We start from the raw sequence: 52,886 nt of genomic DNA, 5'->3' as shown, positions 1-52,886 counted from the left end.
CGCCGGCAGGCAGCGCGTCGCCGGCACCGCGCTCAGGTGCCGATGGCCGGCCGCGGTGAACGCGTCGCAGATCGTGCGGAACCACGCGCGGTCGACGACGGCCAGCACCCGGCGCCCGTCGGGCAGCGCCACCGGATCGAGCGCGATGTGGCAGCCGGCCGGATCCTGGATCAGCTGATCCTCGATGATGTTGGGCAACGCCTGGCGCAGCTTCGGCCCCTTGAGCGGCGGCACGGTCGCGGCCAGCAGCAACACGTCGCGCGCGGCGACGATCAGCACCGTCGCGTTCGCGCGCGGCAGCAGCGTGAGCGCGGCGCGGCCCGCGCGCTGCACGTGGCCGGCCTTGTCGACGAGCGTAAACGGCAGCTCGGGCCACTGCCATTCCTGCAACGGCACGGCCGGCTCGCGCGGCGGCAAAGAAACAATCAGCGTGCTCAAGAGCTCCTCTCCCGAATGGCGTCGTTATAGCTGGTCGCGGATGCGCACGACCCGCGTCGAGTGCGTGGTCGGATCACGATACACGAGCGAGGTGCGATCGACCTCCGCGCGATCGTGCTGGATCCGGCCATGCACGATGAAGTAACTCGAATTGACGTCGACGACGCTCGAGTCGAGCGTCACGTTCGGCGCGCCGGCACCGCGCAGCGCGAGCTGCACGTCGCCGACGTTGCGGAAAAACACGGTCTCGCGGCGCGCCACGAGCGCCTGCGCCGACGACACGCCCATCCCCGGCACGAGCGCGGCGATCACCTCGGCCGGCGCGGTATTCATGTTCACGGGCGTCGTGGTCGGCAGCACGGTGACGAACGGGCGCAGCCGCGCGACCATCTCGGGCGTCACGCCGCCGACGTCGAGCAGGCTGTCGACGCCCGTCATCACGAGCGGGGCAGGCCCGCGGTCGCCGCCGGACATGCCGGGATCGTCGGTGAAGTTGCCGGCCATGTCGCCGCCGGGCACCGGCGCGGTGGCGGCCGTGCCGGCGCCGGGCAGCGTCGGCGTCTGGAAACGCGTGGCCGAATGCATGAGGCCCGCGCGCATCTGCAGCGCGATCCGCTTCGCGAGCGCGCCGTCGTAGCCGAGCGTCGTCAGCAGCCGCTGGAGCGCCTGGAGCTGCATCGCGTTGAGTTGCAGCACGCCGGGCGCCGGCGACGACACGAGGTTGCGCAGGTTGAACTTCGCCTGCGCGTCCTCGATCGATCCGGAGATATAGGTGTCTTCGCCGCCGCCGTTGGGCGCGCCGATGCGGCCGAGGAAGTCCGACAGCTTGGTCTTCGCGATCGGCACGGCCCAGATGCCGCCGAGATAGGTGATGCCGGGCGCCGTGTCGCCTTCGGAGCGCAGGATCATCCGCGTCCAGTCGAGCGCGCCGCGCGCGACCCACTGCGCCTGCGCGAGCACGCGCTGGTTCTCGATGCGGCGGATCTGCACCTGCTGGCGCCACAGCATGCCGGACACGAGAATCGCCGACAGCGCGACGACCAGCAGCGCGGTGATGATCGCCGCGCCGCGTTCGCGGCGGCCGCGCGCCGGCACGCGCGTGGCGGCACGCGCGGCGCACCGGAGGCGGGGAGGGCGCGTGCGCATCGTCATTCCCCGACGAGGAAGATGCGCGTGACGGGCACGCGCAGCGACGTCGCGCCGATGCTGACCTGCAGCCCCGTCACCGCGCGCGCGGGCGGCGCGTTGCCGATCTGCGGCACCTTCAGCGCATCGTTGTTCTGCGCGAGCGCGTCGTTGGCCGTCTGCAGATTGGTGGTCCAGCCCACGCGCGGCACGTACAGCTTCGCGTCGATGGCCCCGACGCCGCCCATCAACGCGACCCAGGTCCAGCCGTCGACGCTGCTGTCCTTCAGCACCTCGTGCAGCCGGTTCGCATCGTCGATCGGCGGCGACGCATAACGCACGACGCGCCCGCCGGCGATCCGGTAACGGACCACCTGCAGCCGCTGCGCGGCGCCCGGCACGTCGAGCGCGCGCACGATCTGCAGCGTGTTGCCGGCGACGCCGATCGCCGGCTGGCCGGCCTCGTCGTCGGTCGCGGCGAGCCGCGCGTCGATGCGCATCTGGTCGAACATCTGCGCGAACACGCGCTCGTCTTCCATCGCGGACGCGACCTTGTCGCGACCGCGCATGATCTGGTCGAGCCCGCGCCACGCGAGAATCGCGACCACGGCGAGAATCGCGATCGCGATCATCAGTTCGATCAGCGTGAAGCCGCGCACGCGGCGCGAGCCGACGAAACGCGCGGGCCGCGGCGGCGGCGCGTCAGAGCGGACGGCTGGTTTCATTCGCGACCACCGTGACCATCTGCGCGAGGACGCCGGCGCGCCCCGGCATGCTCACCGACACCTGCACGCGCCGGAACACGGGGTTCGGCGTCGTGCTGACACGCTGCGTGCAGAGCAGCTGCACGTTGCCTTGCGAACAGTCGAAACTCTGCTCGCCGACCTCCGGCCACGCATGCGTGAGCCGCAACTGCGCGAGCGTATTGTCGGCGCTCCATCCGGCGAGCAGCCGGCGATGCAGATCGGACGCATTGGTCGCCATCGTGCCGACCGCGCGGATCGACGCGGCGAGCGCGACCGCGATGATCGTGAGCGCGACGAGCACCTCGATCATCGTGAAGCCGCGGGCGCGGCAGAGCGTGCCGTCGGCGCGCCCCGAGCGAAGCGCTTTCGACGCGCGGAACGAAGCAAGCGGGAAGGGCCTACGACGACGCATCGTCATTGCACCTCGTAGCGGCCGTTGCCGGTGCCGACGATCGTCGCGGTGCCGACGGCCGAATGCAGCGTCACGCGCACGGGCGTGTCGATGCTTTCGGTGCCGAACACGACGCGGCTCGCACGCGTGTTCGACCCCGGATAATCGATCTCGGCGCTCGTGACGCCGCCGTCCCAGTCGCGCGGGCGCAGCAGGTCGTCGCGCAGCGTGCGCCAGCCGTCGGGCGAGCTTACGTCGAAGCGGAAGCCGTGCGCGGTCGGCTGCCACGCGATCGGGTGGGCACGCACCTGCGCTTCGTCGCCGGCGCTTTCGAACAGCAGCGCTATGCGCTGCGCTTCCTCGCGCAGGTCGGTACGCGGATTGCGCGTGAGCGACAGCGACGCGAGCGACACCAGCAGCCCCGCGATCACCAGCACGACCAGCATCTCGAGCAGCGTGAAGCCGCGTGCGCGCGTCGGCGCAGCAGCGATGGCCGCACCGCGACGCACGGAGCTGTCGCGGCCGGCGCGACTGCCGCGTGCCGAGTGCAACGGCGTGCGAAGGGCGGGCATGAAATGAAGAACGGGAACGAACGTCGGGCCGGTCAGCGCACGCTTACTGCCACGAGCCGATGTCGGTGTCGTTGCCGTCGCCGCCTTCCTTGCCGTCGGCGCCGTAGCTGAACACGTCGATCTCGCCGTGCACGCCCGGGTTCAGGTACTTGTACCCGTTGCCCCACGGATCGTTCGGCAGGCGCTCGAGATAGCCGCCGTCCTTCCAGTTGTTCGGGATCGGATCGGTGGTCGGCTTCTGGACCAGCGCGTTCAGCCCCTGTTCCTGGGTCGGATAGCGGCCGTTGTCGAGACGGTACAGCTTGAGCGCCTGCATGATCGTGCCGATGTCCTGCTTCGCGGCGATGCGGCGCGCCTCGTCGGGGCGGCTCATGATCTTCGGCACGATCAGTGCCGCCAGGATCCCGAGGATCGCGACCACCACCATGATCTCGATCAGCGTGAAACCGCGCTGACGGCGCACGGCCGCATTACGGCGAGTGATCCACGTTTGCATACTGACTACCTCTTTCCAAAAATGTCGTCGATTGAGTGACACATCCGGCGTGCATCCCGGACGCCTGCCTGACGACAAGCTTCCGGCACCCCGGGCGCGGAGCACGCATTGTAAGGCGCGCATTGCCGAGGGCCTTCACCCAACGCAAATTTCATATACATCCGTACAATAGCGCGCATGAACGCGCTCTCGATCCGGATCCTATCCCTCGCCCTCTTCGCGGGTTTGTGCGCGACGGCCACCTACTGGGTCGTCACGCTGTCCGCCCGCGAAGCGCCGCTGCCCGCCGCCGCCGTGCGGATGCCGATCCGCACCGAGGACGCCGCCGCGCTCTTCGGCGGGCAACTCGACAAGAATCCCGTGCAGGACATCCATCTGTTCGGCATTCTCGCGCTCGCTCACGGCGCCGCCGCGATCATCGGGGTCAGCGGCGAACCGCCGCGCGCCGTGTCGCTCGGCGCGGATCTCACGCCCGGCGCGAAGCTCGCCGAAGTCCGCCCCCGCTCGATCATCATCGATCGCAACGGCGCGCACGCCGAAGTCCAGCTCCCCGCGAACACGCCGTCTCCCGCGATCTACATGCGCTGAACGGCGCCGGCCCGATCGTCCGTCAGGCCGTCACTGCACCATGTTGTTCAGCTCGATGATCGGCAGCATCACGGCCAGCACGATCACGAGCACGATGCCGCCCATCGCGAGGATCAGCAGCGGCTCGAGCAGGCTCGTCAGGAACATCGTGCGACGCTCGAGCTCGCGCGCCTCGCCTTCCGCCGCGCGGTCGAGCATCGTCGTCACGTCGCCCGTCGCCTCGCCGGAACGAATCAGGTGCACCAGCACCGGCGGAAACGTCTTCACGTTGTTCAGCGCGCGCGACAGCGCGGAGCCTTCGCGCACGCGCACGATCGCATCGTCGATGTTCGCGCGCATCGCGCGGTTCGACAGCGTCTCGCCGGCCGCCTGCAACGCGCGCAGGATCGGCACGCCGGCCGCGGTCAGAATGCCGAGCGTGCTCGCGAAGCGCACCGTGTTGTAGCCGCGCACGAGCTTGCCGGCGAGCGGCGCGGTCAGCACCCAGCGATCGAACGCGAGCCGGGGCCCCGCGCGCGACAGCGTCGCCTTCACGAACCACACGACCAGCGCGACGGCGATCAGGATCGCCCACCACCAGTGCCGCACGAACTCCGACAGCGCCATCATCACGACCGTCAGCAGCGGCAACTGCTGCTTCGTGCTCGCGAACACGTTGACGACCTGCGGCACGACGTAGCTCAGCAGGAACGTGACGATACCGAACGCGATCAGCGTGACGATGCCCGGATACGTGAACGCCAGCAGGATCTTCTGCTTGAGCGCATTGCTCTGCTCGATGTAGTCGGCCAGGCGCGACAGCACGATGCCGAGCTTGCCGGTGTGCTCGCCGGCCGCGACGAGCGCGCGATAGATTTCGGGGAAATCGCGCGGATGCTGGCCCAGCGCGTTCGCGAGCGAATGGCCGCCGAGCACCTCGGCACGGATCGCGGCCATCAGTTCGCGGATGTAGTCGCGCTCGGCCTGCTCGGTCAGCACGCCGAGCGCCTCGTCGAGCGGCAGCCCGGCGATCAGCAGGCTCGCGAGCTGGCGCGTGAGGACCGCCTGCTCGCGCTGCGACAGCTTGCGGCCGAACGCGAGCCGCTGCGAACGTGCGCCGCGGCTTGCGCTGGCGGCCGGTTCGACGACGAGCGGCGTGAGCCCCTGCGTGCGCAGCTGGCCGCGTGCGTTGCGCGCGCTGTCGGCCTCGATCACGCCTTTCTGCGCGCGCCCCGCCGAATCGATGGCTTCGAAACGGAATGCCGGCATCGCGCTATGCGCCTCCCGTCACGCGCAACACTTCCTCGAGCGACGTCGCGCCGGCCGCGAGCCAGCGCTCGGCGTCGTCGCGCAGCGTGCGCATGCCTTGCGCGCGGCCCGCGGCGAGAATCTCCGCGTCGGCCGCGTTGCGGTGGATCAGCGAGCGGATCGCGTCGTCCATCACCAGCAGTTCGTACACGCCGCGCCGGCCCGCATAACCCGAATGGCCGCACTTCGCGCAGCCGACCGGATGCCACACGGTGCGGCCGTCTTCCTGCCGCTCTTCCTTGCATACCGGGCAGAGCTGGCGCACCAGACGCTGCGCGAGCACGCCGAGCAGCGACGATGCGAGCAGGTACGGCTCGACGCCCATGTCGGTCAGACGCGTGACGGCGGACGCCGCATCGTTGGTGTGCAGCGTCGCGAGCACGAGGTGGCCCGTCAGCGATGCCTGCACCGCGATCTGCGCGGTTTCGAGGTCGCGGATTTCGCCGATCATGATCACGTCCGGATCCTGACGCAGGATCGAGCGCAGCGCGCGCGCGAAGGTCATTCCGATCCGCTCGTTCACCTGCGTCTGGCCGATGCCGGACAGGTCGTATTCGATCGGATCCTCGACCGTCATGATGTTGGTCGTCGCGGTTTCGAGCCGTGACATCGACGCGTACAGCGTCGTCGTCTTGCCCGAGCCGGTCGGGCCCGTGACGAGCACGATGCCGTGCGGGCGGGCGATCAGCTTGTCGAACTGGACGAGCGTGTCGCGGCCCATCCCGAGCGCTTCGAGGTTCAGCCGCTGCGCATCCTTTTCCAGCAGACGCAGCACCGCGCGCTCGCCATGCCCGGTCGGCAGCGTCGACACGCGCACGTCGACCGGCCGGCCGCCGACGCGCAGCGTGATGCGGCCGTCCTGCGGCAGGCGTTTCTCGGCGATGTCGAGCTGCGCCATGATCTTGATCCGCGAGATCAGCGCGCCGTGCAGCGCCTTCTTCGGGCGCACGACGTCGCGCAGCGTGCCGTCGACGCGAAAGCGCACGACCGACGCATTCTCGAACGGCTCGATGTGGATGTCCGACGCCTGTTCGCGCGCCGCTTGCGTGAGCAGCGCGTTGATCATCCGGATGATCGGCGCGTCGTCTTCCGATTCGAGCAGATCCTCGACTTCCGGGATGTCCTGCATCAGTCGCGACAGGTCGACTTCGCCTTCGACCTCGCCGACGATCTGCGCGGCGCTGCCGTCCTGGCGCGCGTAGGCCTGGTTGATCGCCTGCGCGAGCTCGTCGGCCGGCACGCGGTGCACCGAGATCGAGCCGAAGTTGCGGGCGATTTCCGCGAGCGCCGCGTCGCTCGTGCGTTCGCTGATCCACACCTCGAGCGTGTCGTCGAGCTGGTGCGCGATCAGCACCTGGCCGTTCTTCGCGAAGCCGTACGGCAACAGGCGCGCGGCGAGCGGCGACGGCGGCTGCCGTTCGCCCGGCGCGCCGTCGTGGGCGGAGGACGCGAGCACGTCGCTCACTGCGAGGCTCCGGGCGTGGCGGTCAGCGGCTGTTGCGGCACCGGCTGCTGCGGCACGCTCTGCGGCTGCGCGGGCGTCGCCTCCGGCAACGGCTGGGCCGGCACCGGCGCGACCTGACGCTGCAACTGCTGGCGACGCATCTTGTCGAGATCGAACAGGTTGCCGGCCGGCGTACCGCCCTGGCTCGGGCCGAGCGGCATCGGCGGGACGACCGGGTCGTCCTTGTCGCGGATCACGTTGTTGTCCGACTTGTATGCGCCCGTCACGCCCTGGATGTAGTCGTAGCGGTTGGCCGTGACTTCCTGCGCGGTGCTGCGATCGGAAATGATCACCGGGCGCAGGAACACCATCAGGTTGGTTTTCGCGCGCACCTTCGATTCCGAACGGAACAGCTGGCCGATCCACGGGATGTCGCCGAGCAGCGGCACCTTGCTGTTCGACACCTGGTAGTTGTCCTGCATCAAGCCGCCGAGCACGATGATCTCGCCGTTGTCGGCCAGGATCGTCGACTGGATCGAGCGTTTCGTGAAGGTCGGGCCGGTCTGCGCGTTCGTGGTACCGCTGACGACCGCCGAATCCTCGGTATAGAGCTGCAGCTTCAGGATCCCGCCGTCGGTGATCTGCGGCTTCACGTGCAGCGTCAGGCCGACGTCGCGGCGGTCGTAGGTATTGAATGCGTTGCTCGTCGTGCCGCTCGTCAGGTTCGAATACGAGCCGGTCGCGATCGGCACGTTCTGGCCGACGACGATCTTCGCTTCCTCGTTGTCGAGCGTGATCAGGTTCGGCGTCGACAGCACGTTGGCGTCGCTCACGCCCGCGAAGTATTGCAGCAGCGCGCCGAGCCCCTGCACGCCGAACATGTTGTGCAGCCAGCCGATGTTGAGGCCTGGGGTCAGCATAGCCAGGTTGGCCGCCAGGCCGGCCCCGGTGGTGCCCGGCGAGCCCGTCGTCAGATTGACGATGCTGTTGCCCATACCCAGTTGGGGGCTCAGGTTCGTGCCGCCGAGAAACTGGCCGCTCGCGACCTGCCACTGGATGCCGAGGTTGCCCTGCGTCGTCGAGTTCAGCTCGACGATCAGCGCTTCGATATAGACCTGCGCACGCCGTGCGTCGAGCTGGTCGATCACCGAGCGCAGGTTGCGGTAAACCGGATCGGGCGCGGTGATGATCAGCGAGTTGGTGGCCGAGTCGGCCTGGATCATCCCGCCCGGCTGGTTGTCGTCGCCGCTCTTGTCCTTGTCGCCGCCGAGCAGGCCGCCCGTACCGAGGCCGCCGCCGGACGAGCCGCCGCCATACGCGGACGAGGACGACGAACCGCCCAGGCCGCCCGACGGCAGCGGCGGGGTGCCCGACGTGCCGGTCGAGAAGTTGCCGCTCGACGACGAGCCGCCGCTCTGGTTGAAGCTGTTCGCATCGTTGGACGACGCCGACGCGCCGCTGTCGTTCCCGCCGCCCTTGCCGAGCATCCCGCGCAGCGTCTTCGCGAGCTTCACCGCATCGGCGTTGCGCAGCGGCACGACGTGCATGTTGCCGGGCACCGCGCTCGGCGCGTCGAGCTGCTGCGCGAGGCGTTTGGCCGCGGCCAGACGCGCGGCGCTCGATGCGCGCAGCATCAGCGAATTGGTGCGCGGATCGGCCGTGACCGACACCTTCAGCGTCGCGTCGCTGTTGCCGATCGAGCCCGGGTCGAGCATCTTCTGCATCTGCGCGGCGAGGTCGATCGCGTTCGCGTTGCGCAGCGGCACGACCTGCACCTGCGCGCCCGCGGCGTTGTCGATCCCCGCGATGATCCGCGCGACGCGGCGCACGTTGTCCGCGTAGTCGGTGACGACGATCGTGTTGTTCGCCGCATAGGCGGTGACCGTGTTGTTCGGCGAGATCAGCGGCCGCAGCACCGGCAGCAGGTTGTTCGCCGATTCGTTGCGCAGCTCGAACACCTGCGTGATGACCTGGTCGCCGTGCGCCTGCGGCGCGTTGCCGACGTAAGTCGGCACGCCCTGCAGCTTCGCGTCGGCCTCGGGCACGACCTTCAGCACGCCGTGATCCTGCACGAGCGCGAAGCCCTGCATGCGCAGCGCCGACTGCAGCGTCTTCAGCGCCTGGTCTTCCGGCACCGACCGTTCGGCCACGAGATTGAGCTGCCCCTTCACGCGCGGGTCGACGATGATGGTCTTGCCGGTTGCGGCGCCGATCGCCTTCGCGACCTGATCGATGTCCGCGTTCACGAAATTGAGCGTGACCTGAGCGTAGGCGGCCTGCGAGACGATGATGCCGGCGACCATCAGGGTCGTGGCAACGCGCCGCATAACGAAGCGATTTCTTGTCATGGATGAATGGGTCGATGCCGGCTCAGGCCACTTCCGGCGGTAGTGCTGAGATCCAAGTCCTAAAGGCGCGACATTAGCAGTTTTTCATGTCCGAAATATCACATTGACCCGAGGACTGTCTCACATACGACATGTATCTGGTGCAGTGTATGCAATATGTAAGATTCCGGCCCGGACCGGCCTTCCAGTCATCGCCGTCGATCTGCGATGAATCGACACGGACCTGCGCGATAACCGGCCTGCCGTCTGCCCGATGTCGCAACGTGAAGGACTGCCGGTTATGATACGGGCGGCACGTTTCTCGTCGCGCAATTAAAGAACACGGGTTTTCCCGACCCTCGCGCCATTTCCTTTTTCGTTTCCGCACCATGAACAGACGGTTCGCTTCGATCGCGCTGATCGCCGCCGGCATGTGGCTGGCCTGCGCAAACGCGCGCGCGGATTGTTTCGACGAGGCCGCCCGTTACCAGAAGGTCAATCCGCTGATCCTGCGTGCGATCGCGTGGCAGGAATCGCGCAACCGGCCCGATGCGCTGAACAAGAACAACAACGGCTCGGTCGACTACGGCCTGATGCAGATCAACTCGATCCACCTGCCGACGCTGTCGCGCTACGGGATCGGCCGCGACACGCTGATGGAGCCGTGCAAGAACGTCTACATCGCCGCGTGGCACCTGCGCCAGAAGATGAATCGCTACGGCAACACATGGCAGGCCGTCGGCGCCTATCATTCGGAAACGCCGTCGCTGCGCGACAAGTACGCGCGGCAGATCGCCGGGATCCTGACGCAGTGGAAGCTGCTGCCGCCCACGCCGTGACGCCGCGCCGCATCGCGCGCGCACGCCGTGCCGCTCGGCCGGCGCGCGTTTGATGCACAATGCGGGCTCACGCCGCAGTTTCGCCCGGCCCCTGGCCGATCGCGCCCCCTGAAAGGCGCCGCGGCCGCTTTTTCATTTTTTCCGTTGGTGCATATCGCTATGAATCCGGCAATGAACCAGCCGTTGCCCGTCACCGTGCTGTCCGGTTTTCTCGGCGCCGGCAAGACCACGCTGCTCAAACACATCCTCGCCAACCGTGCGGGCCTGAAGGTCGCGGTGATCGTCAACGATCTCGCGGCGGTCAACATCGACGCGTCGCTCGTGCGCGATGCGCAGGCGCTGTCGCAGGTGGAAGAGCGTCTCGTCGAAATGTCGAACGGCTGCATCTGCTGCACGCTGCGCGACGACCTGCTCGTCGAGATCCGCACTCTCGCGGCGGACGGCCGCTTCGATGCGATCGTGATCGAGTCGACCGGCATCGCCGAGCCGATGCCGATCGCCGAAACCTTCACGTTCGTCGACGACGACGGCACATCGCTCGCGAGCGTCGCGCGGCTCGACACGCTCGTCACCGTCGTCGATGCATTCAATTTTCTGCGCGACTACGGTTCGGACGATGCGCTCGCGACGCGCGGCATCGCCGCGTCGGACGAAGACGATCGCACGCTCGTCGAGCTGCTGATCGAGCAGATCGAATTCTGCGACGTGCTGGTGATCAACAAGGCCGATCTCGTCGGCGCGGACGAACTCGCGCGCCTGCAGCACATCCTCGCGCGGCTCAATCCGCGCGCACACCAGGTCGTTTCGTCGTTCGGCAACGTGCCGCTCGCCGACGTGCTGAACACCGGCCGCTTCGATTTCGACGAAGCCGCGAACGCGCCGGGCTGGCTCGCATCGCTCGATCACGATCACACCGATTGCGACGATCCCGAATGCCACGATGCGCATCATGCGCACGTGCACGGCGAAGCCGACGAATTCGGCATCGGTAATTTCGTCTATCGCGCGCGCCGGCCGTTTCATCCGGCGCGACTCTGGGCGCTCCTGCATCAGGAGTGGCCGGGCGTGCTGCGCAGCAAGGGATTCTTCTGGCTTGCCACGCGCAACGACATCGCGGGTTCGCTGTCGCAGGCGGGCGGCGTATGCCGGCACGGCCCCGCGGGCCTGTGGTGGGCCGCGCAGGATCGCGCGGAATGGCCGGACGATGACGACCTGCTCGGCGAAATTCGCGCGGAATGGCACGGGGACATCGACGACCGTTCGGTCGGCGATCGTCGTCAGGAACTCGTGCTGATCGGCATCGGTCTCGACGCCGACGCATGGCGCGCGAAGCTCGACGCGTGCCTGCTCACCGATGCGGAATTCACGCTCGGCGCCGAGCAATGGCGCGCATTCGACGATCCGTTTCCGGCGTGGGATGTCGACTCGCACGACGACGAGGATCCGGGTGACGCGCAGATCGTGCACGTGTAACGGCCGGTAAAAACGGCGCGCGAAATCAACCGTCAATTCTTGCAAGACGGGCGCGGACTGTGGCAAAAATGCCGCGCGCGCCCAACAAAAAACCCGCCGAATGGCGGGTTTTTCTTTTGAACAGGCGCTGGTTTAACGCTTGTTGACGGCGTCCTTGAACGCCTTGCCAGCCGTGAACTTGACCGTCTTGGCTGCCGGGATCTTGATGGTTTCGCCGGTCTTCGGGTTGCGGCCCGTACGTGCTGCGCGCTTGCCCGAACCGAAGCTGCCGAAGCCGATCAGCTGAACCGCATCACCCTTCGACACGGCCTTCTTGATGACTTCGAGCAGCGTGTCCAGCGTTTCGCCGGTTTGAGCCTTGCTTGCGCCCGTTTGGGCGGCGACGGCGTCGATCAGTTCCTGTTTGTTCATTAAGGTTCCTTTTTCAGGTTAGGTTGACACGAACAGCGCGAACGCGCCGATTATACGTGCGCGAACCGTGCCGTCGAGAGTCTGGCTCCGACGGCACAGCGCCGAATCCTGGCCCGCGCGACGCGCCCTCCGGCTTGCCGGAGGTCACCCCGCGGTACGGCGTTGCTATGATAGCGCAGCGCAAACCCAATAACGACAAGGGTTTCAAAGATTTTCATCGGTGTTTCGCCGAATGAATCGTCGATTGGCCGTTTTTTGACCTGCGCCAACCGGACAGGATACGCAGGCGGGTCCGCCCGCGCGCAACGCCGTTGGTTTTTGCCAACGGCGTCGCGGACGCCTCCGCGCAATCCCTTGCCAGGCTTGGCTGCCACGTTTTTTGTTTCGCATGCCCGACCGACTCGTTCCCGCCACGCTCGCCGTTCGCGACGACGGCACACTCGTCTCGCCGCAGTACGGCGACCTCCATCGCGACGCGTCGCGCGCGCTCGCGCACGCGCATCGCATGCTGGCCGGCAATGGGCTGCCGGCCCGCTGGCACGGCCGCCGCACGTTCACGATCGTCGAGACCGGATTCGGCGCGGGCGGCCACTTCCTCGCGACCTGGGCCGCATGGCGCGACGATCCGCGGCGCTGCGAGCGGCTGCATTTCGTCGCGGTCGAGCCGCATCCGTTCTCGCGCGACGACCTGCGTCGTGCCGTTTCAAACCTCGCAACGCACACAAGCATTTCGGAGAACGTAGCGACGCACGCCGCGGCACTCGTCGACGCATGGCCGATGCTCGTGCCCGGCCTGCACCGGCTCGAATTCGACGCCGGGCGCGTGGTGCTCACGCTCGCATTCGGCAATGCGCAGGACCTGCTGCAACGGCTCGTCGCACGCGCCGATGCGTTCTATCTCGGTCAGCGCGCATCGGTCGGGCCCGACGATCCGGTGTCGGCCGACGTGGTTCGCGCGCTTGCGCGCATCGCCGCGGAAGGCGCGACCTACGCAACGCATTCGCACGACGACACCGTGAAACATGCGCTCGATGCAACGGGTTTCACGCATCGCGACGTCGACGATTGCGCAGGCGAGCCGGCGCTGCGCATCGGCGAATATGCGCCGCGCTGGCGCATGCGCCGGCACGAACCGCCGCGCGCGCTGCCGGTTGCGGTGCGCCGCGCGATCGTGATCGGCGCGGGCCTCGCGGGTTGCGCGGTGGTCGAACGGCTCGCCGCGCGCGGCTGGGACGTCACGCTGATCGAGCGGCACGAGCGGATTGCAAGCGACGCGTCGGGCAATCCGGCCGGCGTATTCCATCCGTTGATGACGCGCGACGACAACATCGCGAGCCGGCTCACGCGCACCGGTTTTCTGCATGCGCTCGCACGCTGGCGCGCGCTCGAAGCGGCCGGTCATGCGTTCGCGCGCAGCACGCACGGCATGATCCATCTCGCGGAATCGGCCGACGATTTCACGCGGATGCGCGACGCACTCGATGCGCTCGGCACGCCATCCGACTACGCGTCGCTGCTCGACACCGACGCCGCGCGCGCGCATCTGAACCTGCCGGTCGCGCACGGCGGCCTGCTGTTTCCGCACGGCGGCGCCGTATGGCCGGCCGGCGTGTGCGCCGCGCAGGTCGCGGCCGCCGGGGAGCGCGTGACGCTCGTCGCCGGCACCGAAGTCGCGCGGCTCGAACGGCACGGCGATGCGTGGCGCGCACTCGATGCGGCGGGCGGCACGCTGGCCGAAGCGCCGGTCGTCGTGCTTGCGAACGCGGGCGACGCCGTGCGGCTCGCGGGCCTGCGGCATGTCGCGGTGCAACCGGTACGCGGCCAGCTCACGCTGCTGCCGCCCGGCAGCACCGCGCCGCTGCCATGCCCGACGATCGGCGACGGTTACGCGGTGCCGCTCGACGACGGCACGCTGCTGATCGGCGCGACTTTCGAGCCCGACGACGTCGATCCGTCGATGCGCACCGCCGGACATATCGAAAACGTCGAGCGCGTCCGGCATCTGCTGCCTGGCCTGATCGGCGATCTGCCGGACCCGGATGCGCTGCGCGGCCGCGTCGCGTTCCGCTGGGTCGTTGCCGACCGGGTGCCGCTGATCGGTCCGCTCGCCGACGAAGCACAGGCCGTCGCGAACGCACGCGCGCTGAGCGGTGCGAAGGCGCGCGACCTGCCACGCACCGCCGGTCTGTACGGCGCATTCGGCTATGGCTCGCGCGGCCTCGTATGGGCCGCGCTCGGCGCCGAGCTGATCGCATCCCAACTCGAGGGCGAACCGCTGCCGCTCGAGCGCGAACTCGCCGATGCCGTGGACCCGGCGCGGTTTCTGATCCGCGCGTTGCGCGGTCGGCACATCGGCTGACATCGACCGGCCGATGGGTCGGTCGACCCTCACAGTTTTCCGATTTTCTCGCGCAGGGTTATCCACGCAATGCTGTGGATAACCGAGCGGGATCCGCACGTACTTCGTGTGTAATCACAGTGGACGTAAACTGGGCAAGTCTGCACAGCTGTGGGGCGGCCCGAAAGTTGCTCAACTCAAACCTCTGTGAGCAAACAGCCTGTGCAACCGGTTATCGCAGCGCCAACACCTTGATCTTGCTACGTAAACCAAGGTTATCCACAGAACTGTGCGAGCCTTGTTAACTCCTACTACGTATATATACGAGTAAACCGTTGAAACTAAAGACATGTGGTGCGTCACAGCACTGCGAGTCGATTCATTCGGTTCCGGAGTGAAAAAGCTGTGGCACAATCGGTTTCCTTCGCGTTCGTTCGGCCAAGCGCCGGACATGCTTCAATGGAACGGTCGGCTCGGTTTCGAATCTGAATCTCCGGGGCTGCGCAGTCCGTTCACACATCAGGCCGACAATCCAGATCGGCAACCTGAACGACATTTCCGCCGGATGGCGGAATAGGCGGACCCCATGTCTCGCCGTCGTCGACCACAACAATCACATTCGGGGCGATACCCAGCCGGCGCGCATCTCATTTCTGACGCTTGACCCCGCGTCGCTGGCGGTTGCTTCCAAAGGAGAAGTCACCACGATGAAGTCGGCGTTCTCATTCCTGCCCAACTGGCCGCTCGCGCCGGATGCCGTGTTCTGGGCCGGGCTCGCGTTGTTTGCGGCGGGTCTCTGTGGCGAGCTGTGCTATCGCGCATGGCGGTTGCCGCGCATCACCGGTTATGCGGTGATCGGCCTCATCGCCGGGTCGTTCGGATTCGGCGTGATCGATGCAAGCACCGACGAAACGTCGCGGCTGCTGATGAATGTCGCGCTCGGCCTGCTGCTGTTCGAGCTCGGCAGCCGTCTCGACCTGAAATGGATTCGTCGCAACCCGTGGCTCATCGCATCGAGCCTCGCGGAGGCGACGCTCACCTTCGTGGTCGTGCTGTTCGTGATGCTCGCGCTCGGCGTATCGGGCATGGTCGCGATCGTGCTGTCGGCGATCGCGATCGCGACGTCGCCATCGATGGTGATCCAGCTGAAGACCGAGCTGCGCGCGGAAGGGCAGGTGTCGCAGCGTCTCATCACGCTGACCGCGCTCAACAGCGTGTACGCGATCGTGCTCACCAAGCTCGTGACGAGCTGGCTCCACCAGGAAGCGTACGGGAACGTTTTCGCGACGATCCTGCAGCCGCTCTACCTGATCGTCGGTTCGTTCATCGTCGCGTATCTGGTCGCGCGCGCGTGCAACTACCTGTTCCGCCACATGACCTCGACGATGCGCGACGAGCATTCGTTCGTCGCGCTGTTCGGCCTGGTGATGCTTGCGATCGCGGTCGCCCAGGCGCTAAAGCTGTCGACGCTGCTCACGCTGCTGCTCGCCGGCATCATCGTGAAGAACCTGGAAGCGCGTCCGCAGCTGTGGCCCGAGCATTTCGGCACCGCCGGCTGGCTGCTGACGGTGGTGCTGTTCGTGCTGACGCTCACGTCGTTCACGTGGGGCGACATCGCGCTCGGCGGCCTGTACGCGATCGCGCTGATCATCACGCGGCTCGCCGCGAAGCTGGCCGGCGTCGTCGTGTTCGCCAAGCCGAGCGGGCTCGGGATGAAGCAGGGCGTCGCGCTCGGCATCGCGCTCACGCCGATGTCCGCGCTGGCGTACCTGCTCGCCGACGACACCTACCAGCTCTATCCGAATTTCGATCCACACCTGCGCGCGATCGTGATGTGCGCGATCGTGATCCTGCAGCTCGTCAGCCCGTTCGTCGTCTACCGCTGCCTGTCGGCGGTCAGCGAACGTAGCGACAGAAACTGATTCCGGAACCTGCCATGGCACTCGAAACCTTCGTCAATTCCGAACCGTTCACGTTCGGCGTCGAACTGGAGATCCAGGTCGTCAACACGCACAACTACGATCTGACCAAGGCCGCATCCGACCTGATGCGCCTGATCCAGGGCGAAACCTTCCCCGGCAACATCACGCCGGAAATCACCGAAAGCATGATCGAGCTGTCGACCGGCATCTGCCATTCGCACGAGCAGGCCGTCAGCGAGCTGCATGCGATCCGCGACGTGCTCGTGAAGGCGGCCGACCAGCTCAACGTCGGGCTCTGCGGCGGCGGCACGCACGCGTTCCAGCAATGGAGCGACCGGCAGATCTACGACGCGCCGCGCTTCCAGTACATCTCCGAGCTGTACGGCTATCTCGCGAAGCAGTTCACGGTGTTCGGCCAGCACGTGCATATCGGCTGCCCCGATCCCGACAGCGCGCTGTTCCTGCTGCACTCGATGTCGCGCTTCATTCCGCACTTCATTGCGCTGTCCGCGTCGTCGCCGTTCGTGCAGAACGTCGACACCGGCTTCCATTCGGCGCGCCTGAACTCGGTGTTCGCGTTCCCGCTGTCGGGCCGTGCGCCGTTCGTGCTGACCTGGGACAGCTTCGAGGAATACTTCACGAAGATGGTCAACACGGGCGTCGTCAACTCGATGAAGGACTTTTACTGGGACATCCGCCCGAAGCCCGGCTACGGGACGATCGAGGTGCGCGTGATGGACACGCCGCTGTCGGTCGACCGCGCGGCGGCGATCGCCTGCTACATCCAGACGCTCGCACGCTACCTGCTGACCGACCGGCCGCTGAAGCTGTCGGAGGACGACTACCTCGTCTACACGTTCAACCGGTTCGAAGCGTGCCGCTTCGGGCTCGAGGGCACCTGCGTGAATCCTCAGACGGGTGAGCGCCGCACGATCGCCGAGGACATCCTCGACACGCTCGACCGGATCGCGCCGCATGCGGCCGCGCTCGGCTCGCGCGCGGCGCTCGACGAGATCGGCGCGCTCGCGAAGGCGCGCGTGAACGACGCGTCGTGGTTGAGAACCGTTTTCAAACAGGAAAAATCGCTGAACGAGACGGTTCGCCAGCAGTGCCTGCGCTGGCGCGAATGAAAATATGTTTTGCAGATTCCAGGCTCGACCGCACGGCGATTCGCTGAACGGCGGTCGACGCCGATTCGGCCGCGCCGGGTCGCCAGTGATCCTGAAAATCTGTGGATAACCCGAGATTCCGCTTCAAAGTCAACGCTCTGCGAGCCGGATAACCCGGTGGACACGGGCTGCCGGCACGGTGGCCGATCCGAACAGGAAAATGTTTTCGTGTGCCGCCGCGCGGCCCGCGGACATAGCAGGCACAACGAAAAAAAGGGGTTATCCAGCGATTTTCCACAGAATGAAGGGGATAACTTAGCTGTGCGATTTTCCGCTCTCGCTTAGAATGTCGGCTTTGCGGACACCGGAACGACGTGTGTCTCACCGGTCGCCGCGAACGCGACCGCCGCGTGTGCCTCGCGACGGCCGTGTCGACGCTCTTCAACGAGCGTCTGTTTTGAGATGACATTCGATCTCCACACTACGGCTGCTCGGCAATCCGGGCGGCGGCAAAGCGAAAAGACTATGAGCGAAGGCGTTTACGGGAATCAGGCTTCGGGACGTGTGACCCACAGCCTGCTGCGGTTGAGTACAGCCATGCGAAGCCAGGCATGGGATTGGGCGGAAGGCGCAGGCCTCACGCCGACGCAGGGCGAGATCCTCGTGCTGCTGCTGCAACGCAAGGGCCCGATGCGGCTCGGCGAGATCGCGCGCGAGACGCAGCTCACCGCTGCGACCACCAGCGACGCCGTCAGCACGCTCGAGACCAAGGGTCTCGTCGAGAAGCGTCGTGCGCTTGACGACGGCCGCGCACTCGCGGTGCGCCTGTCGGCCCGCGGCCGCACGGCGGCCAAGAAGGCGCTGCAATGGCCGGAATTCCTGTCGAAGGCGGTCGGCAAGCTGGGCGCGGACGAGCAGGGCACGCTGTATCGCGCGCTGCTGAAGACGCTGCGCGAGCTGCAGGTGGCCGGCGTGACGCCGCCGCAGCGCATGTGTCTGACGTGCACGTACTTCGAGCCGGGCAAGCCGTCGAAGAAGACGCTGCACCACTGCGCGACGCTCGACATCACGATGGCCGACAGCGATTTGCGTCTCGACTGCTCGGTGCAGGAAGAAGCCGACGCGGCGACGCAAAAGAAGACCTGGAAGATTTTCGCCGGCTGACGTCCGTCGATCGACCGGGAGGCCGAGGATGAACGCTGAAGTCGTGGCGATCCGCCATGTGCATTTCGAGGACCTCGGCAGCTTCGAGCAGGTGCTCGGGGAGCGTGGCCGGCGCGTACGTTACGTCGACGTCGGCTCGTCGCGCTTCGAAGTGCTCGACGCGCTCCAGCCGTCGCTGCTCGTCGTGCTCGGCGGGCCGCTCAGCGTGTACGACGACGCGCAGTACCCGTCGATCGCGCCGCTTGCGGCGCTCGTGCGTCAGCGCATCAACGCGGGGCTGCCGATCCTCGGCATCTGTCTGGGCGCGCAGTTCATCGCCCGCGCGCTCGGTGCGCGCGTCTATCCGGCTGCGCAGGCCGAACTCGGCTGGGCGCCGCTGACGCTCACCGACGCCGGTCGCGCGTCGCCGCTGCGCCATCTCGATGGCGCGGCGACGTCGATGCTGCACTGGCACGGCGACACGTTCGACCTGCCGGGTGGCGCGATCCATCTCGCGTCGACGCCCGCGTGTCGCCACCAGGCGTTCGCGTGGGGGCAGCATGTGCTGGCGCTGCAATGCCATCCCGAGATTCGCGCCGACCGCTTCGAGCCGTGGTTGATCGGGAATGCGGGCGAAATCGCATCGACGCCCGGCATCGACGCGCGCCAGTTGCGCGCCGATACCGCTCAGCATGGCCCCGTGCTCGAGACGGCCGCCCGGCGCATGTTCGCGGAATGGCTCGACAGCGTCGGGCTTTGATTGCGCGCATTGCCCGCTGAGTGGCCGGCTCGCAGTCGAGCCGGTTTCACCCCGCATTGTGTCTCGCCGTCGGCGGCGCCGACCTGACCATCCGCTTACTGCCGACCCGGCCGCCAGCACGCTCGCGGGCTGCATGCTACGCTCGTGCGCTCTTTCCCTTTCCTGGCGAGCGGCATCCATGACTGCGCTATTTTCCCCGTTCACGCTGCGCGGCGTGACCCTTCCGAACCGGATCGTGATCTCCCCGATGTGCCAGTACTCCGCGGAGCGCGGCGAGGCGACCGACTGGCACATGATTCACCTCGGCCATCTCGCGCTGTCGGGCGCGGGGCTGCTCTGCATCGAAGCGACCGCTGTCGAACCCGACGGACGCATCACGGCCGGCGACCTCGGCTTGTGGGACGACGTGACCGAAGCGGCACTCGAGCCGGTGCTGGCGTCGATCCGCAAGTACTCGCCGGTCCGTATCGCGATGCAGTTGTCGCATGCCGGGCGCAAGGCGTCGAGCGAGGTGCCGTGGAAGGGCGGTCAGCTCGTATCGGTCGCCGATGGCGGCTGGCTGCCGCACGCGCCGTCGGCCGTCCCGCACAAGGATGGCGAGACGCCGCCGCTCGCGCTCGATGCGGCCGGCCTGAACCGGATCCGCGAAGCGTTCGCGGCGGCCGCGAAACGCGCGGCGCGCCTCGGCATCGACGCGATCGAAGTGCACGCGGCGCACGGCTATCTGCTGCATCAGTTCCTGTCGCCGATCTCGAACCAGCGTACCGACGAATACGGCGGCTCGCGCGAGAACCGCATGCGCTTCCCGCTCGAGATCTTCGACATCGTGCGCGCGGCGTTTCCCGACGACCGGCCGGTTGGCGTGCGCGTGTCGGCGACCGACTGGGTCGAGGGCGGCTGGGAGCTCGACGACACGATCGCGTTCGCGCACGAACTGAAGCAGCACGGCTGCGACTGGATCGACGTGTCGTCCGGCGGCGTGTCGCCGCTGCAGAAGATTCCGCTGTCGCCGGGTTACCAGGTGCCGTTCGCGCAGGCGGTGAAGCGTGCGGTCGGGATGCCGACGATCGCGGTCGGCCTCATCAACGACCCCGCGCATGCGAACCGCCTGATCGAGGCCGGCGACGCCGACTTCGTCGCGATGGCGCGCGCGATGCTGTACGACCCGCGCTGGCCGTGGCACGCGGCCGCCGAGCTCGGCGCGCAGGTGTCGGCGCCGCCGCAATATTGGCGCTCGCAGCCGCGCGAGCACAAGACGTTGTTCGGCGACATCGAATTCGGTCAACGCTGAGCGTCATGCGCGCGGCATTGCGCGCGATGTTGAATGAAGCAATCTTGAACGTGTAGGATGCGGGTGATTCGCCGCATGTCCCGACGCGGCACCGAGCGGTGCCGCGTTTTCGTTTGCGCGGCGCAGGGCCGCGATCGCGGCCGTCTTCCATTCAAGTCGTCTTCACAAGGATTCGTTCGATGAGTTCACGCAGGATCGCGGTGCGCCGCTCGGGAATACACGGCAAGGGCGTGTTCGCGGTGGAACCGATCAAGGCCGGCGAGCGCGTAGTGGAATACAAGGGCGAGCGGATTTCGTGGAAGGAAGCGCTGCGCCGCCATCCGCACGATCCGAACGAGCCGAACCATACGTTCTACTTCGCACTGGAAGAGGGCGGCGTGATCGACGGCAAGGTCGACGGCAACAGCGCGCGCTGGATCAACCATTCGTGCGCGCCGAACTGCGAGGCCGAGGAAATCGAGGGCCGCGTGTTCATCCACGCGCTGCGCGACATTGGCCCGGAAGAAGAGCTGTTCTACGACTACGGCCTCGTGATCGACGAGAAGCTCACGAAAAAGCTCAAGCGCGAATACGCGTGCCATTGCGGCGCGGCGACGTGTCGCGGCACGCTGCTCGCGACGTCGGATGACGACGGGAAGAAGAAAAGGAAGAAGGACAAGAAGGACGGCAAGTCCGAGTCCGCCGCAAAGGACAAGAAAAAGAAGAAGTGAACCGTGCAGCCGCGCAGCGCGCGGCTGCTTTGCCGGATCGGCGCCGCGCGCGACGCCGCGCCGCGCGGCACGGCTGTGCATCCCGATGCGAGCCTGCCGTGCCCGCCGTTTCCCGCTCAGTGCGTCGGTGTGGCGGCCGGCGTTTCGCCGGTCGGCTTCCGCGCCCGCTCGGCGAGCGGCACACGCACCACGAAACGCGAACCGCCTTCCGGCGCATCTTCATACGACACCGTGCCGCCGTGCATCGCGATGATGTCGTGCACGATCGCGAGGCCGAGGCCGGCGCCCGTCTCGACGCCATTGCCGCTTTGCGCATCGCCGCGGAAGAACCGCTTGAACAGGTCGGCCTGCTGGTTCGCGGGCACGCCCGGGCCGTTGTCCTCGACGACGATCTCGGCGGCCGGCTGGCCGCCGTCGAGCGCGCCGCGCGCGACGTTGACCGTGATCCGCGCACCGTTCGGCCGCGCGAGCGGCACGTACTTCAGCGCATTGTCGAGCAGGTTCGCGATCACCTCGCGCAGCAGCACCGGGTTGCCGCGCACGTTCAGCTTTTCATCGTCGCCGGGGTCGTCGCTGCGCTGGAAACCGAGGTCGACATGCGACGCGAGCGCGCGCGGCACCCATTCGGCGCCCGTCTCGAACGCCATCGCGGCAAGGTCGACGTCGACGAAACGCGCGGCCTGTTCGCCCGGCTCCGCGCGCGCGAGCGACAGCAACTGGTTCGACAGCCGCACCGCGCGATCGGCGGCGGCGCGCAGCTCGCGCACCGCGGCATAGGTTTGCTGCGGGTCGCGTGCGACGGCCGCCTGCTCGGCATGCAGCTTCACGGCCGTGAGCGGCGTGCGCAGCTGGTGCGCGGCATCGGCGATGAACTTGCGCTGCGCGTCGAGCGCCGTCTTCAGGCGGCCGAGCAGCGCGTTCATCGCGCTCGTCAGCGGCCGGATCTCGAGCGGCACGTCGGTTTCGTCGACCGGCTCCAGCGACGTGTGGGTTTGCCGGTTCAGCGAGTCGGCCAGATGCGTGAGCGGCCCGAGCTGCTGGTTCACGACGCGCCACACGATGCCCCAGCCCGCGAGCAGCAGCAACAGCAGCGGCATCATGATCGCGACGAGGAACTCGGCCGCGATCCGGTAGCGGTGCCGCACCGGCTGCGCGACTTCGACGACCATCGGCTTGCCGCCCTCGACGTCGTCGACGCGCACCTGCGCGACCCGCACCGCGCGGTTGTCGTACTCGGCCTCGAACACGTACGCGTGATGCATGCGGCGCACGTTGATGCCCTGCAGCGGCAGCTTCGGATCGCCCGCGAGTTCCTGCTCGCCGTCGCTGATCCGGTAGATCAGCGCTTCGGCGGGATCGGAGAACATCGCCTGCGCGAGCGGCGGCACCGTGAACGGCGCGTCGGGGCCGGCGATCTGGATCTGTTTGGAGATGGCGGTGGCGAGATCGGCGAGCGAGCGGTCGATCACGTGCTGCGTGTATTGCCACGCGAGCCAGTAGGCGATCAGGCCGCTCATCAGCGCGAGCATCGACAGCGGTGCGGCGAGGCGCCGGAGCAGCGAGCGGCGCAGGCTGGTGGTCACAGCCGGATCAGAAGACATTTCGACGGGCAAATGGATAAGCGCCGCTCACGGGGAGCGGCGCGGTCGTGCGTCGGACGGCGACGCGGGCAGGGCGCGCGCCGGCGGCACGCGCACCGGCCGGCGTGCGGCGCCGCTCAGACGCTCGCCGTCTGGCGGATTTCCTGCAGCAGGTAGCCGAAGCCGCGCACCGTGACGATTTCGACACGGCACTGCTCGAGTTTCTTGCGCACCCGGTGCACGTAGACTTCGATCGCGGTGTCGCCGAGATCGCCGCCGAAGTGCGTGAGGTGATCCTGCAACTGGGCCTTGCTGACCACGCGGCCGTGACGCAGCAGCAGCATCTCGAGCACCGCGAATTCGCGCGGCGACAGTTCGAGCGGCTTGTCGTCGTTGAAGATGCGGCGATCGACGCCCGACAGGCGGACGCCGCCGAGCGACACTTCCGGACGCGGCATGTCGCTGTGCGGGCCGCTGCGGCGCATCACCGCGCGGATGCGCGCTTCGAGCTCGGCCGGCTCGAACGGCTTGAGCATGTAGTCGTCGGCGCCGGAGTTCAGGCCCTGGATGCGATCGTTCAGTTCGTCGCGTGCGGTCAGCACGATGACGGGCGTGTGGCGGTTCGTCTGGCGGAAACGCGTGAGCAGCGTCATCCCGTCGATGCCCGGCAGGCCGAGGTCGAGGATCACGAGTTCGTGGCGGTTCTGTGCCAGCGCCTGTTCGGCAAAAATGCCGTCATGCACCATGTCGACGGTGAAGCCAGCCTGTTCGAGGCTGCTTTGGATACCGCGTGCGATGGGGCGGTCGTCTTCGATCAGAAGGAGTCGCATGAAGTTCGCTCAAGTACAATGGGTTGGCGGTTCAGGCACGCGGACAGCACGACGCCGTTTCCACAGGGGCGCCGCATCGCCTGACATCAAGCATGGCGGCCAGCGAACGATTAAATCCAATCATGTCCGATATTTCGATCCACGACCTCGAAGCCGCGATCAATTTCTGGCGCGCCCGCTCGCCATCGAGCGGCGACGAACTCAAACTCTGCGAAGAGGCCAGCGCGCTCTCCAAGCCGTATGCGCTGCTGATTGTACAGCGCGGAAGCGCGCTGCAACTGGAAGGTTTGGACCCCAAGGCACGGAAAGCGTACGAGACTTACGCGCGCCTTAAGGATGGCTTGGAAAGCTGAAGGCTTCCGCTGAATACATCGTAGAAAACGTTCAGCGAAATGAAAAGTTGACGCGCCGCGCGTCGAACGGCGCGCGGCGCTAGACGAACGCTCAGGCGGCGGGCTGGATGCGCGCGCAGAGCTGATCGATGAATTGTGCGAGCTGGATATCGCGTTCGGTCAGGCCGTCCGCGTCGTGGGTCGACAGCGTCACGTCGACGCGGTTGTACACGTTGAACCATTCCGGATGGTGATTCATTTCCTGCGCCTTGATCGCGACGCGCGTCATGAAGCCGAAGGCCTCGTTGAAATCGGCGAAGCGCAGGCTGCGCTGGATCGCGTCGCGGCCCGGCACGGCCGTCCAGTGCGGCAGGCCTTCGAGCCGGGTCTTGCGTTCTTCGGATGTGAGCTTGTGGATCATGTTGCACCTCGTTCGGTAACGGTGCCCGCCCGCGGCCACAGGCCGCACGGCAAGCCGGTACCGGTCATTGTTTCATAGTTGGCGAACGGGCATCCGGAGCCGGGCGCCCGTGATTGGATCACGCGTCCCCGTCGTCCGGCCAGCCTTCGCGCGTGCCGCGATGCAGCACGCGATCGCCGTCGAGCACCGCGCCGGCCGGGAATTCCGGCAACCGGGCGAGCCGCTCGGCCAGCGCGCGGCCGTCGACGTCGGCGAGCGCGAACAGCTGCGCGAAATCGTCGATTACGAAGTAAGTCTTCTGGAACGTGTCGATCCGGTACTTCGTGCGCATCACGCGCTCCAGCTCGAAGCCGAGCCGGTTCGGCGCAGCGCTTTCGAGGCTGTACAGGCTCTCGCCCTTGCTCGACACGATCCCCGCGCCGTAGATCGACAGCCCGTTCGTACCGTTCGGGTCGCGGATCAGGCCGAACTCCACCGTATACCAGTACAGCCGCGCCAGCCGCGCGAGCGCCGCCTCGTCGTCCGCGACCGCGAGCGCCGTGCGGCCGTATGCCTGCATGTAGTCCGCGAATACCGGGTCGATCAGCAGCGGCACGTGGCCGAACAGGTCGTGGAAACAGTCGGGTTCCTGCAGGTAGTCGAGCTGGTCCGGGCGGCGCATCCACCAGGTGACCGGAAAACGCCGGTTCGCGAGGTGTTCGAAGAACACGCGATCGGGCACGAGGCCCGGCACCGCGACGATCTCCCAGCCCGTCGCCGGCTTCAACTGGCGGTTCACGTCGGCGAACGACGGCACGCGGTCGGCCGGCAGGTCGATCTTCTCGAGTCCGGCGACGAACGCGTCGCACGCGCGTGCGCGCAGCAGCGCCGACTGGCGCGCATAGAGCTGCTGCCACACCGCGTGGTCGACCTGGCCGTAGCGTTCGAGCGGCTGGTCGATGGTGAAATCGGCGCGGGTTTCGAGGCCCGCGTCGAACTGCTCCTGCAGTTTCGCGGTGACGACGGTGGACATGATCAGGCTCTGCACGCTGTGGTTGGGAACCATGCAAGTGTAGAGCGGGGTGCGCGCGGATTGGGCGCATAGTTGGCATTGATTGGCCTGCTGATGCGATAATCACGCATCAAATCACGAATCAATGCGGAGAATATTCATGCTCGAACTCGATCACTTCGATCTCGCGCTTCTGGACGTGCTGCAGCGCTTCGGCCGCGCGACGCACCAGCAGCTCGGCGAGGAGGTGCCGCTGTCGCCGTCGCAGATCGGCCGGCGGCTGCAGCGGCTCGAAGCGGCCGGCGTGATCGAAGGCTATCGCGTGATGCTGCGTCCCGAAAAACTCGGGCTCGGCGTGACGGCGTTCACGAGCCTGAAGCTCAAGCATCACGGCGATTCGATCATCGAGCAGTTCCAGCAGCAGATCGACGTGCTGCCCGAAGTGCTCGAATGCCATGCGGTGGTCGGCGATGCCGACTATCTGCTGCGGATCGTCGCGCCGGACCTCAACGCGCTGTCGCAGTTCGTGATGAAGAAGCTGATGCGCGTGCCGGGTGTCGACAGCGTGCGCTCGAACATCGTGCTGACGACCTTCAAGCGCAACGGCGCGCTGCCGCTCGCGCATCTGGCGCCCGGCGCGGCGTGATGCGGCGGCCGGGCCGGCGGCGGGGCGCGATGCGTCGCCGCGGGTAGGGCCGGATCAGGCCGCTTCGGACTGCGCGTCGGCGTTCAGCAGGTCGACGTACGCGACCGCGACGAGATCGTCCGGCGGCACGCCGAGCTTCGCGAACACGTCGTGCGCTTCGGCTTCGCCGCCGGCTTCGTCGTCGTCCGGGCCGAGCACGACTTCCAGTTCGATGAAGTCGCCGAGGCCGTCGACGCGGTCGAGGTGGATGCGCGTGCGGCCGGCCAGGTACACATGGCGTTCCTTCGTCACGATCCCGCGCGTGGTCAGCGCGGTCGCGAGCAGCGCATGCATCGCGTCCGGGTTCGTGACCGGGCTGCGCGTGTAGTAGGACGCCTTCGGGCCGTCGCGGTCGTCGCGCTGGTAGAAGATCAGCTCGGCCGGCGTGCCATCCTCGAAGCGGCGCAGCTTCAGCCGGCCGCGCGGCACGTCGTAGAAGAAATCCTGCTGGCGGTAGAACAACGGCGCTTCGGTGGCGAGCGCCGCCGCGCGTTCGCGCAGCTGGTCGAATTCGCGGGCGCGGGCTTTGATCTCGATGTTGCGGGCCATGCGGGTCTCCTTCAATCAGGGGTCTCGCGGTGTGCGAACGCTCAATCTAGCAAAAAGCTTGCGATGGTGGCGTGACGACAGGGTTCGGTGCGGTGGCGCGGGCGGTCGGGCTCCCCGCGATGGCGCCGGTGACGTCGATGACGTCGATTTCGGTCGACCGGTTGCCAACACGTCATGCGTTGCGGCTCATCGAACGGCCACCCGCGGCGCCATCAGCCGCACTCATATCGCCCACTGGGCCTCGATCAGCCGCAGCGCGGCCGTGATCGCAGGCTCGTCGCGCCGCTCGGCGAGCGTCACGAACGTCAGCTGGGTCGGCACCGTCACGGGTTCGACGATCGTCAGCGCATGCGCGTGCGCTTCGGCCAGCGCGGTCGAGTCGCGCGCGAGCGTCAGCCCGATGCCCGATTTGACGAGATCGAGCATCGATTGCTCCTGGTCGACCTCGGCAACCTTGACCGGCTGCGCGCCGGCCGCCGCGAACACGCGCGACAGCAGCCGGTGATGGGCGGACGCAGGCGGCGTCCAGATCCACGGCAGCGCGGCGAGCGCGCGCCAGTCGTGCGCGCGCTGCACGCGCTCGCGCCAGCCGGCCGGCGCGAGCACGCGGTACTGGAAATGCGTGAGCGTGATGGTGTGGAACAGGGTGTCGTCGCGCGGATCGTCGTCGCCGGGCCGGCCGATGTAGTAGCCGACGTCGAGTGCCCGCGTGCGCACCTGTTCGAGCACCCATCCCGACATCCCGTGCCGCAGCGCGGTTTCGACCTGCGGGTGGGTTTCGACCAGCGCGCGCAGGAAGCCGCCGAGCCGCAGGAAACCGGGATCCAGGATCGTGCCGATCCGCAGCCGGCCGCGCACTTCGTGCCGCAGCGCAGCGGCGGCGCGTGCGACGTCGGCGGCCGCAGCCAGCGCGCGCTCCGCGTGCGGCAGCAGCGTCTGGCCGTCGCGCGTGAGCGCGAGCCCGCGCGACGTGCGCGTGAACAGCACGACGCCGAGCGCTTCCTGCAGATGCTTGATCTGCAGGCTCACGGCAGGCTGCGTCACGTGCAGCTGGGCGGCGGCGCGCGTCAGGTTGCCTTCGCGGGCGACCGTCGCGAACGCGCGGAGCAGAGTGAGGTCCATTGTCGTGATATGAGCGCAGCTTATAACGCAGTTCAGCATAACTCATTGGATCGGCGGGCGGCGGCGGGAGTACGCTTCATCGGTCGCGTCGCCGGCGACGCACTATGCTGGGAATGAGCGCGGCATCGCGCCGCGCGGTGGACAACGAGAAGATTTGGGTGGGATACGAGTAGGGGTTGAGGCGCTGACTTCGTTCAGTTGCGGCGGGGGATTCGAGCAGGTGTTGAAAGGCGCTAAAGCGCTAACCCGGCTCGACCGCCGTGGGGATGGAGTAAGCGCTGAAGCGCTAACTCCGGTCGACAGGAGACACACAGTGACGACTCAACGCACGCTCGAGGGCGAATTCGATTACGTGATCGTCGGCGCAGGCACCGCAGGCTGCGTGCTCGCGAACCGCCTGACCGAGGATCCGGACATCCACGTGCTGCTGCTCGAGGCGGGCGGCAAGGACGGCTACCACTGGATCCACATCCCGGTCGGCTATCTGTACTGCATCGGCAACCCGCGCACCGACTGGCTGTACAAGACGCAGCCCGAAGCGGCGCTGAACGGCCGCGCGCTGTCGTATCCGCGCGGTCGCGTGCTCGGCGGCTGCTCGTCGATCAACGGGATGATCTACATGCGCGGCCAGCGCGAGGATTACGACAGCTGGGCGCAGGAAACCGGCGACGCCGGCTGGTCGTGGGACAGCGTGCTGCCGGTCTTCAAGCGCAGCGAGGACCACCATGCGGGCGCAAGCGACGCACACGGCGCGGGCGGCTACTGGCGCGTCGAGAAGCAGCGGCTGCGCTGGGAGATCCTCGAATCGTTCGCGCAAGCCGCGCAGCAGACGGGCATCCCGGCAACCGACGATTTCAACCGCGGCGACAATTCCGGCGTCGGCTATTTCGAGGTGAACCAGAAACGCGGCGTGCGCTGGAACACGTCGAAGGCGTTCCTGCGGCCCGCGATGACGCGCCCGAACCTGACCGTGATCACCGGCGCGCACGCGCAGCGAGTGGTCTTCGACGGGCGGCGCGCGGTGGGTGTCGAATATCGCGGCGGCGGCACCGATTACGTCGCCCGGGCCCGCGCCGAAGTGGTGCTGACTTCCGGCGCGGTGAATTCGCCGCAACTGCTCGAACTGTCGGGCATCGGCGCCGGGCACCGGCTGCAGGCGCTCGGCATCGACGTGGTGCAGGACCTCCCGGGCGTCGGCGAAAACCTGCAGGATCACCTGCAGCTGCGAATGGCGTATCGCGTCGAAGGCGTGCGCACGCTCAACACGCTGTCCGCGCGCTGGTGGGGCAAGCTGATGATCGGCGCCGAATATGCGCTGCTGCAACGCGGGCCGATGTCGATGGCGCCGTCGCAGCTCGGCGCATTCGCAAAATCCGATCCCGACGATCCCGCGCTCACGCGCCCCGATCTCGAATACCACGTGCAGCCGCTGTCGCTCGAGCGCTTCGGCGAGCCGCTGCACCGTTTCAACGCGTTTACCGCATCCGTGTGTCATCTGCGGCCGAGTTCGCGCGGCAGCGTGCATATCGCAAGCCCCGATTCGGGTGTCGCGCCCACCATCGCGCCGAACTATCTGTCGACCGATCACGATCGCCATGTCGCCACGAACGCGCTGCGCCTCACGCGCAGGATCGCCGCCGCGCCGGCGCTCGCGCGCTACCGTCCGCAGGAGATCCTGCCGGGCACGCAGTATCAGACCGAAGCGGAACTGATCGAAGCAGCGGGCGCCATCGGCACCACGATCTTCCATCCGGTCGGCACCTGCCGGATGGGCCGTGCGGACGACGAGCGCGCGGTCGTCGACAGCCGGCTGCGCGTGCGCGGTGTCGCCGGGCTGCGGGTGGTCGACGCGTCGGTGATGCCGTTCATTACGTCGGGCAACACGAATTCGCCGACGCTGATGATCGCGGAGCGCGCGAGCGACATGATCCGCGCCGATCGTCGTGCAGCGCGCGACGAAGCGACACAGGTGCGAACGGAAGCGGCGGTGCCGGCGGGATGACACCGCGCTGACACACGCGCGACACACACTGACATGCCCGCCAGCGGGCAGCCATCCCGGCGTCAGCTGATTCGCTATGCGAAGCAATTTGCGCGCCGCGCACCGTTGTCGTGCGCGAATGGAACGAATGGTGCAAGCCGCGCGTCGAGCGCAGCTTGCATCATGTTCGTGCGGACGAACGGGCGCAACGTGACGCACGCAATCGTCGATGATGCGCGCGCCAAAAAAACGCGTCGAAAAACCCTGCACAGCAGCGCCGCGTATGGCGGCCAGCCCTATAAGTGCAAATCCCGATGATTGCACTGCACCAACGGGGCGACAATGTTGCGCAGCATGCATACGCATCGGCGCGGGAGACCACCCTCGACGCGTAGCACGGCGCCCGGGGGCAGTCCGCTCATCCGCTGACCCGTTCGCGGTCGCTTGCGCGAATCTTCCCCGGTGCTTCGCCCGACTTCGTACGGAAGGGAACATGATTCTCGGCGACACGATTCTGGAAACACGCGGACTGACGAAGGAATTCAGGGGCTTCACTGCCGTGAATGGCGTCAACCTGCGTGTGCGACGCGGTGCGATCCATGCGCTGATCGGACCGAACGGCGCAGGCAAGACCACCTGCTTCAACCTCTTGACCAAGTTCCTCACGCCGACGGCCGGTCAGATCGTCTTCAACGGGATGGACATCACCGACGAGCGGCCCGCGCAGGTCGCACGTCGCGGCATCATTCGTTCATTCCAGATCTCGGCGGTATTCCCGCACCTGACCGCGTTGCAGAACGTGCGCCTCGGCCTGCAGCGCTCGCTCGGCACCGAATTCCATTTCTGGCGCAGCGAACGCACGCTGCGGCGGCTCGACGATCGCGCGATGGATCTGCTCACGCAGGTCGGCCTCACCGATTTCGCGCACGTGCCGACCGTCGAACTCGCGTACGGCCGCAAGCGCGCGCTCGAAATCGCGACCACGCTCGCGATGGAGCCCGAGCTGATGCTGCTCGACGAACCCACGCAAGGGATGGGCCACGAGGACGTCGACCGCGTGACCGCACTGATCAAGAAGGTCGCGAGCGGACGCACCATCCTGATGGTCGAGCACAACATGAACGTGATCGCGGGCATCTCCGACACGATCACCGTCCTGCAGCGCGGCGAAGTGCTGGCCGAAGGCTCGTATGCGGAAGTATCGAAGAATCCGCTCGTGATCGAGGCATACATGGGCAGCGCCGACGCGGCGCTCACGGGGGCGCACGCATGAAGCGCAGCGAACGGGAGGAACGCGAATTGAGCGGCGTCGAAAGCGGCACGCCCGCGCTGGAGATCACGGGCCTCGAAGCCTGGTACGGGGAATCCCACATATTGCACGGCGTCGACCTGAGCGTTCATCGCGGCGAGGTCGTCACGCTGCTTGGCCGCAACGGCGCGGGGCGCACGACGACGCTGCGCGCGATCATGGGGCTCACGGGCCGCCGCAGCGGCTCGATCAAGGTCGCGGGCAACGAGACGATCGGCCTCGCGACGCACCGCATCGCGCATTTCGGCGTCGGCTACTGCCCGGAGGAGCGCGGGATCTTCTCGAGCCTGTCGTGCGAGGAGAACCTGATGCTGCCGCCGCCGATCGGGCCGAGCGAGCACGCGATGTCGCTCGACGAGATCTACGCGATGTTCCCGAATCTCGCGTCGCGCCGGCAGAGCCAGGGCACGCGGCTCTCGGGCGGCGAACAGCAGATGCTGGCGGTCGCGCGGATCCTGCGCACCGGCGCGAACCTGCTGCTGCTCGACGAGATCTCCGAAGGCCTGGCACCGGTGATCGTGCAGGCGCTCGCGCGAATGATCGTCGCGCTGAAGGCGCGCGGCTACACGGTGGTGATGGTCGAACAGAATTTCCGCTTCGCCGCGCCGCTCGCCGATCGCTTCTACGTGATGGAGCACGGCCGTATCGTCGAACATTTCCGTGCATCCGAACTGGAAGGCAAGATGCCGATCCTTCACGACCTGCTCGGGGTGTGACGCCGCCCCGTTTCCCTTGCCGCTAGCCGTGGCGGCTCTCGAATAACCACAACGCATCAGAACAACAGGAGACGTCAATGAAAATGAAGACCCTCGCACAGGCCTGTCTCGCGCTCGCGACCGCCGCGTTCACCGCCGGCGCCGCTCACGCGGCGGATACCGTGAAGATCGGCTTCATCACCGACATGTCGGGGTTGTACGCGGACATCGACGGGCAGGGCGGCCTCGAGGCGATCCGGATGGCGGTCGCCGACTTCGGCGGCAAGGTGCTCGGCAAGCCGATCGAGGTCGTCTATGCCGACCACCAGAACAAGGCCGACATCGCCGCGTCGAAGGCGCGCGAATGGATGGACCGCGGCGGCCTCGACCTGCTCGTCGGCGGCACGAACTCCGCGACCGCGCTGTCGATGAACCAGGTCGCGGCCGAGAAGAAGAAGGTCTACATCAACATCGGCGCGGGCGCCGACACGCTGACCAACGAGCAGTGCACGCCGTACACGGTCCACTACGCATACGACACGATGGCGCTCGCGAAGGGCACGGGGTCGGCGGTGGTGAAGCAGGGCGGCAAGAGCTGGTTCTTCCTGACGGCCGACTACGCGTTCGGCAAGGCGCTCGAGAAGAACACGTCCGACGTCGTGAAGGCGAACGGCGGCCAGGTGCTCGGCGCGGTGCGCCACCCGCTGTCCGCGTCGGACTTCTCGTCGTTCCTGCTGCAGGCGCAGTCGTCGAAGGCGCAGATCCTCGGCCTCGCGAACGCGGGCGGCGACACGATCAACTCGATCAAGGCCGCGAAGGAATTCGGCATCACGAAGACGATGAAGATCGCCGCGCTGCTGATGTTCATCGACGACGTGCACAGCCTCGGCCTCGAGACGACGCAGGGCCTCGTGCTGACCGACAGCTGGTACTGGAACCGCGATGCGGCCTCGCGCCAGTGGGCGCAGCGCTACTTCGGCAAGATGAAGAAGATGCCGTCGAGCCTGCAGGCGGCGGACTACTCGTCGGTGACGACCTACCTGAAGGCCGTGCAGGCGGCCGGGACGACCGACTCCGACAAGGTGATGGCCGAGCTGAAGAAGATCAAGATCAGCGACTTCTACGCGAAGGGCTACATCCGCCAGGACGGCAGCATGATCCACGACATGTACCTGATGGAAGTGAAGAAGCCGTCGGAATCGAAGGAGCCGTGGGACTACTACAAGGTGCTCGCGACGATTCCGGGCGATCAGGCGTTCGGTACCAAGCAGGAGACGCGCTGCGCGCTGTGGAAGTAAGCGCGGCATAGCGGCGCGCGGCGGCGGCTGCAGCCGCCGCCGCAGCGATGTGCCCGCTGCGCCGCCCGCGTGCGCGACCGCGAGACGGTTGCGCACGCAACGACACTCATTCTGACGGCTAAGTCGATGGAAATCTTTGGCATTCCGTTGCCGGCGATGCTCAGCCAGTTGCTGCTGGGGCTCGTCAACGGCTCGTTCTACGCGATCCTGAGTCTCGGGCTCGCGGTGATCTTCGGGCTGCTCAACGTGATCAACTTCGCGCACGGCGCGCTGTTCATGCTGGGCGCGATGCTCGCGTGGATGGGCCTGTCGTACTTCGCGTTGCCGTACTGGGCGATGCTCGTGCTCGCGCCGCTGATCGTCGGCGCGTTCGGGATCGCGATCGAGCGGACGATGCTGCGCTGGCTGTACAAGCTCGATCACCTGTACGGGCTGTTGCTCACGTTCGGCCTCACGCTCGTCGTCGAAGGCGTGTTCCGGTCGATCTACGGCTCGTCCGGCCAGCCGTACGACGTGCCGTCGCAGTTGTCCGGCGCGACCAACCTGGGCTTCATGTTCCTGCCGAACTACCGCGCGTGGGTGGTCGTCGCATCGCTCGCGGTGTGTCTCGCCACGTGGTTCGTGATCGAGAAGACGCGGCTGGGCGCCTATCTGCGCGCGGGCACCGAGAATCCGAAGCTCGTCGAGGCGTTCGGCGTGAACGTGCCGATGATGATCACGCTCACCTACGGGTTCGGCGTCGCACTCGCGGCGTTCGCGGGCGTGCTGGCCGCGCCGGTGATCCAGGTGTCGCCGCTGATGGGGCAGCCGATGATCATCACCGTGTTCGCGGTGGTCGTGATCGGCGGGATGGGCTCGATTCTCGGCTCGATCGTCACCGGCCTGCTGCTCGGCGTGATCGAGGGCTTCACGCGGGTGTTCTATCCGGAAGCGTCGGCCACCGTCGTGTTCGTGATCATGGCGATCGTGCTGCTGATCCGTCCGGCAGGCCTGTTCGGCAAGGAAAAATGATGCAGAGAAAAGTGCTCTACGGCGTGCTGCTCGCCGCGCTGCTCGCCGCGCCGTTCATCGGCGTGTATCCGGTGTTCGTGATGAAGGTGCTCGCCTTCGCGCTGTTCGCGGCCGCGTTCAACCTGCTGATCGGCTATACGGGGCTGCTGTCGTTCGGCCATGCGATGTTCCTGGCGACCGCCGGCTATGCGACCGGCTATACGATCCAGACGCTCGGCTTCACGCCGGAGCTCGGTGTCCTGGTCGGCACGGCCGCGGCGACGGTGCTCGGGCTCGTCGTCGGGCTGTTCGCGATCCGCAGGCAGGGCATCTATTTCGCGATGATCACGCTCGCGTTCGCGCAGATGGTCTACTTCATCTATCTGCAGGCGCCGTTCACGCACGGCGAGGACGGCCTGCAGGGCGTGCCGCGCGGGCGCCTGTTCGGCGTGCTCGACCTGTCGAACGACGTCGCGCTGTACTACGTCGTGCTCGCGGTGATCGTCGCCGCGTGCGCGTTCATCGTGCGGATCGTGCACTCGCCGTTCGGCCAGGTGCTCGTCGCGATCAAGGAGAACGAGGCGCGCGCGATCTCGCTCGGCTACGACACCGACCGCTTCAAGCTGCTCGCGTTCATCCTGTCGGCCGGGCTCGCGGGGCTCGCCGGGTCGCTGAAGGTGCTGGTGCTCGGCTTCGAGACGCTGTCGGACGCGTACTGGACGATGTCGGGCCTCGTCGTGCTGATGACGCTCGTCGGTGGGATGGGCACGCTGTTCGGGCCGCTGCTGGGTGCGGCGCTGATCGTCGCGCTGGAGGATCGCCTCGGCGACATCGGCGAATGGCTCGCGTCGACCACCGGCATCGGCTGGTTCCACTCGCTCGGCGAGTCGGCGACGATCGTCACGGGGCTGATTTTCATCGCATGCGTGCTGGCGTTCCGGCGCGGGATCGTCGGCGAGATGGTCGCGCGGATCAAGCCGCTCAGGCCGTCCTGAAAGCGGGGGGCACGCGTTGCTGCGGGTTGATGCGAAGCACCATCGGGCGCGGCCGGGAAGGGCGTCGCGGCCGGCTCCGGCCGGCACCGCATGGCAGGGCTGGTGCCCCAATTTCGTGCGGCGATGCACCATAGGGGTAAATGCTAAGTTGTCGCACCGTGAAAGCTCCTTTAATCTTCGTCTCAGTTCTGATGCACCGCGATACGAATTTGCAGGTGGAGAACGAGGAGACAATCGAGGCACAAAGTGCCCGGCCCCAAAGCGCTGTTGGACGGAATCCAACAGCGCTTTTTCATTTGCGTGCGCGAATTGCCTTCGTTCGTGCCGCGGCCGGCGTCGCAGGTTCGCCACCGCGTCGGTATCCCGCATCTCCCGCGTTTCACGTCCGTCCCCCCGTTCTTCCCTTTTCCCGCAAGCACGTCGCACACGTCGCACATGGCGCGTGGCGACGCACATGCCGTTCGGGCTTACCCGGTTGGCGTGCACTAAATGCGTCCGTTACACTCAGCTTTCGCCGACCGCGCGGTCGGGAAAATCGGTCGGCAGTTCTCCTACAAGCACAATGCAGAAGAGGGAGTACGGTTGGATGAGAAGCGCAGGACGACGGGGCAGGGCAGCAGAAGCGGCAGGAGCCGCTCGTTCGTGTTCGGGGGTGCGTGGGGATCTCCCGGCTATCGCGAACCGTTCTGCGGCGGGCATGGGCGCTCCGGCGCGCGTTGCTCGCACGGCCGCCGCGCCGGTCGTTGTGTCCGCAACCGAATCTTCGATCGCGTGCGCATGAGCGGCCGCTTTTCCTGTCTTGTGCGGTGGACGAGCGCAGTCGAGCCGCGCCTGGTGTGCGCATCTTCTCCTGATCGTTGCGCCCGCAACGTTACCTATTCCGGCTTGCTTCATCCTGGCGACATTGCCGCCGCGCATCGTGGCGGGCCTGCATCCGCGAAGCGGCGCGTGCGTGTGCGTGTGCAGCGCCGATGCCGGCAGGGGTTCGTCGCAGCCGTGTCTCGGGGGAAAACGAGCGTAGGCGGTGGCGCAGCGTGATACTTAAAATATTAACTTGTTTGATGACCGGGGCGCCGCCCGAGCGCCCCGCGGATTTTTCGAGCAGCGTCTGGAGACAACCTAAATGAAGATGAATCGATGGATGGAAGCCGTGCTTGCCGTGGGCCTCGTGTGTGCGTCGGCAACGGCGTCGGCACAGGTGAAGATCGGCGTGACGCTGTCGGCCACCGGGCCGGCCGCGTCGCTCGGGATTCCGGAAAAGAACACGATCGCGCTGCTGCCGAAGGAAATTGCCGGCAAGAGCGTGCAGTACATCGTGCTCGACGATGCGTCCGACACGAGCCGCGCGGTGCAGAACGTACGCAAGCTGATCGACGAGGATCACGTCGACGCGATCATCGGTTCGTCCGTCACGCCGAACTCGCTCGCGATGCTCGACCCGGTGTCGCAGGGCAAGACGCCGACGATCTCGCTCGCGGCGAGCGCGCAGATCATCGCGCCGATGGACGCGAAGCGCGCGTGGATGTTCAAGGTGCCGCAGAACGATCAGCTGATGGCCGACGCGATCGCCGGCTACATGGCGAAGCACGGCGTGAAAACGGTCGGCTTCATCGGCTTCGCCGACGCGTATGGCGACAGCTGGTACAAGACGTTCGATGCGGCTGCCGCGAAGAACGGGCTGAAGCTGGTGTCGAACGAGCGCTACAACCGCACCGACGCATCGGTGATGGGGCAGGTGCTGAAGCTGATGGGCTCGAACCCGGATGCGGTGCTGATCGCCGGTTCGGGCACGCCGGCCGCGCTGCCGGCCAAGACGCTGAAGGAGCGCGGCTACAAGGGCAAGGTGTACCAGACGCACGGCGTCGCGAACAACGACTTCCTGCGCGTGTGCGGCAAGGATTGCGAAGGCGAGATCCTGCCGGCCGGCCCAGTGCTCGTGACCGACCAGCTGCCCGATTCGAACCCGGTGAAGAAGCCGGCGCTCGGCTACAAGGCCGCGTACGAGAAGGCGTACGGCGCGGGCTCGCTGTCGACCTTCGGCGGGCATGCGTGGGATGCGGGGCTGCTGCTGCAGCGCGCGATTCCGGACGCGCTGAAGAAGGGCCAGCCGGGCACCGAGGCGTTCCGCGACGCGCTGCGTGCGTCGCTCGAGAGCGTGAAGGATCTGCCCGTGTCGCACGGCGTGATCAACATGACGCCGACCGATCACAACGGCTTCGACACGCGTGCGCGCGTGATGGTGCAGATCGTCGACGGCAAGTGGAAGCTGCAGGCCGAGTAAGCATCACGTGAAACCGGCGTGCACGGCGCGAACGGCGCCGCGCATGCCGTCGGCGGCGCAGCGGGCCTCGCGGCCCGCATTCGCGCCGCATGGAACTTCCGGGAAGCCCCCGCGCGGCGCCTGACACTCCGGTCCTGTCGTCCCGCGCCCGGGCCGCTCCCATCGCCGTTTCTCCGCAGCATTCTCGATACACGAAACGTATGGATCTCTCGATTGCGGCGATCCTCGCGCAAGACGGCATCACGACCGGCGCCATTTATGCATTGCTGTCGCTGGCGCTCGTGCTGGTGTTTTCCGTCACGCGGGTGATCTTCATTCCCCAGGGCGAATTCGTCGCCTACGGTGCGCTGACGCTCGCTGCGTTGCAGGCGCAAAAATTCCCCGCCACCTGCTGGCTGCTGTTCGTGATGGGCATCGCGTGCTTCCTGCTGGAAGTCGGCGGGCTGATCCGCCATCGCGAGCGCCGCCATCAGCTCGGCCGCACGCTCGCGACGCTCGCCAGCCGCTACGTGTTGCTGCCGCTGGCGGTGTTCGCGATCACGCGCAGCGTCGCCGCGCAGCCGTTGCCGATGCTCGCGCAGATCGCGCTCACGCTCGCGATCGTCGTGCCGATGGGCCCGTTCGTCTATCGGCTCGTCTATCAGCCGATCGCGGAAGGCACGACGTTGCTGCTGCTGATCGTATCGGTCGCGGTGCATTTCGCGATGGTCGGCCTCGGGCTCGTGATGTTCGGCGCCGAAGGGTCGCGCACCAACGGATTCACCGATGCGTCGCTGGCGATCGGCAGCATGACGGTGTCGGTGCAGAGCATTCTCGTGGTCGCGACGGCGCTGGTGCTGATCGGTGCGCTCTACGTGTACTTCGGCCGCACGATCGCCGGCAAGGCGCTGCGTGCGACCTCGGTGAACCGGCTCGGCGCGCAACTGGTCGGCATCGGCACGACGGCGGCAGGGCGGCTCGCGTTCACGCTGGCGGCGGGGCTCGGCGTGCTGTCCGGCATCCTCGTCGGCCCGCTGACGACGATCTACTACGACTCCGGTTTCCTGATCGGCCTGAAGGGCTTCGTCGGCGCGATCATCGGCGGGCTCGTCAGCTATCCGCTCGCGGCGGCCGGCTCGCTGCTCGTCGGCGTGCTCGAATCGTATTCGTCGTTCTGGGCGAGTTCGTACAAGGAAGTGATCGTGTTCACGCTGATCATCCCGGTGCTCCTGTGGCGCAGCTTCGCGACGCCGCATGCGGAAGAGGAAGAGGAGTGACGCGATGAAGACGATCGTACGCAACAAGACCTTCTGGCTGTTTCTCGTGGTGCTGTTCGCGCTGCCGATGCTGCCCGGCGCGCTGCAGGTGCCCGAATACTGGATCACGCTGCTGAATTACATCGGCCTGTACGCGATCGTCGCGATCGGGCTCGTGCTGCTGACGGGCGTCGGCGGGATGACGAGCTTCGGGCAGGCCGCGTTCGTCGGCATCGGCGCGTATGCGACCGCGTTCCTGACGACGCGCTACGGCGTGTCGCCGTGGCTCGCGCTGATCGTCGGCGTCGTGCTGACGGCGCTCGTCGCGCTCGTGCTCGGCGCGGTCACGATGCGGCTGTCCGGGCACTTCCTGCCGCTCGGCACGATCGCATGGGGCCTCGCGCTGTTCTACCTGTTCGGCAACCTCGAGCTGCTCGGCAAGTACGACGGGATCAACGGGATTCCGGCGCTGAACCTGTTCGGCATCGCGCTCGACAGCGGCCGCAGCCTGTACTTCCTGATCTGGGCCGTCGTGCTGGCCGCGATCGTGTCGGTGCAGAACCTGCTCAACAGCCGGCCCGGCCGCGCAATCCGCGCGCTGCGCGGCGGCGGCGTGATGGCCGAGGCGATGGGCGTGAACACCGCGTGGATGCGCGTCGTGATCTTCGTCTACGCAGCCGTGCTCGCGGCGGTGTCGGGCTTCCTGTACGCGCACCTGCAGCGCGCGGTGAACCCGACGCCGTTCGGCCTGAACCACGGGATCGAATTCCTGTTCATGGCTGTGGTCGGCGGCGTGTCGCACGTGTGGGGCGCGGTGCTCGGCGCGGCGATCCTCACCGTGCTGCAGGACTACCTGCAGACGCTGCTGCCGAAGCTGCTCGGCTCGGAAGGCAACTTCGAGATCATCGTGTTCGGCGTGCTGATGGTGTTGCTGCTCCAGTACGCGCGGCAGGGCGTATGGCCGTTCGTCGCGAGGCTGTTTCCGCGCGGGCCGCGTGCGCACGTGCCCGAACATGCCGATCCGTTGCCGCAGCGCGGCAAGCCTGTGGCGGGCGAGTCGCTGCTCGTGGTCGACAACGCGCGCAAGCAGTTCGGCGGGCTGGTGGCGGTCAACGACGTCAGCTTCGACGTGAAAGCGGGGCAGATCATCGGGCTGATCGGGCCGAACGGCGCGGGCAAGTCGACCACGTTCAACCTCGTGACCGGCGTGCTGCAGCCGACGGGCGGCACGATCACGTTCCGCGGTGAACGGATCGACGGGCTCACGTCCCGCCAGATCGTGCGGCGCGGCATCGGCCGGACGTTCCAGCACGTGAAGCTGCTGCCGACGATGACGGTGCTCGAGAACGTCGCGATCGGCGCGCATCTGCGCGGCCGGACCGGCGTGTGGCGCAGCATCGCGCGGCTCAATGCGCATGAGGAGGCGCAGCTGCTCGCCGAAGCCGCGCGGCAGATCCGCCGGGTCGGCCTGGAAAAGCACATGTACGACGAGGCAGGCAGCCTCGCGCTCGGCCAGCAGCGCATCCTCGAAATCGCCCGCGCGCTGTGCTGCGACCCGACGTTGCTGCTGCTCGACGAGCCGGCGGCCGGGCTGCGCTACCAGGAGAAGCAGCAGCTCGCCGACCTGCTGCGGCGCCTGAAGGCCGAAGGGATGAGCGTGTTGCTCGTGGAACATGACATGGATTTCGTGATGAATCTCACCGATCGGCTGGTGGTGATGGAATTCGGCACGCGCATCGCGGAAGGGCTGCCGCACGACGTGCAGCAGGATCCGGCGGTGCTCGAAGCGTATCTGGGCGGGGTGGAGTGATGACGGACACGACGATGCCGATTCTCGAAGTAAGCGGGCTGGCGGTCCGGTATGGCAAGGTCGAGGCGCTGCACGGCGCCGCGATCAAGGTCGAAGCGGGGCAAATCGTCAGCGTGATCGGCCCGAACGGCGCCGGCAAGTCGACGCTGCTGAACGCGATCATGGGTGCGCTGCCGGTGACCGGCCACGCGTCGGGTGAGATCGTGTACCGCGGCAACGACGTCGGTGCGCTGCCCGTCGAGCAGCGCGTCGCGCGCGGGATGTGCCTCGTGCCGGAGAAGCGCGAGCTGTTCAGCACGATGACGGTCGAGGACAACCTCGTGCTGGGCGCATACCGTCGCAAGCTGGCGGGCGAGGCCAATTTTCTGGATCAGCTCGACCATGTGTTTGCGTTGTTTCCGCGGCTCAAGGAAAGGCGCAAGCAGGCGGCCGGCACCTTATCGGGCGGCGAACGGCAGATGCTTGCGGTGGGGCGTGCGCTGATGGGCAAGCCGGATCTGCTGATGCTCGACGAGCCGAGCCTCGGATTGGCGCCGCTGATCGTGAAGGAGATCTTTCATATCATCAGCGCGTTGCGCGGCACGGGCGTCGCGACGCTGCTGATCGAACAGAATGCACGGGCCGCGCTGCAGATCTCCGACTACGGCTATGTGCTGGAGACGGGCGAGTTTGCGCTCGAAGGACCGGCGGCCGAGTTGGCGCAGAATCCGCGTGTGATCGAGACGTACCTCGGGTTGGCGAAGAAAATGGCTTGATGATCGGTGCGGTTGGCGGGAAACGGTCGGCGTGTTTCACGTGAAACACGCCGCTTTTGTTTTGAGGCACCGGGTGATGGGTTGCTCCGGCGGTCGCTTGGGGCAGGGGATAAGTACCAAAGGAATAGTCGGAAGTTCTGTGATGAGCGGGAAAGAGTTCGATCGTGGACAGATGCCCGGACCACAGAGTCACGTGAGTTGCGTGACCGACAGAACTCCGCCGCTGCATGTTGGGCGGCACAGTGGATAAGTATCGGGCCATCCATTGGAAACACTGTGATGGAAGGGCCCAGGAGGAGCGCCCTCGACTGCAGCCGCGCGCCGGTAGCCGATTTTGCACAGCGTGGCGATGTGCCGCGAGAGGGCGGACCGGCTGTGCGAAAGCAGGACCGAGTCCACAGTCCCGCCGCTCCGCAGCAAAAAAGACGAAAAAACAGCGAAACGAACCGACCCTACCATTCGGACGGGCTTCGGGTGAAAAGCGAACCCGCTATAATTCGGCCCATACATTTCTCAGATAGGTTCGTGCGCTGCTCTGCGTACGGAATCCACCATGCTTTTTCCCACAGAATTTGACGTCATCGTCGTCGGCGGCGGTCACGCCGGCACGGAGGCTGCGTTGGCATCCGCGCGTATGGGCGCGAAGACGCTGCTGCTGACCCATAACATCGAAACGCTCGGGCAGATGAGCTGCAATCCGTCGATCGGCGGCATTGGCAAGGGCCATCTGGTCAAGGAAGTCGACGCGCTCGGCGGCGCGATGGCGGCCGCGACGGACGAGAGCGGTATTCAGTTTCGGATCCTGAATTCGTCGAAGGGGCCGGCTGTGCGTGCGACGCGCGCGCAGGCTGACCGTATCCTGTACAAGGCCGCGATCCGCCATCGGCTCGAGAACCAGCCGAACCTGTGGCTGTTCCAGCAGGCCGTCGACGACCTGATGGTCGAAGGCGACCGCGTGGTCGGCGCCGTGACGCAGATCGGCATCCGCTTCCGCGCGCGCGCGGTGGTACTGACGGCCGGCACGTTCCTCGACGGCAAGATCCACGTTGGCCTGAACAACTACACGGGCGGTCGCGCGGGTGATCCGGCGGCCGTGTCGCTGTCGGCGCGCCTGAAGGAGCTGAAGCTCCCGCAGGGCCGCCTGAAGACCGGTACGCCGCCGCGTATCGATGGCCGCTCGATCGACTTTTCTAAGCTCGACGAGCAGCCGGGCGACCTCGATCCGATCCCCGTATTCTCGTTCCTTGGCCGGGCAGAGCAGCATCCGCAGCAGCTGCCGTGCTGGGTCACGCACACGAACGAGCGCACGCACGACATCATTCGCGGTGGCCTCGACCGTTCGCCTATGTACACCGGCGTGATCGAAGGCGTCGGCCCGCGTTATTGCCCGTCGATCGAGGACAAGATCCACCGGTTCGCGTCGAAGGAATCGCACCAGATCTTCCTGGAGCCGGAAGGGCTGACCACCAACGAGTTCTACCCGAACGGGATCTCGACGAGCCTGCCGTTCGACGTGCAGCTCGAACTCGTGCACTCGATGCGCGGCCTCGAGAACGCGCACATCCTGCGCCCTGGCTATGCGATCGAGTACGACTACTTCGATCCGCGCGCACTGAAGGCGTCGCTCGAGACGAAGGCGATCAACGGGCTGTTCTTTGCAGGCCAGATCAACGGCACGACCGGCTATGAAGAGGCTGCCGCGCAAGGCCTGCTGGCCGGCCTGAACGCCGGTCGTTACGTGCAGGAGAAGGACGCATGGTGCCCGCGCCGCGACCAGGCTTACCTGGGCGTGCTGGTCGACGACCTCGTCACGCGCGGCGTGGCAGAGCCGTACCGGATGTTCACGAGCCGTGCCGAATACCGGCTGAGCCTGCGTGAAGACAACGCAGACATGCGCCTGACCGAGCTTGGCCGCGAGCTGGGGCTCGTCGACGACGCGCGTTGGGATGCGTTCAGCCGGAAGCGTGACGCTGTTTCACGTGAAACCGAACGCCTGAAGTCGACGTGGGTCACGCCGAAGACGCTGCCGCCGGAAGAGGCGACCGCGTTGCTCGGCAAGGCGATCGACCACGAGTACAGCCTTGCCGAACTGCTGCGCCGCCCGGGCATCAGCTACGACGGCGTGTGCGGGCTGAAGGGCGGCGAGTGCGGCCCTGCCGAGCCCCTTGCGGACGATCCGGTGCTGCTCGAGCAGATCAAGGAGCAGGTCGAGATCGGCATCAAGTACCAAGGCTATATCGAGCGTCAGGCGAGCGAGATCGAGCGCAACGATGCGAACGAGAACACGCGCCTGCCGGACGGAATCGACTACCGCGAGGTGCGCGGCCTGTCGTTCGAAGTGAGCCAGAAGCTCAACGAGTTCCGGCCGGAAACGATCGGCCAGGCATCGCGTATCTCGGGCGTCACGCCGGCGGCGATCTCGCTGCTGATGGTGCACCTGAAGCGCCGTGGTCTCGGCCGCCGTAACGGCACCGCCGCAGAGGCGACCGAGCAGGGGGACGGCACCGTCCCGACGCAACAATGACGGCGCGTCGCGCGCCGGCGGTTAATCGGGATGTACTTGAACGGATGCTCGTCGACGGCACGGCCGCGCTCGACATCGCATTGACGGATGCGCAGCGCAACCAGCTGCTCGACTACGTCGCGCTGCTCGGCAAGTGGAACGCGGTCTACAACCTGACGGCGATCCGCGACCCGAAGCAGATGCTGATCCAGCACATTCTGGATTCGCTCTCCATCGTTCCGCATCTGCGTGGCCGCACGTCGGCGCGCGTGCTCGACGTCGGTTCGGGCGGCGGATTGCCGGGGATCGTGCTCGCGATCGTGCAGCCGGAATGGCACGTGACGCTGAACGATATCGTGCAGAAGAAGTCCGCATTCCAGACCCAGATGCGTGCGGAGCTGAAGCTCTCGAACCTGTCGGTCGTCACCGGCCGGGTCGAATCGCTGCAGCCGGGCGTCGAAGTGCCGGAAAAATTCGACATGATCGTATCCCGCGCCTTCGCGGATCTATCTGACTTCGTTAAACTTGCTCGACATCTCGTCGCGCCCGGCGGATCGATCTGGGCAATGAAGGGCGTGCACCCGGACGATGAGATCGCCCGGCTGCCGGAAGGGAGTCGCGTGAAGCAGACGATGCGGCTGGCGGTGCCGATGCTCGATGCCGAACGGCATCTGATTGAAGTCGCGGTCGCCGAAGCGAATTGAAGGCGCGCGGTAGCGCGCCATTTGTTTGAAGTAAGAGGAACACACCAACGATGGCAAAGATCTTCTGCGTTGCGAACCAGAAGGGGGGCGTCGGCAAGACGACGACATCGGTCAATCTCGCCGCAAGCCTTGCAGCGCAGGAGCAACGAGTCCTGCTGATCGATCTCGACCCGCAGGGTAACGCGACGATGGGCAGCGGGATCGACAAGGCCTCCTGCGAGTCGACCGTGTACGAAGTGCTCGTCGACGGCGTCGCGGTGACCGACGCGCGCGTGCGTCCGGAAGGCGTCACGTACGACGTGCTGCCCGCGAACCGCGAGCTGTCCGGTGCGGAGATCGAACTGATCAACATCGACAACCGCGAGCGCCGGCTGAAGGCCGCGCTCGAGCACGTGGCCGACGATTACGACTTCGTGCTGATCGATTGCCCGCCGACGCTGTCGTTGCTGACGCTGAACGGGCTGTGCGCCGCGCATGGCGTCGTGATCCCGATGCAGTGCGAGTACTTCGCACTGGAAGGTCTGTCGGACCTCGTCAACACGATCAAGCAGGTTCACGCGAACATGAACCGCGACCTGAAGATCATCGGCTTGCTGCGCGTGATGTTCGATCCGCGCATCACGTTGCAGCAGCAGGTCTCCGATCAACTGAAAGCGCACTTCGGCGACAAGGTGTTCGACGCGGTGATTCCGCGTAACGTGCGCCTGGCGGAAGCGCCGAGTTACGGGTTGCCGGGCGTTGTGTTCGACCGCAACTCGCGCGGTGCGCAGGCGTATCTCCAGTTCGGTGCCGAGATGATCGATCGCGTGCGCGCGTTCGAGGTGTCGTGAGCCGGACATGAGCGAAGCGAGGAAGAAAGACATGAACGCGGTACCAAAGAAGAAGGGCTTGGGACGTGGCCTCGAAGCGCTGCTGGGCGGCAGTGCGGACATCACCGAAGCGGTGAAGATCGAAGGGGCGCCGAACACGCTCGCGCTCGGCAAGCTGCAGGCCGGCAAGTACCAGCCGCGCACGCGGATGGACGAGGGCAGCCTGCAGGAGCTGGCGGCCAGCATTCGCGCGCAAGGCGTGATGCAGCCGATCCTGGTACGGCCGATTTCGTCCGATAGGTACGAGATCATCGCGGGCGAGCGGCGTTTCCGCGCGGCACGCCTCGCCGGTCTCGATGAAGTGCCGGTGCTCGTGAAGGACGTATCCGATCAGGCGGCCGCCGCGATGGCGCTGATCGAGAACATCCAGCGCGAGGATCTGAACCCGCTGGAAGAGGCGCACGGCATTCAGCGCCTGCTCGACGAGTTCGGTTTCACGCACGAACAGGCGGCCGAATCGGTCGGCCGTTCGCGCAGCGCGGTGTCGAACCTGCTGCGTCTGCTGAACCTCGCGTCGCCGGTGCAGACGATGCTGCTGGCCGGCGATCTCGACATGGGGCATGCGCGCGCGCTGCTCGCGGTCGACGCGGCGACGCAGATCACGCTTGCGCACCAGGTCGTCAACAAGCGCATGTCGGTGCGCGAGACCGAGAAGCTCGTCGCGCATACGACGAAGGAAGTGCCGGCGGTGAAGGCGCGTGCGAAGGACGACGGCGGCCGCGACACGCGCCGTCTCGAGGAGGAGCTGTCCGATCTGCTCGCATCGACGGTGAAGATCAAGCTCGGCCGGCGCGGGCGAGGGCAGGTGCTGATCGATTTCGGCAACCTCGATGCGCTCGAGGGCATTCTCGCGCGCCTGCGCGGCAACGTCGCAACCGAAGAGTAACGAGGTTCGATCGATGGAAAACACGGGCGCGGCCGCGCCGCGCCGGTGGCTCGGATGGCTGTTGCAGGAGCCGGTACTGACGGTGCTGGCGTTTGCGCTGATTATTCTTCAATGGTTGCGTCCGCAACCAGTTGCCGCACTGGCCGGCCTCGTCGACTGGCAAACCGTACTGACGCTGGCGGGCCTGCTGATGCTGACCAAGGCGCTCGAGCTGTCCGGGTGCCTGATGTGGCTTGCGCATCGCATCGTGCATCACGTGCACTCCGAGCGCGGGCTTGCGATGTTGCTCGTCATATTCGCGGCTGCGCTCGCGATGTGGCTCACCAACGACGTCGCGCTGTTCGTCGTCGTCCCGCTGATGGTGTCGCTGCGCGCGCTGACGCCGCTGCCGTTCCGGCGGCTCGTGATCGCGGTCGCGCTGGCCGTCAATGCGGGGTCCGTCGCGACGCCGCTCGGCAATCCCCAGAACCTGTTCCTGTGGCAGTTGAGCGGCGTGTCGTTCGGCCGTTTCGTCGTCACGCTCGGTCCGCTCGCGCTGGCATTGATGGGGCTGCTGCTCGTGCTGACGGCGTGCGCGTTTCGCGCGAAGCCGCTCGACCTGTCCGGAGACGTCGATACGGTTCCGGTGCAGCGCATGCATGCGTTGCTCGCGGTGGTGCTGTTCGGTGCCTTCGTGTTGCTCGCCGATGCGCATCATCCGGTGCCGGGCCTCGTCGCCGTCGTGATCGCGCTGCTCGTCGCGAAACGTGATGCAGTCCTGAAGATCGACTGGCTGCTGCTGCTGATTTTCGTGCTGATGTTCGTCGTGCTGCGCAGCGCAGCGGCGCTCCCCGTCGTGCACGATGCGATCGCGCACGCACAGCTCGATTCGCCGTTGCGCGTGTTCGCCGCGGGCGCGGTGCTGTCACAGGGCATCAGCAACGTGCCGGCCGCGATCCTGCTGTCGGAATTCACGCACGACTGGCGTGCGCTCGCGTTCGGCGTATCGGTCGGCGGCTTCGGCTTCGCGATCGGCTCGCTCGCGAACCTGATCGCCGTGCGTCTCGCGAAGGAGCCGCGCATGTGGCTGCCGTTTCACCTGGTGTCGATTCCGTTTGCGCTGGCGAGCGCCGCGCTCGGTGCATGGCTGCTCGTGCACGGCTGAACCTGCGTTCGCGCGTGGCACAGGCATTGGATTCGCTGCGCGGGGCGGGCGCACAGCGTTGCGTGTGGTCGCCGCGTTGTGGATAAGTCCGGCGATCCACAGTCGATCGCCTGTGGTGATGCTGCAACTGATTGCATGAATGAGCGGGTTCGCGATTCGCTCGTCTCGTGCGATGAGTGAGTCTGTCGTCACAGCGTTCGGCCTGTTCCTCGTCCCCGTGCCGCAGTGTTTCCTGCGGTCACCTCACAGTGAATTTTTTGCCCGTGCTGCCGCGAAGCGGCCAGGGCGCGCGTCACACATCGGCTCTGCGACATTCGTTGCGGCCGCACTTTTCCAGCAAGAAGTACCGACGCAAAAATCCCACCTTACAACTGTCATCGTACGTCGCCGCTTCGCGCGTTTTTCACATCATGAGCGCGCGTTTTACGCAGATTTTTGTCGCGTCTAAAGCCTTGAATCACCTGCAACTATCGCTTACAATCGCCCGGATTTGTTAGTTAGGCACCCCCGAAAGCTATCGGAAAGTTTGGGGCGGATCAGGAATTTGCGGAAGGTAGCGATGGCGAGTCAGGAGCAGCCGCCCAATGGGCACGACGAGCACAGCGCACGCCGCAACACCGAACCGGCTGTCGCGCAGCGGAATGCAGCCGCCGACGACTGGGATGCCGAGCAGCAAGACGACACAACAATCGTTCCGCTTACGCGGGCCGAAGCGGAAACGCTGTTCGGGCCGGACGTAAGCCGACCCTCGCGTGTCACGCCCTACCGGGTAGTGATTGCGCAAGTGGTCCTGTCCTTGGTTGCAACGCTGGCGTGGTGGCTGTTTTCTTCGAAGCCGCCGGGCGCCGCTGCGCAATCCGCATTTTTGGGCGGAGCGATTGGCTGGGCGCCAAGCGCATTGTTCGCGGCGCGTTTGAGGCGAGGCGGTGCCGACACCGTGATGGGTTGGGTGATCGGCGAAGTACTCAAGATGGCAGCGACGATCGCGTTGTTCGTAGCGATTGCCGTGTGGTACCCCGGCGTGCATTGGGTGCCCCTGCTCATTACGTACCTGCTCGTGCTGAAAACGTACTGGATTGCGTTGGCCTGGCGATAGGCTGTGAGACCTTGCGCGGTTCGACCGGAACATGCGCAGGCGCGTTCCCGCAATAGAGTGTTGCGGTGAAGCGGAAGACCGATTTTCGACAATTTGGGTGGCACTAACGATATGGCAACCAGCGAAGGCTCGCGTGCTCTGGATCCGTCCGAGTACATTGCGCACCACTTGCAGAACCTCTCCACCGCGCATCAGACGTCGATCTTCGATATCCACGTCTGGAATCTCGACACGCTGTTCTGGTCGATCGTCTGCGGCGTCGTCACGATCCTGATCCTGTACCTCGCTGCCCGCAAGGCGACGCCGGGCGTGCCGGGTCGTTTCCAGTGCATGATCGAAATGATCGTCGAGATGGTGGAAGACCAGTCGAAGGCGGTCGTGCACGGCAATCGTACCTTCATTGCTCCGCTCGCGCTGACCGTGTTCGTCTGGGTCGCGCTGATGAACTCCCTCGACTTCCTCCCCGTCGACCTGCCGGGCCGCGTGATCGGCTGGCTGGGCCTGTCGGAAGTCATCCCGCATCACCGCATCGTCCCGACGGCCGACCTGAACGGCACGATCGGCATCGCACTCGGCGTGTTCGTGCTGATGATCTACTACAGCATCAAGATCAAGGGTGCGGGCGGCTTCGTGCATGAACTCGTGTCGGCTCCGTTCGGTGCGCATCCGCTGCTGTGGATCCCGAACCTCGGCCTGAACATCGTTGAATACGTCGCCAAGACCGTTTCGCTCGGCATGCGACTGTTCGGCAACATGTATGCAGGCGAACTGCTGTTCCTGCTGATCGCGTTGCTGGGCAGCATGTGGGGCTTCGGTGCGGATGCGTCGGTGCTCGGCTTCATCGGCCACATCCTCGCGGGTAGCGTCTGGGCGATCTTCCACATCCTGATTGTTTTGCTGCAAGCGTTCATTTTCATGATGCTCACGCTGGTGTACCTCGGGCAGGCTCACGAATCGCACTAAGCACGCGTCACGCAGCCGGACAATCAAGCAGGTTTGTTTTTTGGTTTTCTTTTAATTCCAGTTCCAAGTCTTTTCACAAAGGAGTGATCATGCAAGCTTTCATCGCCAACATCCAAGGTCTGACCGCTATCGGTATCGGTATCATCATCGGCCTGGGTGCGATCGGCGCCTGTATCGGTATCGGTCTGATGGGTGGCAAGTACATCGAAGCATGCGCACGTCAGCCTGAGCTGATCAACCCGCTGCAAACGAAGATGTTCCTGCTGGCTGGTCTGATCGACGCGGCATTCCTGATCGGCGTTGGTGTGGCAATGCTGTTTGCATTCGCGAACCCGCTCCTGTCGAAGCTCGCAGGCTAAGGTTTCTCGGAAGATTTGCGTCAGCGACAAGCCGGCGCAGGGTGGAACGGATGACGAGCGCCAATCGAATTCATTTTCGACGCGCTCCTCCTCGTTTCAATTTCCGGAATAGCAGATAAGGAAACACCGTGAATCTCAACGCAACCCTGTTTGCGCAAATGGTCGTGTTCCTGATCCTCGCGTGGTTCACGATGAAATTCGTGTGGCCGCCGTTGGTCAACGCCCTCGACGAGCGCTCGAAGAAAATTGCCGACGGCCTGTCCGCCGCGGAAAAGGGTCAGGCGGAACTCGCAGCGGCGCACAAGCGCGTCGATCAGGAGCTCGCGCAAGCCCGTAACGACGGTCAACAACGCATTGCCGACGCTGAAAAGCGCGCGCAGGCCGTGGCCGAAGAAATCAAGGCTCAAGCCCATGCCGAAGCCGCCCGCATCATCGCTCAGGCGAAGGCGGACGCGGATCAGCAAATCGTGAAGGCCCGTGAAGCGCTGCGCGGCGAAGTCGCCACGCTGGCGGTCAAGGGCGCCGAGCAGATCCTGAAGCGCGAAGTCGATCAAACGGCCCACGCCGAACTGCTGAATCAACTGAAAGCCGAGCTCTGATCATGGCCGAACTTGCAACCATCGCCCGCCCTTACGCAGAAGCGCTGTTCCGCGTGGCCGAGGGTGGTGATATCGCCGCCTGGTCCACGCTCGTGCAAGAGCTGGCTCAGGTTGCGCAACTGCCCGAAGTGCTGTCCGTCGCGTCGAGCCCGAAAGTGGGTCGCGCGCAGGTCAACGAGCTGTTGCTCGCCGCGGTGAAGTCGCCGCTCGCGACCAGCGCGGAAGCGAAGAACTTCGTGCAGATGCTGGTCGAAAATCACCGTATCGCGCTGCTGCCGGAAATCTCCGTACAGTTCGATGAACTGAAGAATGCGCGCGAAGGCGCGGCCGACGTGCAGATCGTCAGCGCGTTTCCGCTCGAAGGCGCACAGCTCACCGAACTCCTCGCCAGCCTCGAACGCAAGTTCAAGCGCAAGCTGAAGCCGACGGTCCAGACCGATGCGTCGCTGATCGGCGGCGTGCGCGTGACGGTCGGCGACGAAGTGCTCGATACCTCGGTCCGCGCGCGGCTCGCCAGCATGCAGACAGCCTTGTGCGCTTGAGCGCCCAGGCAGCCGGCACGCAACAGAATTGACTATCAGGAGCGAATAATGCAACTCAATCCCTCTGAGATCAGCGAGCTGATCAAGAGCCGGATCCAGGGCCTTGAAGCGAGCGCAGACGTTCGCAACCAGGGCACCGTGATCTCCGTGACCGACGGTATCGTGCGTATCCACGGCCTGTCGGACGTGATGCAGGGCGAAATGCTCGAGTTTCCGGGCAACACGTTCGGTCTCGCGCTGAACCTCGAGCGCGACTCGGTCGGCGCGGTGATTCTCGGCGAATACGAACACATCTCGGAAGGCGACATCGTCAAGACGACGGGCCGCATTCTCGAAGTCCCGGTCGGCCCGGAACTCGTCGGCCGCGTGGTCGACGCGCTCGGCAACCCGATCGACGGCAAGGGCCCGGTCAACGCGAAGCTGACCGACGCGATCGAAAAGATCGCCCCGGGCGTGATCTGGCGTAAGTCGGTGTCGCAGCCGGTGCAGACGGGCATCAAGTCGATCGACGCGATGGTGCCGATCGGCCGTGGCCAGCGTGAGCTGATCATCGGCGACCGTCAGTGCGGCAAGACCGCGGTGGCGCTCGACGCGATCATCAACCAGAAGGGCAAGGACCTGATCTGTATCTACGTCGCGATCGGCCAGAAGGCTTCGTCGATCATGAACGTGGTGCGCAAGCTCGAAGAAACGGGCGCGCTGGAATACACGATCGTCGTCGCCGCTTCGGCATCGGATTCGGCTGCAATGCAGTACCTGGCACCGTACGCCGGCTGCACGATGGGCGAATACTTCCGCGACCGTGGTCAAGACGCGCTGATCATCTATGACGACTTGACCAAGCAAGCATGGGCATACCGTCAGATCTCGCTGCTGCTGCGCCGCCCGCCGGGCCGTGAAGCATACCCGGGCGACGTGTTCTATCTGCACTCGCGTCTGCTCGAGCGTGCGGCTCGCGTGTCGGAAGAGTATGTCGAGAAGTTCACGAACGGCGAAGTGAAGGGCAAGAGCGGCTCGCTGACGGCACTGCCGGTCATCGAAACGCAGGCTGGCGACGTGACCGCGTTCGTTCCGACGAACGTGATCTCGATTACCGACGGCCAGATCTTCCTGGAAACCGACCTGTTCAACGCAGGCATCCGCCCGGCAATCAACGCCGGCGTGTCGGTGTCGCGAGTCGGTGGCGCCGCGCAGACGAAGGTCGTGAAGAAGCTGTCGGGCGGTATCCGTACCGACCTCGCGCAGTACCGTGAACTCGCTGCATTCGCGCAGTTCGCATCGGACCTCGACGAAGCGACCCGCAAGCAGCTCGAGCGCGGCCGCCGCGTGACGGAACTGCTGAAGCAGCCGCAGTACCAGCCGCTGCAGGTGTGGGAACTGGCCGTGTCGCTGTACGCCGCGAACAACGGCTACCTCGACGACCTCGACGTGAAGCAAGTGCTCGCGTTCGAGAAGGGCCTGCGCGACAACCTGAAGACCAGCCACGCTGACCTCATCAAGCGCATCGAAGACACCAAGGATCTCTCGAAGGACGACGAAGGCGCGCTGCGCGCGGCAATCGAGTCCTTCAAGAAGTCGGGTGCCTATTGATCCGCGAGTGACACACTGAGGCCGCGCGGGTGCTGATCGCGCCCGCGCCGCTTCGGTCAAGGAGCAAGCTATGGCTGGAATGAAGGAAATTCGCGGCAAGATCAAGAGCGTGCAAAACACGCGCAAGATCACGAAGGCGATGGAGATGGTGGCCGCATCGAAGATGCGCCGCGCGCAGGAACGCATGCGCGCAGCTCGTCCGTACGCGGACAAGGTCCGTGCCATCGCCGCGCACATGAGCCGCGCGAACCCGGAATACCGCCACCCGTTCATGGTGGCGAACGACGGCGTGAAGACGGCCGGCATCATCCTCGTCACGACCGACAAGGGTCTGTGCGGCGGTCTGAACACCAACGTGCTGC

Annotated in this window: 50 protein-coding genes (1 of these 50 running past the window's edge); 34 read left to right on the top strand and 16 right to left on the bottom strand. The window is 66.2% G+C overall.

Annotated features, from left to right (window positions below; translation table 11 throughout):
* The 6 genes from gspL to gspG all read right to left on the bottom strand — a co-directional run.
* On the bottom strand, window positions 1–438 hold a 438-nt coding region (gene gspL / locus O1Q03_RS12850; protein WP_269503890.1), incomplete at its 3' end, for a type II secretion system protein GspL.
* 24 nt (window positions 439–462) lie between these two features.
* Entirely contained in the window at window positions 463–1,584 is a 1,122-nt protein-coding gene (gene gspK, locus O1Q03_RS12845) for a type II secretion system minor pseudopilin GspK (RefSeq protein WP_269503888.1), read from the bottom strand.
* A 2-nt stretch (window positions 1,585–1,586) separates the two neighbouring features.
* The gene (locus tag O1Q03_RS12840) at window positions 1,587–2,288 is read right to left on the bottom strand and encodes a PulJ/GspJ family protein (protein ID WP_269503887.1); all 702 of its coding nucleotides are present in this window, start codon (window positions 2,286–2,288) and stop codon (window positions 1,587–1,589) included.
* Entirely contained in the window at window positions 2,266–2,727 is a 462-nt protein-coding gene (gene gspI / locus O1Q03_RS12835; RefSeq protein WP_442865783.1) for a type II secretion system minor pseudopilin GspI, read from the bottom strand. The genes O1Q03_RS12840 and gspI overlap by 23 nt, the downstream gene beginning before the upstream one ends.
* Window positions 2,724–3,272 (bottom strand): GspH/FimT family pseudopilin, encoded by a 549-nt coding sequence (locus tag O1Q03_RS12830; RefSeq protein WP_442865782.1) that lies wholly within the window; start codon window positions 3,270–3,272, stop codon window positions 2,724–2,726. The genes gspI and O1Q03_RS12830 overlap by 4 nt, the downstream gene beginning before the upstream one ends.
* A gap of 43 nt (window positions 3,273–3,315) precedes the next feature.
* The gene (gspG, locus tag O1Q03_RS12825) at window positions 3,316–3,768 is read right to left on the bottom strand and encodes a type II secretion system major pseudopilin GspG (RefSeq protein ID WP_269503886.1); all 453 of its coding nucleotides are present in this window, start codon (window positions 3,766–3,768) and stop codon (window positions 3,316–3,318) included.
* Window positions 3,769–3,945: 177 nt separating this feature from the next.
* Between gspG and O1Q03_RS12820 the strand changes: the two genes are divergently transcribed.
* Window positions 3,946–4,356 (top strand): type II secretion system protein N, encoded by a 411-nt coding sequence (locus O1Q03_RS12820; RefSeq protein WP_269503885.1) that lies wholly within the window; start codon window positions 3,946–3,948, stop codon window positions 4,354–4,356.
* 30 nt (window positions 4,357–4,386) lie between these two features.
* Here the strand turns inward: O1Q03_RS12820 and gspF are convergent, their stop codons facing one another.
* From gspF to gspD, 3 genes are read right to left on the bottom strand one after another with little or no spacing between them, the layout of a single operon-like run.
* A complete protein-coding gene (gene gspF, locus O1Q03_RS12815) occupies window positions 4,387–5,604 on the bottom strand; it encodes a type II secretion system inner membrane protein GspF (RefSeq protein ID WP_269503884.1) in 1,218 nt (405 codons plus the stop codon).
* Window positions 5,605–5,608: 4 nt separating this feature from the next.
* Complete coding sequence (gene gspE / locus O1Q03_RS12810) at window positions 5,609–7,108, bottom strand: type II secretion system ATPase GspE (RefSeq protein WP_269503883.1); 1,500 nt, start codon at window positions 7,106–7,108, stop codon at window positions 5,609–5,611.
* Window positions 7,105–9,435, bottom strand: coding sequence for a type II secretion system secretin GspD (gspD, locus tag O1Q03_RS12805; protein ID WP_269503882.1), 2,331 nt, complete (start codon window positions 9,433–9,435; stop codon window positions 7,105–7,107). The genes gspE and gspD overlap by 4 nt, the downstream gene beginning before the upstream one ends.
* Window positions 9,436–9,803: 368 nt before the next feature.
* On the opposite strand from gspD, the gene O1Q03_RS12800 reads away from it, so the two are divergent.
* Together O1Q03_RS12800 and O1Q03_RS12795 are read left to right on the top strand one after the other, a co-directional pair.
* Complete coding sequence (locus O1Q03_RS12800; RefSeq protein WP_269503880.1) at window positions 9,804–10,253, top strand: lytic transglycosylase domain-containing protein; 450 nt, start codon at window positions 9,804–9,806, stop codon at window positions 10,251–10,253.
* A 159-nt stretch (window positions 10,254–10,412) separates the two neighbouring features.
* Window positions 10,413–11,726 (top strand): GTP-binding protein, encoded by a 1,314-nt coding sequence (locus O1Q03_RS12795; RefSeq protein ID WP_269503879.1) that lies wholly within the window; start codon window positions 10,413–10,415, stop codon window positions 11,724–11,726.
* Between the two features lie 132 nt (window positions 11,727–11,858).
* Here O1Q03_RS12795 and O1Q03_RS12790 read toward each other — a convergent pair whose 3' ends face one another.
* Window positions 11,859–12,137 (bottom strand): HU family DNA-binding protein, encoded by a 279-nt coding sequence (locus tag O1Q03_RS12790; RefSeq protein WP_006401505.1) that lies wholly within the window; start codon window positions 12,135–12,137, stop codon window positions 11,859–11,861.
* A 388-nt stretch (window positions 12,138–12,525) separates the two neighbouring features.
* On the opposite strand from O1Q03_RS12790, the gene mnmC reads away from it, so the two are divergent.
* From mnmC to O1Q03_RS12755, 7 genes are all read left to right on the top strand, one after another.
* Window positions 12,526–14,496, top strand: coding sequence for a bifunctional tRNA (5-methylaminomethyl-2-thiouridine)(34)-methyltransferase MnmD/FAD-dependent 5-carboxymethylaminomethyl-2-thiouridine(34) oxidoreductase MnmC (gene mnmC, locus O1Q03_RS12785; protein ID WP_269503878.1), 1,971 nt, complete (start codon window positions 12,526–12,528; stop codon window positions 14,494–14,496).
* Between the two features lie 686 nt (window positions 14,497–15,182).
* A complete protein-coding gene (locus tag O1Q03_RS12780) occupies window positions 15,183–16,397 on the top strand; it encodes a cation:proton antiporter (RefSeq protein ID WP_269503877.1) in 1,215 nt (404 codons plus the stop codon).
* Window positions 16,398–16,411: 14 nt separating this feature from the next.
* On the top strand, window positions 16,412–17,527 hold the full coding sequence (locus O1Q03_RS12775) for a YbdK family carboxylate-amine ligase (RefSeq protein WP_006751345.1): 1,116 nt from the start codon (window positions 16,412–16,414) through the stop codon (window positions 17,525–17,527).
* A 504-nt stretch (window positions 17,528–18,031) separates the two neighbouring features.
* Window positions 18,032–18,670, top strand: a complete 639-nt coding sequence (locus tag O1Q03_RS12770; protein WP_269503876.1) for a MarR family winged helix-turn-helix transcriptional regulator — start codon at window positions 18,032–18,034, stop codon at window positions 18,668–18,670.
* Window positions 18,671–18,698: 28 nt separating this feature from the next.
* Window positions 18,699–19,409, top strand: coding sequence for a glutamine amidotransferase (locus O1Q03_RS12765; RefSeq protein ID WP_269503875.1), 711 nt, complete (start codon window positions 18,699–18,701; stop codon window positions 19,407–19,409).
* 178 nt (window positions 19,410–19,587) lie between these two features.
* Complete coding sequence (locus tag O1Q03_RS12760; RefSeq protein WP_269503874.1) at window positions 19,588–20,700, top strand: NADH:flavin oxidoreductase/NADH oxidase; 1,113 nt, start codon at window positions 19,588–19,590, stop codon at window positions 20,698–20,700.
* Between the two features lie 179 nt (window positions 20,701–20,879).
* Window positions 20,880–21,410, top strand: coding sequence for an SET domain-containing protein (locus O1Q03_RS12755; RefSeq protein WP_269503873.1), 531 nt, complete (start codon window positions 20,880–20,882; stop codon window positions 21,408–21,410).
* A gap of 116 nt (window positions 21,411–21,526) precedes the next feature.
* Here the strand turns inward: O1Q03_RS12755 and O1Q03_RS12750 are convergent, their stop codons facing one another.
* Together O1Q03_RS12750 and O1Q03_RS12745 are read right to left on the bottom strand one after the other, a co-directional pair.
* Window positions 21,527–23,011: a sensor histidine kinase gene (locus O1Q03_RS12750; RefSeq protein ID WP_269503872.1), complete on the bottom strand. Its 1,485-nt coding sequence runs from the start codon at window positions 23,009–23,011 to the stop codon at window positions 21,527–21,529.
* Window positions 23,012–23,127: 116 nt separating this feature from the next.
* Entirely contained in the window at window positions 23,128–23,820 is a 693-nt protein-coding gene (locus O1Q03_RS12745) for a response regulator (protein WP_006401494.1), read from the bottom strand.
* 122 nt (window positions 23,821–23,942) lie between these two features.
* Between O1Q03_RS12745 and O1Q03_RS12740 the strand changes: the two genes are divergently transcribed.
* Window positions 23,943–24,173 carry a DUF3717 domain-containing protein gene (locus O1Q03_RS12740; protein ID WP_014895474.1) on the top strand — a complete coding sequence of 77 codons (231 nt, stop codon included), beginning with the start codon at window positions 23,943–23,945 and terminating at the stop codon, window positions 24,171–24,173.
* 91 nt (window positions 24,174–24,264) lie between these two features.
* On the opposite strand, the gene O1Q03_RS12735 is transcribed toward O1Q03_RS12740, so the two are convergent.
* Complete coding sequence (locus O1Q03_RS12735; protein WP_269503870.1) at window positions 24,265–24,573, bottom strand: 4a-hydroxytetrahydrobiopterin dehydratase; 309 nt, start codon at window positions 24,571–24,573, stop codon at window positions 24,265–24,267.
* A gap of 118 nt (window positions 24,574–24,691) precedes the next feature.
* The gene (phhA, locus tag O1Q03_RS12730; protein WP_269503869.1) at window positions 24,692–25,618 is read right to left on the bottom strand and encodes a phenylalanine 4-monooxygenase; all 927 of its coding nucleotides are present in this window, start codon (window positions 25,616–25,618) and stop codon (window positions 24,692–24,694) included.
* A 106-nt stretch (window positions 25,619–25,724) separates the two neighbouring features.
* Between phhA and O1Q03_RS12725 the strand changes: the two genes are divergently transcribed.
* Window positions 25,725–26,210 carry an Lrp/AsnC family transcriptional regulator gene (locus O1Q03_RS12725; protein WP_006408082.1) on the top strand — a complete coding sequence of 162 codons (486 nt, stop codon included), beginning with the start codon at window positions 25,725–25,727 and terminating at the stop codon, window positions 26,208–26,210.
* A gap of 54 nt (window positions 26,211–26,264) precedes the next feature.
* Here O1Q03_RS12725 and O1Q03_RS12720 read toward each other — a convergent pair whose 3' ends face one another.
* The gene (locus O1Q03_RS12720; protein WP_269503867.1) at window positions 26,265–26,798 is read right to left on the bottom strand and encodes a class IV adenylate cyclase; all 534 of its coding nucleotides are present in this window, start codon (window positions 26,796–26,798) and stop codon (window positions 26,265–26,267) included.
* Window positions 26,799–27,020: 222 nt separating this feature from the next.
* The gene (locus O1Q03_RS12715; RefSeq protein ID WP_269503866.1) at window positions 27,021–27,920 is read right to left on the bottom strand and encodes a LysR family transcriptional regulator; all 900 of its coding nucleotides are present in this window, start codon (window positions 27,918–27,920) and stop codon (window positions 27,021–27,023) included.
* A 313-nt stretch (window positions 27,921–28,233) separates the two neighbouring features.
* Here O1Q03_RS12715 and O1Q03_RS12710 point away from each other — a divergent pair, with 313 nt between their 5' ends.
* The 22 genes from O1Q03_RS12710 to atpG form a co-directional block, all read left to right on the top strand.
* Window positions 28,234–29,922 (top strand): GMC family oxidoreductase, encoded by a 1,689-nt coding sequence (locus O1Q03_RS12710; RefSeq protein ID WP_269503864.1) that lies wholly within the window; start codon window positions 28,234–28,236, stop codon window positions 29,920–29,922.
* Window positions 29,923–30,394: 472 nt separating this feature from the next.
* Window positions 30,395–31,174, top strand: coding sequence for an ABC transporter ATP-binding protein (locus tag O1Q03_RS12705; protein WP_269503862.1), 780 nt, complete (start codon window positions 30,395–30,397; stop codon window positions 31,172–31,174).
* Window positions 31,171–31,926: an ABC transporter ATP-binding protein gene (locus tag O1Q03_RS12700; protein WP_269503861.1), complete on the top strand. Its 756-nt coding sequence runs from the start codon at window positions 31,171–31,173 to the stop codon at window positions 31,924–31,926. The genes O1Q03_RS12705 and O1Q03_RS12700 overlap by 4 nt, the downstream gene beginning before the upstream one ends.
* Before the next feature lie 77 nt (window positions 31,927–32,003).
* On the top strand, window positions 32,004–33,203 hold the full coding sequence (locus tag O1Q03_RS12695) for an ABC transporter substrate-binding protein (protein ID WP_269503860.1): 1,200 nt from the start codon (window positions 32,004–32,006) through the stop codon (window positions 33,201–33,203).
* A 126-nt stretch (window positions 33,204–33,329) separates the two neighbouring features.
* Entirely contained in the window at window positions 33,330–34,214 is an 885-nt protein-coding gene (locus O1Q03_RS12690; RefSeq protein ID WP_269503859.1) for a branched-chain amino acid ABC transporter permease, read from the top strand.
* Complete coding sequence (locus tag O1Q03_RS12685) at window positions 34,214–35,188, top strand: branched-chain amino acid ABC transporter permease (RefSeq protein ID WP_269503857.1); 975 nt, start codon at window positions 34,214–34,216, stop codon at window positions 35,186–35,188. The genes O1Q03_RS12690 and O1Q03_RS12685 overlap by 1 nt, the downstream gene beginning before the upstream one ends.
* Before the next feature lie 1,123 nt (window positions 35,189–36,311).
* Window positions 36,312–37,469: an ABC transporter substrate-binding protein gene (locus O1Q03_RS12680; RefSeq protein WP_269503856.1), complete on the top strand. Its 1,158-nt coding sequence runs from the start codon at window positions 36,312–36,314 to the stop codon at window positions 37,467–37,469.
* Between the two features lie 200 nt (window positions 37,470–37,669).
* Entirely contained in the window at window positions 37,670–38,725 is a 1,056-nt protein-coding gene (locus tag O1Q03_RS12675) for a branched-chain amino acid ABC transporter permease (protein WP_269503855.1), read from the top strand.
* A gap of 4 nt (window positions 38,726–38,729) precedes the next feature.
* A complete protein-coding gene (locus O1Q03_RS12670) occupies window positions 38,730–40,514 on the top strand; it encodes a branched-chain amino acid ABC transporter ATP-binding protein/permease (protein ID WP_269503854.1) in 1,785 nt (594 codons plus the stop codon).
* Window positions 40,514–41,269, top strand: a complete 756-nt coding sequence (locus O1Q03_RS12665; protein ID WP_269503851.1) for an ABC transporter ATP-binding protein — start codon at window positions 40,514–40,516, stop codon at window positions 41,267–41,269. The genes O1Q03_RS12670 and O1Q03_RS12665 overlap by 1 nt, the downstream gene beginning before the upstream one ends.
* Before the next feature lie 553 nt (window positions 41,270–41,822).
* The gene (gene mnmG / locus O1Q03_RS12660; protein ID WP_269503849.1) at window positions 41,823–43,793 is read left to right on the top strand and encodes a tRNA uridine-5-carboxymethylaminomethyl(34) synthesis enzyme MnmG; all 1,971 of its coding nucleotides are present in this window, start codon (window positions 41,823–41,825) and stop codon (window positions 43,791–43,793) included.
* Complete coding sequence (gene rsmG / locus O1Q03_RS12655; protein ID WP_269503847.1) at window positions 43,790–44,476, top strand: 16S rRNA (guanine(527)-N(7))-methyltransferase RsmG; 687 nt, start codon at window positions 43,790–43,792, stop codon at window positions 44,474–44,476. The genes mnmG and rsmG overlap by 4 nt, the downstream gene beginning before the upstream one ends.
* Before the next feature lie 50 nt (window positions 44,477–44,526).
* Entirely contained in the window at window positions 44,527–45,306 is a 780-nt protein-coding gene (locus O1Q03_RS12650; protein WP_269503845.1) for a ParA family protein, read from the top strand.
* A 31-nt stretch (window positions 45,307–45,337) separates the two neighbouring features.
* Window positions 45,338–46,231, top strand: coding sequence for a ParB/RepB/Spo0J family partition protein (locus O1Q03_RS12645; protein ID WP_269503843.1), 894 nt, complete (start codon window positions 45,338–45,340; stop codon window positions 46,229–46,231).
* A gap of 13 nt (window positions 46,232–46,244) precedes the next feature.
* On the top strand, window positions 46,245–47,375 hold the full coding sequence (locus O1Q03_RS12640; RefSeq protein WP_269503841.1) for an SLC13 family permease: 1,131 nt from the start codon (window positions 46,245–46,247) through the stop codon (window positions 47,373–47,375).
* Between the two features lie 559 nt (window positions 47,376–47,934).
* Window positions 47,935–48,471: an ATP synthase subunit I gene (locus O1Q03_RS12635; RefSeq protein ID WP_269503839.1), complete on the top strand. Its 537-nt coding sequence runs from the start codon at window positions 47,935–47,937 to the stop codon at window positions 48,469–48,471.
* 111 nt (window positions 48,472–48,582) lie between these two features.
* Window positions 48,583–49,434 carry a F0F1 ATP synthase subunit A gene (atpB, locus tag O1Q03_RS12630; RefSeq protein WP_269503838.1) on the top strand — a complete coding sequence of 284 codons (852 nt, stop codon included), beginning with the start codon at window positions 48,583–48,585 and terminating at the stop codon, window positions 49,432–49,434.
* A gap of 89 nt (window positions 49,435–49,523) precedes the next feature.
* Complete coding sequence (gene atpE, locus O1Q03_RS12625) at window positions 49,524–49,793, top strand: F0F1 ATP synthase subunit C (RefSeq protein ID WP_025990054.1); 270 nt, start codon at window positions 49,524–49,526, stop codon at window positions 49,791–49,793.
* Window positions 49,794–49,921: 128 nt separating this feature from the next.
* Window positions 49,922–50,392 carry a F0F1 ATP synthase subunit B gene (locus tag O1Q03_RS12620; protein WP_269503835.1) on the top strand — a complete coding sequence of 157 codons (471 nt, stop codon included), beginning with the start codon at window positions 49,922–49,924 and terminating at the stop codon, window positions 50,390–50,392.
* 2 nt (window positions 50,393–50,394) lie between these two features.
* Entirely contained in the window at window positions 50,395–50,934 is a 540-nt protein-coding gene (locus O1Q03_RS12615; protein WP_269503834.1) for a F0F1 ATP synthase subunit delta, read from the top strand.
* Between the two features lie 48 nt (window positions 50,935–50,982).
* Window positions 50,983–52,524 carry a F0F1 ATP synthase subunit alpha gene (atpA, locus tag O1Q03_RS12610; RefSeq protein ID WP_269503832.1) on the top strand — a complete coding sequence of 514 codons (1,542 nt, stop codon included), beginning with the start codon at window positions 50,983–50,985 and terminating at the stop codon, window positions 52,522–52,524.
* Window positions 52,525–52,594: 70 nt separating this feature from the next.
* Window positions 52,595–52,886, top strand: the 5' portion of a protein-coding gene (gene atpG / locus O1Q03_RS12605) for a F0F1 ATP synthase subunit gamma (RefSeq protein ID WP_269503831.1). The gene runs 584 nt beyond the window's last position; the window shows 292 of its 876 coding nt (coding positions 1–292); its start codon is at window positions 52,595–52,597; its stop codon lies beyond the right edge, outside the window.

Source organism: Burkholderia sp. IMCC1007 (assembly GCF_027257875.1).
GTDB lineage: Bacteria > Pseudomonadota > Gammaproteobacteria > Burkholderiales > Burkholderiaceae > Burkholderia.
Note: the sequence above shows the minus strand (reverse complement) of the source record. Positions and strands in the feature narration are given on the sequence as shown.

What these genes read in the sequence shown, in the direction of transcription:
- O1Q03_RS12640 (WP_269503841.1), top strand. Translation starts at nt 46,245, where the DNA reads ATGGAAAACACGGGCGCGGCCGCGCCGCGCCGGTGGCTCGGATGGCTG.
- atpB (WP_269503838.1), top strand. Translation starts at nt 48,583, where the DNA reads ATGGCAACCAGCGAAGGCTCGCGTGCTCTGGATCCGTCCGAGTACATT.
- O1Q03_RS12755 (WP_269503873.1), top strand. Translation starts at nt 20,880, where the DNA reads ATGAGTTCACGCAGGATCGCGGTGCGCCGCTCGGGAATACACGGCAAG.
- O1Q03_RS12830 (WP_442865782.1), bottom strand. Translation starts at nt 3,272, where the DNA reads ATGCCCGCCCTTCGCACGCCGTTGCACTCGGCACGCGGCAGTCGCGCC.
- O1Q03_RS12760 (WP_269503874.1), top strand. Translation starts at nt 19,588, where the DNA reads ATGACTGCGCTATTTTCCCCGTTCACGCTGCGCGGCGTGACCCTTCCG.
- mnmC (WP_269503878.1), top strand. Translation starts at nt 12,526, where the DNA reads ATGCCCGACCGACTCGTTCCCGCCACGCTCGCCGTTCGCGACGACGGC.
- gspD (WP_269503882.1), bottom strand. Translation starts at nt 9,435, where the DNA reads ATGACAAGAAATCGCTTCGTTATGCGGCGCGTTGCCACGACCCTGATG.
- O1Q03_RS12725 (WP_006408082.1), top strand. Translation starts at nt 25,725, where the DNA reads ATGCTCGAACTCGATCACTTCGATCTCGCGCTTCTGGACGTGCTGCAG.
- O1Q03_RS12685 (WP_269503857.1), top strand. Translation starts at nt 34,214, where the DNA reads ATGCAGAGAAAAGTGCTCTACGGCGTGCTGCTCGCCGCGCTGCTCGCC.
- gspK (WP_269503888.1), bottom strand. Translation starts at nt 1,584, where the DNA reads ATGCGCACGCGCCCTCCCCGCCTCCGGTGCGCCGCGCGTGCCGCCACG.
- O1Q03_RS12770 (WP_269503876.1), top strand. Translation starts at nt 18,032, where the DNA reads ATGAGCGAAGGCGTTTACGGGAATCAGGCTTCGGGACGTGTGACCCAC.
- O1Q03_RS12745 (WP_006401494.1), bottom strand. Translation starts at nt 23,820, where the DNA reads ATGCGACTCCTTCTGATCGAAGACGACCGCCCCATCGCACGCGGTATC.
- O1Q03_RS12735 (WP_269503870.1), bottom strand. Translation starts at nt 24,573, where the DNA reads ATGATCCACAAGCTCACATCCGAAGAACGCAAGACCCGGCTCGAAGGC.
- O1Q03_RS12780 (WP_269503877.1), top strand. Translation starts at nt 15,183, where the DNA reads ATGAAGTCGGCGTTCTCATTCCTGCCCAACTGGCCGCTCGCGCCGGAT.
- rsmG (WP_269503847.1), top strand. Translation starts at nt 43,790, where the DNA reads ATGACGGCGCGTCGCGCGCCGGCGGTTAATCGGGATGTACTTGAACGG.
- gspI (WP_442865783.1), bottom strand. Translation starts at nt 2,727, where the DNA reads ATGACGATGCGTCGTCGTAGGCCCTTCCCGCTTGCTTCGTTCCGCGCG.
- atpE (WP_025990054.1), top strand. Translation starts at nt 49,524, where the DNA reads ATGCAAGCTTTCATCGCCAACATCCAAGGTCTGACCGCTATCGGTATC.
- O1Q03_RS12715 (WP_269503866.1), bottom strand. Translation starts at nt 27,920, where the DNA reads ATGGACCTCACTCTGCTCCGCGCGTTCGCGACGGTCGCCCGCGAAGGC.
- O1Q03_RS12705 (WP_269503862.1), top strand. Translation starts at nt 30,395, where the DNA reads ATGATTCTCGGCGACACGATTCTGGAAACACGCGGACTGACGAAGGAA.
- O1Q03_RS12665 (WP_269503851.1), top strand. Translation starts at nt 40,514, where the DNA reads ATGACGGACACGACGATGCCGATTCTCGAAGTAAGCGGGCTGGCGGTC.
- O1Q03_RS12645 (WP_269503843.1), top strand. Translation starts at nt 45,338, where the DNA reads ATGAACGCGGTACCAAAGAAGAAGGGCTTGGGACGTGGCCTCGAAGCG.
- O1Q03_RS12820 (WP_269503885.1), top strand. Translation starts at nt 3,946, where the DNA reads ATGAACGCGCTCTCGATCCGGATCCTATCCCTCGCCCTCTTCGCGGGT.
- O1Q03_RS12615 (WP_269503834.1), top strand. Translation starts at nt 50,395, where the DNA reads ATGGCCGAACTTGCAACCATCGCCCGCCCTTACGCAGAAGCGCTGTTC.
- O1Q03_RS12635 (WP_269503839.1), top strand. Translation starts at nt 47,935, where the DNA reads ATGGCGAGTCAGGAGCAGCCGCCCAATGGGCACGACGAGCACAGCGCA.
- O1Q03_RS12800 (WP_269503880.1), top strand. Translation starts at nt 9,804, where the DNA reads ATGAACAGACGGTTCGCTTCGATCGCGCTGATCGCCGCCGGCATGTGG.
- mnmG (WP_269503849.1), top strand. Translation starts at nt 41,823, where the DNA reads ATGCTTTTTCCCACAGAATTTGACGTCATCGTCGTCGGCGGCGGTCAC.
- O1Q03_RS12795 (WP_269503879.1), top strand. Translation starts at nt 10,413, where the DNA reads ATGAATCCGGCAATGAACCAGCCGTTGCCCGTCACCGTGCTGTCCGGT.
- O1Q03_RS12650 (WP_269503845.1), top strand. Translation starts at nt 44,527, where the DNA reads ATGGCAAAGATCTTCTGCGTTGCGAACCAGAAGGGGGGCGTCGGCAAG.
- O1Q03_RS12720 (WP_269503867.1), bottom strand. Translation starts at nt 26,798, where the DNA reads ATGGCCCGCAACATCGAGATCAAAGCCCGCGCCCGCGAATTCGACCAG.
- O1Q03_RS12690 (WP_269503859.1), top strand. Translation starts at nt 33,330, where the DNA reads ATGGAAATCTTTGGCATTCCGTTGCCGGCGATGCTCAGCCAGTTGCTG.
- O1Q03_RS12670 (WP_269503854.1), top strand. Translation starts at nt 38,730, where the DNA reads ATGAAGACGATCGTACGCAACAAGACCTTCTGGCTGTTTCTCGTGGTG.
- O1Q03_RS12750 (WP_269503872.1), bottom strand. Translation starts at nt 23,011, where the DNA reads ATGTCTTCTGATCCGGCTGTGACCACCAGCCTGCGCCGCTCGCTGCTC.
- O1Q03_RS12675 (WP_269503855.1), top strand. Translation starts at nt 37,670, where the DNA reads ATGGATCTCTCGATTGCGGCGATCCTCGCGCAAGACGGCATCACGACC.
- O1Q03_RS12775 (WP_006751345.1), top strand. Translation starts at nt 16,412, where the DNA reads ATGGCACTCGAAACCTTCGTCAATTCCGAACCGTTCACGTTCGGCGTC.
- phhA (WP_269503869.1), bottom strand. Translation starts at nt 25,618, where the DNA reads ATGGTTCCCAACCACAGCGTGCAGAGCCTGATCATGTCCACCGTCGTC.
- gspG (WP_269503886.1), bottom strand. Translation starts at nt 3,768, where the DNA reads ATGCAAACGTGGATCACTCGCCGTAATGCGGCCGTGCGCCGTCAGCGC.
- O1Q03_RS12680 (WP_269503856.1), top strand. Translation starts at nt 36,312, where the DNA reads ATGAAGATGAATCGATGGATGGAAGCCGTGCTTGCCGTGGGCCTCGTG.
- gspF (WP_269503884.1), bottom strand. Translation starts at nt 5,604, where the DNA reads ATGCCGGCATTCCGTTTCGAAGCCATCGATTCGGCGGGGCGCGCGCAG.
- O1Q03_RS12840 (WP_269503887.1), bottom strand. Translation starts at nt 2,288, where the DNA reads ATGAAACCAGCCGTCCGCTCTGACGCGCCGCCGCCGCGGCCCGCGCGT.
- O1Q03_RS12790 (WP_006401505.1), bottom strand. Translation starts at nt 12,137, where the DNA reads ATGAACAAACAGGAACTGATCGACGCCGTCGCCGCCCAAACGGGCGCA.
- O1Q03_RS12765 (WP_269503875.1), top strand. Translation starts at nt 18,699, where the DNA reads ATGAACGCTGAAGTCGTGGCGATCCGCCATGTGCATTTCGAGGACCTC.
- O1Q03_RS12700 (WP_269503861.1), top strand. Translation starts at nt 31,171, where the DNA reads ATGAAGCGCAGCGAACGGGAGGAACGCGAATTGAGCGGCGTCGAAAGC.
- O1Q03_RS12695 (WP_269503860.1), top strand. Translation starts at nt 32,004, where the DNA reads ATGAAAATGAAGACCCTCGCACAGGCCTGTCTCGCGCTCGCGACCGCC.
- atpA (WP_269503832.1), top strand. Translation starts at nt 50,983, where the DNA reads ATGCAACTCAATCCCTCTGAGATCAGCGAGCTGATCAAGAGCCGGATC.
- O1Q03_RS12740 (WP_014895474.1), top strand. Translation starts at nt 23,943, where the DNA reads ATGTCCGATATTTCGATCCACGACCTCGAAGCCGCGATCAATTTCTGG.